This is a genomic window from Caballeronia sordidicola, assembly GCF_000729995.1.
Classification (GTDB): domain Bacteria; phylum Pseudomonadota; class Gammaproteobacteria; order Burkholderiales; family Burkholderiaceae; genus Caballeronia; species Caballeronia sordidicola_A.
On record NZ_JNFG01000043.1, the window covers coordinates 1 to 48,813 of the forward strand.

General features: G+C 59.1%; 40 protein-coding genes and 1 pseudogene. 16 read left to right on the top strand and 25 right to left on the bottom strand.

Annotated features, from left to right (window positions below; all coding sequences use genetic code 11):
* The 4 genes from FH08_RS0130115 to FH08_RS0130130 all read right to left on the bottom strand — a co-directional run.
* Window positions 1–888: hybrid sensor histidine kinase/response regulator (locus FH08_RS0130115; protein ID WP_051888653.1), on the bottom strand; the 888-nt coding region annotated here is incomplete at its 3' end.
* Between the two features lie 32 nt (window positions 889–920).
* The gene (locus tag FH08_RS0130120) at window positions 921–1,529 is read right to left on the bottom strand and encodes a chemotaxis protein CheB (RefSeq protein WP_031361920.1); all 609 of its coding nucleotides are present in this window, start codon (window positions 1,527–1,529) and stop codon (window positions 921–923) included.
* A gap of 2 nt (window positions 1,530–1,531) precedes the next feature.
* Entirely contained in the window at window positions 1,532–2,374 is an 843-nt protein-coding gene (locus tag FH08_RS0130125) for a CheR family methyltransferase (protein ID WP_031361921.1), read from the bottom strand.
* A gap of 11 nt (window positions 2,375–2,385) precedes the next feature.
* The gene (locus tag FH08_RS0130130) at window positions 2,386–5,586 is read right to left on the bottom strand and encodes a response regulator (protein WP_081889619.1); all 3,201 of its coding nucleotides are present in this window, start codon (window positions 5,584–5,586) and stop codon (window positions 2,386–2,388) included.
* A gap of 159 nt (window positions 5,587–5,745) precedes the next feature.
* Here FH08_RS0130130 and hpnA point away from each other — a divergent pair, with 159 nt between their 5' ends.
* Window positions 5,746–6,768, top strand: a complete 1,023-nt coding sequence (gene hpnA, locus FH08_RS0130135) for a hopanoid-associated sugar epimerase (RefSeq protein ID WP_031361923.1) — start codon at window positions 5,746–5,748, stop codon at window positions 6,766–6,768.
* A gap of 157 nt (window positions 6,769–6,925) precedes the next feature.
* Window positions 6,926–7,450 carry a hypothetical protein gene (locus FH08_RS0130140; RefSeq protein ID WP_031361924.1) on the top strand — a complete coding sequence of 175 codons (525 nt, stop codon included), beginning with the start codon at window positions 6,926–6,928 and terminating at the stop codon, window positions 7,448–7,450.
* A 48-nt stretch (window positions 7,451–7,498) separates the two neighbouring features.
* Here FH08_RS0130140 and FH08_RS0130145 read toward each other — a convergent pair whose 3' ends face one another.
* Together FH08_RS0130145 and hpnC are read right to left on the bottom strand one after the other, a co-directional pair.
* Window positions 7,499–8,686 carry a glycosyltransferase gene (locus tag FH08_RS0130145; RefSeq protein WP_035567446.1) on the bottom strand — a complete coding sequence of 396 codons (1,188 nt, stop codon included), beginning with the start codon at window positions 8,684–8,686 and terminating at the stop codon, window positions 7,499–7,501.
* Window positions 8,687–8,742: 56 nt separating this feature from the next.
* Entirely contained in the window at window positions 8,743–9,603 is an 861-nt protein-coding gene (gene hpnC / locus FH08_RS0130150) for a squalene synthase HpnC (RefSeq protein ID WP_031361926.1), read from the bottom strand.
* A gap of 785 nt (window positions 9,604–10,388) precedes the next feature.
* On the opposite strand from hpnC, the gene ispH reads away from it, so the two are divergent.
* The 3 genes from ispH to FH08_RS0130165 all read left to right on the top strand — a co-directional run bounded on the left by ispH (window position 10,389) and on the right by FH08_RS0130165 (window position 12,949).
* Entirely contained in the window at window positions 10,389–11,357 is a 969-nt protein-coding gene (gene ispH, locus FH08_RS0130155; RefSeq protein WP_031361927.1) for a 4-hydroxy-3-methylbut-2-enyl diphosphate reductase, read from the top strand.
* A gap of 13 nt (window positions 11,358–11,370) precedes the next feature.
* Entirely contained in the window at window positions 11,371–12,525 is a 1,155-nt protein-coding gene (hpnH, locus tag FH08_RS0130160; protein WP_031361928.1) for an adenosyl-hopene transferase HpnH, read from the top strand.
* A 172-nt stretch (window positions 12,526–12,697) separates the two neighbouring features.
* Window positions 12,698–12,949, top strand: a complete 252-nt coding sequence (locus tag FH08_RS0130165) for a hypothetical protein (protein ID WP_031361929.1) — start codon at window positions 12,698–12,700, stop codon at window positions 12,947–12,949.
* 104 nt (window positions 12,950–13,053) lie between these two features.
* Here the strand turns inward: FH08_RS0130165 and FH08_RS0130170 are convergent, their stop codons facing one another.
* From FH08_RS0130170 to FH08_RS0130190, 5 genes are all read right to left on the bottom strand, one after another.
* Window positions 13,054–13,290 carry a type II toxin-antitoxin system Phd/YefM family antitoxin gene (locus tag FH08_RS0130170; RefSeq protein ID WP_031361930.1) on the bottom strand — a complete coding sequence of 79 codons (237 nt, stop codon included), beginning with the start codon at window positions 13,288–13,290 and terminating at the stop codon, window positions 13,054–13,056.
* Between the two features lie 214 nt (window positions 13,291–13,504).
* The gene (locus tag FH08_RS0130175; RefSeq protein WP_031361931.1) at window positions 13,505–14,131 is read right to left on the bottom strand and encodes an MlaC/ttg2D family ABC transporter substrate-binding protein; all 627 of its coding nucleotides are present in this window, start codon (window positions 14,129–14,131) and stop codon (window positions 13,505–13,507) included.
* Between the two features lie 121 nt (window positions 14,132–14,252).
* The gene (locus tag FH08_RS0130180) at window positions 14,253–14,750 is read right to left on the bottom strand and encodes an Lrp/AsnC family transcriptional regulator (RefSeq protein WP_035567448.1); all 498 of its coding nucleotides are present in this window, start codon (window positions 14,748–14,750) and stop codon (window positions 14,253–14,255) included.
* On the bottom strand, window positions 14,747–16,387 hold the full coding sequence (locus tag FH08_RS0130185) for an acyl-CoA synthetase (RefSeq protein WP_031361933.1): 1,641 nt from the start codon (window positions 16,385–16,387) through the stop codon (window positions 14,747–14,749). The genes FH08_RS0130180 and FH08_RS0130185 overlap by 4 nt, the downstream gene beginning before the upstream one ends.
* Window positions 16,388–16,414: 27 nt before the next feature.
* Window positions 16,415–17,386 carry an SDR family oxidoreductase gene (locus FH08_RS0130190; RefSeq protein WP_051888654.1) on the bottom strand — a complete coding sequence of 324 codons (972 nt, stop codon included), beginning with the start codon at window positions 17,384–17,386 and terminating at the stop codon, window positions 16,415–16,417.
* A gap of 162 nt (window positions 17,387–17,548) precedes the next feature.
* Between FH08_RS0130190 and FH08_RS0130195 the strand changes: the two genes are divergently transcribed.
* From FH08_RS0130195 to FH08_RS0130205, 3 genes are all read left to right on the top strand, one after another.
* Window positions 17,549–18,289, top strand: coding sequence for a TetR/AcrR family transcriptional regulator (locus FH08_RS0130195; RefSeq protein WP_235210545.1), 741 nt, complete (start codon window positions 17,549–17,551; stop codon window positions 18,287–18,289).
* 410 nt (window positions 18,290–18,699) lie between these two features.
* Window positions 18,700–20,931 carry a TonB-dependent receptor gene (locus FH08_RS0130200; RefSeq protein WP_031361936.1) on the top strand — a complete coding sequence of 744 codons (2,232 nt, stop codon included), beginning with the start codon at window positions 18,700–18,702 and terminating at the stop codon, window positions 20,929–20,931.
* A 61-nt stretch (window positions 20,932–20,992) separates the two neighbouring features.
* Window positions 20,993–21,676: a Fe2+-dependent dioxygenase gene (locus FH08_RS0130205; RefSeq protein ID WP_031361937.1), complete on the top strand. Its 684-nt coding sequence runs from the start codon at window positions 20,993–20,995 to the stop codon at window positions 21,674–21,676.
* Between the two features lie 12 nt (window positions 21,677–21,688).
* On the opposite strand, the gene FH08_RS0130210 is transcribed toward FH08_RS0130205, so the two are convergent.
* Both FH08_RS0130210 and FH08_RS0130215 read right to left on the bottom strand, forming a co-directional pair.
* On the bottom strand, window positions 21,689–22,009 hold the full coding sequence (locus tag FH08_RS0130210) for a type II toxin-antitoxin system PemK/MazF family toxin (RefSeq protein ID WP_031361938.1): 321 nt from the start codon (window positions 22,007–22,009) through the stop codon (window positions 21,689–21,691).
* Complete coding sequence (locus FH08_RS0130215; protein WP_031361939.1) at window positions 22,003–22,251, bottom strand: AbrB/MazE/SpoVT family DNA-binding domain-containing protein; 249 nt, start codon at window positions 22,249–22,251, stop codon at window positions 22,003–22,005. Before FH08_RS0130215 ends, FH08_RS0130210 begins: the two co-directional genes overlap by 7 nt.
* A gap of 289 nt (window positions 22,252–22,540) precedes the next feature.
* Between FH08_RS0130215 and FH08_RS0130220 the strand changes: the two genes are divergently transcribed.
* Both FH08_RS0130220 and FH08_RS0130225 read left to right on the top strand, forming a co-directional pair.
* Window positions 22,541–25,156: an MMPL family transporter gene (locus FH08_RS0130220; RefSeq protein ID WP_031361940.1), complete on the top strand. Its 2,616-nt coding sequence runs from the start codon at window positions 22,541–22,543 to the stop codon at window positions 25,154–25,156.
* Window positions 25,157–25,216: 60 nt separating this feature from the next.
* Entirely contained in the window at window positions 25,217–26,101 is an 885-nt protein-coding gene (locus tag FH08_RS0130225) for a VacJ family lipoprotein (RefSeq protein WP_152602953.1), read from the top strand.
* A 48-nt stretch (window positions 26,102–26,149) separates the two neighbouring features.
* Here FH08_RS0130225 and FH08_RS52680 read toward each other — a convergent pair whose 3' ends face one another.
* The 5 genes from FH08_RS52680 to FH08_RS0130255 all read right to left on the bottom strand — a co-directional run bounded on the left by FH08_RS52680 (window position 26,150) and on the right by FH08_RS0130255 (window position 32,529).
* Window positions 26,150–26,305 (bottom strand): hypothetical protein, encoded by a 156-nt coding sequence (locus FH08_RS52680; protein ID WP_160172515.1) that lies wholly within the window; start codon window positions 26,303–26,305, stop codon window positions 26,150–26,152.
* A gap of 111 nt (window positions 26,306–26,416) precedes the next feature.
* A complete protein-coding gene (gene leuD, locus FH08_RS0130235; RefSeq protein WP_031361942.1) occupies window positions 26,417–27,034 on the bottom strand; it encodes a 3-isopropylmalate dehydratase small subunit in 618 nt (205 codons plus the stop codon).
* Window positions 27,027–28,448: a 3-isopropylmalate dehydratase large subunit gene (gene leuC / locus FH08_RS0130240; protein ID WP_031361943.1), complete on the bottom strand. Its 1,422-nt coding sequence runs from the start codon at window positions 28,446–28,448 to the stop codon at window positions 27,027–27,029. The genes leuD and leuC overlap by 8 nt, the downstream gene beginning before the upstream one ends.
* 99 nt (window positions 28,449–28,547) lie before the next feature.
* The gene (locus tag FH08_RS0130245) at window positions 28,548–31,313 is read right to left on the bottom strand and encodes an Ig-like domain-containing protein (protein WP_152602951.1); all 2,766 of its coding nucleotides are present in this window, start codon (window positions 31,311–31,313) and stop codon (window positions 28,548–28,550) included.
* A 337-nt stretch (window positions 31,314–31,650) separates the two neighbouring features.
* Window positions 31,651–32,529 (bottom strand): alpha/beta fold hydrolase, encoded by an 879-nt coding sequence (locus tag FH08_RS0130255; protein ID WP_031361945.1) that lies wholly within the window; start codon window positions 32,527–32,529, stop codon window positions 31,651–31,653.
* Between the two features lie 94 nt (window positions 32,530–32,623).
* Here FH08_RS0130255 and FH08_RS0130260 point away from each other — a divergent pair, with 94 nt between their 5' ends.
* Entirely contained in the window at window positions 32,624–33,544 is a 921-nt protein-coding gene (locus FH08_RS0130260; protein ID WP_051888656.1) for a LysR family transcriptional regulator, read from the top strand.
* Between the two features lie 242 nt (window positions 33,545–33,786).
* Here FH08_RS0130260 and FH08_RS0130265 read toward each other — a convergent pair whose 3' ends face one another.
* Complete coding sequence (locus FH08_RS0130265) at window positions 33,787–34,041, bottom strand: hypothetical protein (protein WP_031361947.1); 255 nt, start codon at window positions 34,039–34,041, stop codon at window positions 33,787–33,789.
* Window positions 34,042–34,643: 602 nt separating this feature from the next.
* Between FH08_RS0130265 and FH08_RS0130270 the strand changes: the two genes are divergently transcribed.
* The 3 genes from FH08_RS0130270 (at window position 34,644) to FH08_RS0130280 (ending at window position 36,756) form a co-directional block, all read left to right on the top strand.
* Window positions 34,644–34,958 (top strand): hypothetical protein, encoded by a 315-nt coding sequence (locus FH08_RS0130270; protein WP_031361948.1) that lies wholly within the window; start codon window positions 34,644–34,646, stop codon window positions 34,956–34,958.
* A 343-nt stretch (window positions 34,959–35,301) separates the two neighbouring features.
* A complete protein-coding gene (locus FH08_RS0130275) occupies window positions 35,302–35,655 on the top strand; it encodes a hypothetical protein (RefSeq protein ID WP_235210546.1) in 354 nt (117 codons plus the stop codon).
* Window positions 35,656–35,877: 222 nt separating this feature from the next.
* Window positions 35,878–36,756: a hypothetical protein gene (locus FH08_RS0130280; RefSeq protein WP_031361950.1), complete on the top strand. Its 879-nt coding sequence runs from the start codon at window positions 35,878–35,880 to the stop codon at window positions 36,754–36,756.
* A gap of 1,036 nt (window positions 36,757–37,792) precedes the next feature.
* On the opposite strand, the gene drt3b is transcribed toward FH08_RS0130280, so the two are convergent.
* Together drt3b and drt3a are read right to left on the bottom strand one after the other, a co-directional pair.
* The gene (drt3b, locus tag FH08_RS0130285) at window positions 37,793–39,760 is read right to left on the bottom strand and encodes an antiviral reverse transcriptase Drt3b (protein ID WP_031361951.1); all 1,968 of its coding nucleotides are present in this window, start codon (window positions 39,758–39,760) and stop codon (window positions 37,793–37,795) included.
* Window positions 39,753–41,027 carry an antiviral reverse transcriptase Drt3a gene (gene drt3a / locus FH08_RS0130290; protein WP_031361952.1) on the bottom strand — a complete coding sequence of 425 codons (1,275 nt, stop codon included), beginning with the start codon at window positions 41,025–41,027 and terminating at the stop codon, window positions 39,753–39,755. The genes drt3b and drt3a overlap by 8 nt, the downstream gene beginning before the upstream one ends.
* A 556-nt stretch (window positions 41,028–41,583) precedes the next feature.
* Between drt3a and FH08_RS0130295 the strand changes: the two genes are divergently transcribed.
* A complete protein-coding gene (locus tag FH08_RS0130295) occupies window positions 41,584–41,994 on the top strand; it encodes a DUF2000 domain-containing protein (protein WP_031361953.1) in 411 nt (136 codons plus the stop codon).
* Window positions 41,995–42,089: 95 nt separating this feature from the next.
* On the opposite strand, the gene FH08_RS0130300 is transcribed toward FH08_RS0130295, so the two are convergent.
* From FH08_RS0130300 to hpnD, 4 genes are all read right to left on the bottom strand, one after another.
* Window positions 42,090–42,743 (bottom strand): phosphorylase, encoded by a 654-nt coding sequence (locus tag FH08_RS0130300; RefSeq protein ID WP_051888657.1) that lies wholly within the window; start codon window positions 42,741–42,743, stop codon window positions 42,090–42,092.
* A gap of 110 nt (window positions 42,744–42,853) precedes the next feature.
* Window positions 42,854–44,833 carry a squalene--hopene cyclase gene (gene shc / locus FH08_RS0130305; RefSeq protein ID WP_031361955.1) on the bottom strand — a complete coding sequence of 660 codons (1,980 nt, stop codon included), beginning with the start codon at window positions 44,831–44,833 and terminating at the stop codon, window positions 42,854–42,856.
* Window positions 44,833–46,116 (bottom strand): hydroxysqualene dehydroxylase HpnE, encoded by a 1,284-nt coding sequence (hpnE, locus tag FH08_RS0130310; protein ID WP_031361956.1) that lies wholly within the window; start codon window positions 46,114–46,116, stop codon window positions 44,833–44,835. The genes shc and hpnE overlap by 1 nt, the downstream gene beginning before the upstream one ends.
* Window positions 46,116–46,961, bottom strand: a complete 846-nt coding sequence (gene hpnD, locus FH08_RS0130315; RefSeq protein ID WP_031361957.1) for a presqualene diphosphate synthase HpnD — start codon at window positions 46,959–46,961, stop codon at window positions 46,116–46,118. Before hpnD ends, hpnE begins: the two co-directional genes overlap by 1 nt.
* 651 nt (window positions 46,962–47,612) lie before the next feature.
* Between hpnD and FH08_RS0130325 the strand changes: the two are divergent.
* Window positions 47,613–48,813: pseudogene (locus tag FH08_RS0130325) on the top strand (cache domain-containing protein); the annotation flags it as partial.

Here is a 48,813-nt window from a genome sequence, read left to right on the forward strand (position 1 = left end):
GCCGTTCAGACGCACCTGGATAGCCGAGCCCTCACGTCCGTGCGTCAGCGCATTGCCGATCAAATTCGAAAACACCTGCGACAACAGATCACCATCGCCCTGCATCAGCGTATCGCCATCGCGGAAAATGAAGATGCGGCCCTGACCCACCCGCGCCTCGTATTCCTCGACAATATTCTTCGCCAGCGTCATCAACTCCACCGCCCGCGGCTGCAGCGTCACGCGCCCGCCGCGCAAGCGCGCGAGATTGAGCAACTGGTCGACCATGCGCACCATCCGCATGCCGCTGCTCTTGATACGGGTGCCGATATTCGCCACGTTTTCATCCGGCACGAACCGCGCAAGATATTCCGCCGATGCAATCACCGCCGACAACGGCGTGCGCAGATCGTGGCCGAGCACGGCCATGAGCATTTCGTTGGCATCGAGGAGTTGCTGGACCGTCGCCAGTTGCGTGGCGAGCTGCTGCTTCTGCTTCTCGATCTGGATGAAGACATCTACCTTCGAATTCAGGATCCGCGAGTCGTACGGCTTGTAGAGGAAATCCACCGCCCCCGCTTCATAGCCGCGAAACGTGCGCCCGGTGTCCTGCGCGGTCGCGGTCAGGAAGATGATCGGCACATGCGCGGTACGCGGGCTGCCGCGCATCAGTTCAGCCAGTTCGAAGCCATCCATGCCGGGCATGTTGACATCGAGAATGGCGAGTGCGACCTCGTGCTTGAGCAGCAGTTCGAGCGCGGCCGGCCCCGATCCTGCCGCGAGCACCGAGATATCCGGCCGCGCCAGCGACGCTTCCAGTGCAGTGATGTTGTTCTGCACATCGTCGACGATCAGGACGTAAATGGGCGGCTTCAGCGGCTGCCTGCCGGGTTGCCTGATGTGTTCCATTAGCGGAGTTCCATTAGCGTGTCAGCTCCAAGTCAACCGCGTTGGCGGCGCGTGCCCGCAACCATGCGCGCCATGCGGGCGACCATGACGTCGAGCGTGAGAATGTCGTGCACGCCGCCGCGCGCGATGGCGCCAAGCGGCATGGCGTCGGCCACTGCGGTATGCGGGTCTTGCACCCAGCAGCGCCCGCCTGCCCGCGAGATCGCAACCAGGCCGCGTGCGCCATCGTCGTTGGCGCCGGACAGCACGATGCCGAGCAGCGTATCGGCAAAACAGAGTGCCGCCGATTCAAACAGCACATCCACCGATGGCCGCGAAAACCGCACGGGCGGATCGACGGAAAGGGAGATCGTGCAGTCCGGCTCGACCAGCATGTGATACCCCGGCGGCGCAATATAGATCGTGCCGCCGGCGATCTCGTCCTTGTCATCGGGCTCGACGACCGGCAACCGGCAACGTGCGGCAAACAATGCGGGCAGCATGCTCGGCGGGTCGTTCCTGACATGCACGACCACCAGCACGGCAGGGCGGAAATCGGCCGGCAGCGCGGGCAAGATGTGGTTCAACGCTTCGATGCCCCCCGCCGATGCCCCAATCACGATGGCTTCGATTGCATCCAGGGAATCTGTCGATGGTGTCATCGCTAGACCTTTTGATACAAACGCTCGCGCGCATCGAAATCGGAGAAACTGCCCGCGTGTTTTGAGAACCGCAGGCTCTCTTTGCTGCCCAGCCCGAGGAATCCGCGCCGCACCAGCGAATCGCTGAACAGACCCAGCGCACGGTCCTGCAACGCACGGTCGAAATAGATCAGGACGTTACGGCACGACACGAGATGCGCTTCGAGAAACACGCTGTCGGTGGCGAGGCTGTGATCGGCGAACACGACGCGCGACTTGAGGGTCTGCGAAAATTTCGCCGCGCCGTAGGCCGCGTGGTAGTAGTCGGAGAGCGAACGCTTGCCGCCCGCCGCCAGATAGTTCTGGCTGAAACTCGCTAGGCGATCCAGCGGGTAAATGCCGTTCTCGGCTTGGCGCAAGGCATCGGCATTGATGTCCGTGGCGTACAAAACCGTGCGGTCCGCAATGTTCTCCTCAGCGAACAGAATGGCGAGCGACCACAATTCCTCGCCGCTGCTGCACCCCGCCACCCACACCTTGATGGACGGATAAGTCTGCAGGATCGGCACGACTTGTTCCCGGATGGAGCGGAAATACGCCGGGTCGCGGAACATCTCGCTGACCTGCACCGTCAGGTACTGGAACAAGCGCGAGAACAACGTGGCGTCACGGAGAATGCGCTCCTGCAATTGCGACAGCGTCGCGAACCCCAGGTCGTGCAGCGCTTGAGTCAGGCGCCGCCGCAGCGAACTCACGGAGTAATGGCGGAAGTCATGCTGATACTTCAGGTAAACGGCTTCGAGCAACAGCTTCAACTCGATGTCGAAGATCGCTTCTTCCGTGTTCTTCAGGGTTCGATGCGGCATGGCGGATCTGGCTATCGTTGGCGCAACCAGACTCGACACAGCGACACCAGCTTGTCGACGTCGATCGGCTTCGAAATATAATCGTCCGCACCCGCCTCCAGGCACTTCTGGCGATCGCTCGCCATCGCTTTTGCGGTCAGCGCGATGATCGGCAGCCGTGCATGGTCGGGGTTCTTGCGAATCTCGGTCATGGCGGTTAGCCCATCCATTTCCGGCATCATGATGTCCATCAGCACGAGGTCAATCTGCGGATGGCGGGCAAGCGAATCCAGCGCCTCGCGGCCATTACGCGCGATTTCCAGCTTCGCCCCCAGCGGCTCGATCACATGCGACAACGCGAAGATATTGCGGACATCGTCTTCGGCCAGCAGGATCGTGCGGCCCTCGAAGACGTCGTCGCGCTGGCGCGCCGCGCGCAGCATGCGCTGCTGTTCCGGCGGCAACGCGCTCTCCACGCTATGAAGGAACAACGTCACTTCGTCTACCAGACGTTCCGGCGACTTCGCGCCCTTGATGATGATCGACTTGGAATAACGGCGCAGGCGCTGCTCCTCGTCCGGCGACAACACGCGCCCCGTGTACACGATCACCGGCGGCGACGCATGCTCCTGCGACGTGGATACCTGTTCCAGCAAGTCGTAACCCGAACCGTCCGGCAAGGCGAGATCCATCACGATGCAATCGAAGCTCGTGCGGTTTATCTGCTCCAGCGCTTGTGCAATCGTCCCTGCTTCCACGATCTCGACCGTCTCGCTCTTCAGCAACGCGTGGATGCTCTGGCGCAGCGCCGGGTCGTCCTCGACCACCAGCACGCGCCGCGTGCCCTGCGCCGAACGCGCTTCGAGCTTGCGGATGGCCCCGGCAAGTGTGTCGCGTGCGCTCGGTTTGAGGGTGTAGCCAATCGCGCCGAGATGCAGCGCGACATCGGCATGATCCGTCGACGAGACGATGTGAATCGGGATGTGACGCGTGAGCGGATCGTGCTTGAGCCATTCGAGCACGGTCAGGCCCGACTGGTCGGGCAAGCCGACATCGAGCAGGATGCCGTTCGGCTGCAGCGTGCGGGCCAGTTCCACGCCTTGTGTCGCGGTGGTCGCGTGCACGAAGTCGAATTCGAGTTCATGCGCGAGGTCGTGCAGGATGTGCGCGAAACGCAAGTCGTCTTCAATCGCCAGGATCACGCGGTCCGGGCGCTTGCGGTTGGCGCGGTCGTCGGCTATGGGCTGCGGCGCCGGGAAGTTCGCATGCGGCGCGCGCCAGGCCGACGGTTCAAGAGAAGCAGGAGCCGATGCCATCGCCGTGAGGTGCGCCGGCGCGTGGTTCTGCACCTCAGCAACGCTGGCGGCCATTTCCGACACGGCGTGCTCCGGCTCGCTCATATGCCCGATCACGTCGAGCTTGGCGGTTACCGTACCCTCCTGAACGGCCAGCGGCAGCGTGACCGAAAACACGCTGCCTTTGCCCGGTTCGCTCGCCACGCTCACTGAACCGCCGAGCAACCGCGAGAATTCCCTCGATATCGATAACCCCAGGCCGCTGCCGCCGTATTTGCGGCTGGTCGTGCCATCGGCTTGCTGGAACGCCTGGAATATGAGGTCCTGTTTATCGCGCGCAATGCCGATGCCCGTATCGCGCACATCGAAGCGCAACGCGTTTTCGTTGTTGTCCGCCTTATGCACGGACACCGTCACCTGGCCCTGCTCGGTGAACTTGAATGCGTTCGACAACAGGTTGCGCAAGACTTGCTGAAGCCGCTGGTTGTCGGTGACGAAATACGCCGGCACGCCCTCCGCGCGCTCGGTCACGAACTTCAGGCGCTTCGAGTCCGCAATCGGCGCGAAGGATTGCTGCAACGACTGCAACATCCCGTCGATGGCAACCGGTGCGAACTGCACATCCATCTGCCCTGCTTCCACCTTCGACAAATCCAGGATGTCGTTGATCAGCGACAGCAGGTCACTGTTCGACGAATGAATGGTCGCGGCGTAACGCACCTGTTCATCGGAGAGGTTACCGTGCTTGTTGTCCTCCAGAAGCTTGGCGAGGATCAACGAACTGTTCAACGGCGTGCGCAATTCGTGAGACATGTTCGCGAGGAACTCGGACTTGTACTGGCTCGCGCGCTCCAGGGCCAGCGCGTTCGCTTCGAGTTCCTTTTGCGCGCGCACCAGTTCCGTTTTTTGCCGTTCGAGATGCTGTGTGTATTCCTCGAGATGCACGTTCGTCTGCTCGAGCTCGGCCTGTTGCGTTTCCAGCCGCGCCTGCGTATCCATCAACACGCGGCCGCGCTCCTCGAGCTCTTCATTCGATACCCGCAGCTCTTCCTGCTGCACCTGCAATTCCTCGCTCTGGCGCTGCGTTTCCTCCAGCAACTCCACCATCCGCAACCGATACTGCGCCGAGCGCAGCGCCATGCCCATTGCTTCAGCAGCGTTCTCGAGCAACTCGCGGGTATCGTTCACCGAGTTTTCATCGCCGATAAAGCCCACTTCCAGCACGCCGGTCACTTCGCCATCGGCCATCATGGGCGCGACCACGCAGTGGCTCGAAGGCGCCGATGCCAGCGCCGAGCCGACCTTTAGAAAATCCGATCCCGCGCCCCTGACCTCGATCGCCCGTTTCTCGTCGAGCACTTGCCCGAGCAACCCCTGGCCCCGCGTGATCCGCTGCGGCACGTCGCTGTCGGCAGGCAGCGCCCAGGCCGCGATGCGCTCGAGCGTTTCGCCTTCACGGCTGTACAGCACGGCGACATGCGCGCCGACGTACGGCACAAGCGAGCGAAGGATGCCGTCAGCGACGGCAGCGGGGACGAGATCGCCGCGCATCTGCAAGCCGATCTGGACTTCGCCCTGCTTGAGCCACGCGCTGCGTTGCAGGTTCAGCCGCGTTTTGATATAGAGATGCCCCACGCCGGCCAGCACGAACATCACGATCACGCCGATCACGCGGTTGAGTTGCAGCACGAGCGGGGCAGTGAGCGCGTCGGCGTTCGTGAGGATATAACCCGTGAACATCAGCACGGAGGCCACGCCGGCGGTGATAAACGGCATATTGGGCCGGTCGACCCACATGCAGAGCGCGACCGGCAGCATGTAGAACACCCAGATGGCCACACGCAGCGGCGTGAGCCAGTCGACCGCAAAGACGATCAGGAGCAACATCGCGATCGCGAAGGTCAGCCACGCGGATCGATTTCGACTGTCTATGAACATTGGCTGAAGACTTTTCTTTAAATTTCGGGTCTGGCGGACTTAAGCAGCACCGGACCATAGCACGAGCCGCGAACCCTTGTCACATATGGGCTGGCGGCTGAACGAGACGCTTCGGAAGACGCGCAACTGTTACCTTTGCAAGACAAAAAAGAGGCAAAAATGACTGACCCGTTAAGTGGGGACGCCCGCGGGCGCGTGCTTGTCACCGGCGCATCCGGTTTCGTCGGATCGGCGGTGGCTCGCATTGCGCGGGAGCGCGGTTTCGACGTTCGCGTAGTCATACGCAAGACCAGTTCCCGGCAGAACCTGGAAGGTCTCGACGCCGAAGTCGTGATCGGCGACATGCGCGACGAGGCCTCCATGCGCGCCGCCATGAAGGGCGTGCGCTACCTGCTGCATGTGGCCGCCGACTACCGCATCTGGGCGCGCGATCCGGGCGAAATCGAGCGCGCCAACCTGGAAGGCACCGAGGCCACCATGCGCGCAGCGCTGGCCGAGGGGGTCGAGCGGATCGTGTACACGAGCAGCGTGGCGACGCTGAAGGTGAGTCCGGCGGGAGATATCGTCGATGAAACGAAGCCTGCGCAGGCCCATCAGACCATTGGCGCGTACAAACGCAGCAAGGTGCTGGCGGAGCGCGCGGTCGAGCGCATGATCGCGATTGACGGCTTGCCGGCGGTGATCGTGAACCCGTCCACGCCGATCGGTCCGCGCGACGTCAAGCCGACGCCGACGGGGCGGATCATCGTGGAAGCGGCCACGGGCAAGATCCCCGCTTTCGTCGATACCGGCCTGAACCTCGTGCACGTAGACGACGTGGCGAACGGTCATTTACTGGCGCTGGAGCGTGGCGTGATTGGCGAGCGATATATTCTCGGCGGCGAAAACCTGTCGCTGCAGCAAATGCTGGCGGACATTGCCGGCCTCGCCGGACGCAAGCCGCCGACCATCAAGCTGCCGCGCGGCCCGCTGTATCCGCTTGCAATCGGCGCAGAGCTTTATGCCAAGTTCAGCGGCAAGGAGCCGTTTGTTACGGTCGATGGCTTGAGGATGTCCAAGAACAAGATGTACTTCACGTCGGCGAAAGCGGAGCGGGAACTGGGGTACAAGGCACGGCCTTATGGCGAAGGCCTGAGCCACGCGCTGGACTGGTTCCGGGCGAACGGCTATCTGAAACGATAAAGCGCGATGAAGCGATGACTCGTACTGCGCGATGCCTGTTGTTTTGATGACATTTTTAACGCTCTACATGCATTTTGTTACAACGTGTGGCGACGTTGCGCGATACGCAGCAGTTAAAATCGCAGGTTCGATGCAAGGCTAGCAAGGCAAACAACGCATGAACTTAACCGACCAGCTCGGCGCGCTGGAATCAAGCCTCGATGAGCTGATTTCTGCCGCCGCTTCTATTCCAGTTTCTCCCGACTCTTCCATTGACTCTGTTGCTGACGCGGCCGTTGAACCGGCCCCGGCTTCTGGGTCGATCGCGGCCGTTGTTGAAGAAAAACCGCCCGTGGCTGAACCGCCCGTGGCTGAAGAAAAGCCCACGCTGAACGTCTCGCGCCCGGAAAAGAACCTGATCGCGATGACCATTGGCGGGGTGTCGGTGGCGTTGAGCCCTGAAGGGGTATCGGAGTTGATCGAGGAATTATCGAACGCGCGCGCTTCGATGGACGTCGAACAGCCCGGCGGACTGCCGCCCAACTGGCGCTTTGTCGCGACGAAAAACCCGGTGATGGCCACGCAACGTTATTCGAACGGCGATCGTTTGCTGGTGTTGCGCCATACCGGACACGGCTGGGTGCCGTTCTCTTTCTCGCCCGACATGGTGATCGAGATGTACGCAATGCTGACAAAGCGGTGAGTTGGATCGTATGGGCATCAAACGCCCATACGACTCGCCTCCATCCGCTCAAGGCGCCTGAACCCGCGCCTTCCACTGTCCGCCCTTCCCGCGCCAGAACCGTATGGCCGAGCCAACCGTCGCGCTGACATAAAACAGCGCGATGACCGGAAGTATTGGCGCCCAGAGAATGGAGCGGCGGTAGTAGCGCAACATTGGCGCATAGGCGCAGCACATCGCGATCCACGCGAGCCATGCCGGCCAGCCCTTCGCACCCAGCGTCAAGGCAACCACTGGCGGCGCGAGATAAATCACGCACATCGCAAGCACCGTCCCGACCAGCAGCAGCGCTGAATAACGCAACTGCGTGAATGCCGTGCGCGCGATCATGTTCCAGATTTCGCTCCAGTCGTCGTAAGGCCGCAGCGATTCGCTGTCGGCGGCAAGATCCAGACGGATCGGCCGCGCCGCGTTCACGCCGTTACGAAACTTGATGCGCGAAGCAAGGCTGCAATCGTCGATCAGCTCGCCGCGAATCGATTCGATCCCGCCCGCTTCCTTCAGCGCCGCACGCCGCACCATCATGCAACCACCCGCGGCGGCCGCCGTGCGGTTGCTCACGTCGTTGACCCACGCGAACGGATACAGCTTCGCGAAAAAGAACACGAACGCGGGAATCAGCGCCTTTTCCCAAGACGAATCGCTGCGCAGCCGCACCATCAGCGAGACCAGATCGCGATCTTCCAGGATGGCGCGCGCGACGAGTTGCGAGGCGGCATTGGCGGGATGGCGGATGTCGGCGTCGGTGAGCAGCAGGTAATCGGCTGGAAAACCCAGTCCATCGATAGCCGCAATCCCTTGCGACTGCGCCCACACCTTGCCGGACCAGCCCGGCGGCAAGGCAGCGGCCGTCAGTACGGTCAGACGGTCTTCGAAACCGCCGTCGCGCGCGGCGGCCTGAGCGGCGTCGGCGGTGCCGTCGGTGCTGTGGTCATCGACGACGATCAGATGAAACGAACCCGCGTAATCCTGAGCGAGCAGCGAGCTCACGGCCCGGCCGATCACGTCGGCTTCATTGCGCGCCGGCACGACGGCGACGACCGCCGGCCATGCGCCGCGACGCGCGATTTCCGCCTGGCCGACTGCGTGCACGGTACTTTCGCTGAGCCGTTCGAGGGCTTGCGCGCGCCAGAAACCGCCGCGGCCAAACAGCAGGACCAGCCAGATGAAGAGGGACAACCAGGCAATCAGGAGCATTGTCAATTCAGGTTAAGCAGATTCAACATCAGGAGGGACGCCACATGCGCGCAAAGTCAGCTTTCGACCGAGCGCAATTGCACACCCACCCGGCCACGCAGCCGCATCGCGAGCGAACGTACGCCGATCACCGCCCAGTCGGGGACTTTAAGCACCGGGCGCGTGCGGAACACGTCGTAGTCGGCCTGTTCGATTTTTTCAAGAATTCGCAAACCGCCATGCACGACGCAGCACAGTTCCAGCCCGAACCGCCCGGGCATGCGAACCGCAAGCGACGCGCCGCCAACGATCATCGCGCGTGCGTGGTCGACTTCATGGCGCATCAGCGCGCGCCAGGCATCGTCGCAGATTTGCTCGTCGATATGCCGTTCGGTCACGCCGAAACGCTCGAGGTCGCACAGTGGCATATAAATGCGGTTCTTTCTCCAGTCGATACCCACGTCCTGCCAGAAGTTGATGAGCTGCAGCGCGGTGCAGATCGCGTCGGAGTCGGCAAGGTTCTCGGGCGTGCTGGCGTCGAAGAGATGCAGCATCAGCCGCCCGACCGGATTCGCCGAACGCCGGCAATAGTCCATCAAAGCAGGCCAGTCGGCGTAACGCGACGTATCAATATCCTGATCAAACGCCGAGACGAGATCGTAGAAGGGTCCAAGCGGCAACCCGTATTGCGCGACGGTGCCGGCCAGTTTCTCGAACAACATGGGATGAACCGGCGCCGGCTGAGCGGCGGCGACCGCATCCAGCCCGGTGCGGAAATCGGCGAGACGGGCGTGGCGTTCAGCCGGGTCGAAGACACCTTCGTCGGCAATGTCGTCTGCCGTGCGCGCGACGTGATAAATCACGCCGACCGGCGCACGCAGCCGTTTCGGCAGCAATATGCTGGCTACCGGAAAATTTTCGTAGTGATCGACTTCCATATGGCCGTCCAGGTATTCGACACGGCGCGCGGATGCCGGAATGGACATCGACGCACGCAGGTCGAGCGTGCCGGGTCGCTGACGCGAAACAACATTCCGCTATAGGGCAACGTAAATGTTGGTTAGGCGCAACGGCTCGACACGGGATAAATTCTTGTCGTGCGCCGCCCGAGAACCTGTTGGAGAACCAGGCGCGAATCCGGTGCACTTATGCCCGTTCATGCGCTTGTCTGGCATCAGGGCCAACGCAGGTGTGGCTTGAATTCGCGTCAGCTTCGGTTTGATCCTGCTGCCAGGATCAATGCTTCGACTGCCATTGATCCCCGCCGATCCCCGCCGATCCTGCCCGGCAGGCCATTTGCCCGCGGCTTTTCAGCGTGCCTCGCAGCGCTGATCGGGCCACCCGCCCGCGCGTGCCGCAGCCACCTCAAAGCCGCCTCAAAAGCCCGACAGGTGCACAGCCATGGCGGCTTCAAGGCCGCTTCGCGGAAAACGCGGCGAAGCGCTAGTTTACCGGCTTCCGCGTCCGCGCAGTAAATCAACCCTGCCCGAAGAAACGGAAAACATCCTCTAACACCCTCTTACAAGCATCCAAAAACTGAACGAGTTAGAATACGCGGTCAACTTCGGCCTTAAAGTTGAAACGAAAGGCCTCTATCCAGGCAATTGTTTCCGAAAGCTTTTTCCGAGAAGCTTTAATTTTGCTTACAACAAATCAACCGGATTTGATCGAAGTTTATAGCCGGTTCCATTCGAAACCCGCGCCAGTCGGAGTTCGCCCGAATATGCGTATTATCCTTGCTCAACCCCGCGGCTTTTGTGCGGGCGTGGTCCGTGCGATCGAGATTGTCGATCGCGCTCTTGAACGACATGGCGCGCCCGTCTACGTGCGCCATGAGATCGTTCACAACCGGCATGTCGTCGACAACCTGCGTAGCAAGGGCGCGCGTTTCGTCGAAGAACTCGACGAAGTGCCGCACGGCGCCGTTGCTATTTTCAGCGCGCATGGCGTAGCGCAAACGGTGGAAGCCGACGCGCAAGCGCGCGGCCTGGACGTGCTGGACGCCACGTGCCCGCTCGTGACGAAGGTCCATGTACAAGGCCGGCAGTATGTTGCACAGGGCCGCACGCTGATCCTGATCGGTCATGCGGGGCACCCGGAGGTGGAAGGGACCATCGGCCAGATTCCCGGTACGGTCGTGCTGGTGCAAAGCGAAGCTGAGGTGGCCACGCTCGCGCTGCCCGTCGATGCGCCCGTCGCGTATGTCACGCAGACCACGTTGTCGGTGGACGATACGCGCGACATCATCGACGCATTGCATCGCCGTTTTACGGACATCGTCGGTCCGGACACGCGCGACATTTGCTACGCCACGCAAAACCGCCAGGCGGCGGTGCGCGAGCTGAGCAAGCAAGTCGATGTTTTGCTGGTGGTTGGCGCCACCAACAGCTCCAATTCGAATCGTCTGTGCGAGATCGGCGCCGAAACCGGCGTGCCGAGCTACCTCGTGGCGGACGGCTCGGAATTGAAAGCCGACTGGTTTGCGAATGCGCAAACTGTCGGGATTACAGCCGGCGCGTCCGCGCCGGAAGAAATGGTCAAGCACGTTATTAATGCACTGCGCGCGCTGGGTCCCGTTGAAGTCACGACGATGTCCGGACGCGAAGAAAAGGTTGAATTCAAACTCCCCGCGAAGCTGACGAAGCCGCTGGCCGCGGCAACGGCATCCGCCGGCGCCCTTCGCGAAGATTAAGGAGCACACGCAATTGTCTATTCCAATGCTGCAAAAAGTCCGGGTTGGCGCTTACATCGCGCGCCAGCATTTCATGCGCAACAAGCGTTATCCGCTCGCGCTGATGCTGGAACCCCTGTTCCGCTGCAACCTGGCATGTAACGGCTGCGGCAAGATCGATTATCCGGATCCCATCTTGAACCAGCGCATCTCGATGGCGGACTGCCTCGCGGCGGTGGACGAATGCGGTGCGCCGGTGGTGTCTATCGCCGGTGGCGAGCCGCTGCTGCACAAGGAAATGCCCCAGATCGTGAAGGGCATCATCGCGCGCAAGAAGTTCGTTTATCTCTGCACGAACGCGCTGCTGATGGAAAAGAAGATGGACGACTACGAGCCGAATCCGTACTTCGTCTGGTCGGTTCACCTCGACGGCGACAAGCAGGCACATGACCATTCGGTCTCGCAAGACGGTGTGTACGAGAAGGCTGTTGCAGCCATCAAGGAAGCGAAGCGCCGTGGTTTCCGCGTGAACATCAATTGCACGCTGTTCAACGACGCCGACCCGGAACGGGTCGCGAATTTCTTCGATACGCTCGGGCCCATGGGCGTGGACGGCATCACGGTGTCGCCGGGTTATGCGTACGAACGCGCGCCGGATCAGCAGCACTTCCTGAATCGCGAAAAGACGAAGACGTTGTTCCGCGACATCTTCAAGCGCGGCGATAACGGCAAGCGCTGGTCGTTCAGCCAGTCGAGCATGTTCCTCGACTTCCTGGCCGGCAACCAGACCTACGAATGCACGCCCTGGGGCAACCCGGCGCGTACCGTATTCGGCTGGCAACGTCCGTGTTACCTGCTCGGCGAAGGCTATGTGAAGACCTTCAAGGAATTGATGGAAACCACCGAGTGGGACAAGTACGGCACGGGCAAGTACGAGAAATGCGCCGACTGCATGGTGCATTGCGGCTTTGAAGCCACCGCCGTGATGGATACGGTTGCGCATCCGTTGAAGGCGGCGCGCGTCGCCTTGCGTGGTCCGCGTACCGAAGGTGCTTACGCGAAGGACTTGCCGGTCGATAACCAACGCCCGGCGGAATTCGTGTTCTCGAAGCACGTCGAGATCAAGCTGGAAGAAATCGGCCGCGCGAAGAACAACAAGGGCGGCAAGCAAACGACGATTGCTGCTTGAGTTTGAGTGGGTGAGCCTGGCAGGGTGTTATTTGAGCTCACTGCTTGCGGCATAAGGAACGGGTGGATAAGGTCGCGACGAGCGGCGTTATCCACCCGTTTTGTATTTCAAGATGCGTAGGCGGCGTACCCGTGTAGCATCGCGGGTTTTCAAGGCAAACAAGCAGGAAACAATGGCTGACTTCAGCGTAATGATCAATCTCGGCAAAGCCGATCTGGATGACTACTCGCTCTTGGCGAAGATCTTGCTCAAGACCGGCTTCAGCGAGACGAAAGCCGCGCAAGTGGCAGCGGACTATCGGCTCTTGCCCGCATCGTTCAAGTACTCCAGTGAGACCGAAAACATGACCGCAGTGAGAGAGAAAGCACTGAAGTCAGCGAAGAGCGTTTCGTCGAAGGCGATGGTGCTTGTGTCGGAATGTTGAGGCGGCAGTTAATCCGTGAGGGCGGAACTTGCTGCGCATAAAGTTTCGGCGATGCGTGAGAGTTGGAGCTTGCCGACCAGGCTAGTCTGCGTGACCAGATGCGATCACCGTGCCGCTTCCCAGTCATGAACAGCCACAGGGTCCATCGGATTGTCGTAACGCAACAGGGAGCCGCGGAGTATATCGAGCGGGTCCCGCGCATCCGCTTGATATGGCCGCAACTCCAGCGTCGGCCGGCCACGATCGGTGAGAATCAAACTCTCCCCCGATGACTCCACCCGCCTCAAGAATTCAAATGCTCTCGCTCTGAATTCGGATTTCGATACTCGCTGATTTGGCATTTCGCGCCCTTGGTCATTGGTTGACATTTATCTTGGCGAATGTGCCGACGTTCTGTAACGGCTGTGAGGGTTGAGCAAACTGCGACGCAAAAAAAAGGCGCTCCCAGCGTGTCGCCAGTTGCGCCTGTTGGTAGTACTACACCTGCTGTGCGATACCTCGCGCCCACTTACCAACGTCCCATGCGCGAGTCCAGATCGTGGCCCCGCCCCTTCCTCACTCCGCCGTTCGCGCGTTATGTGCGGTCAGGAACTTGATCAAACCATCCACGCCACCTTTGGCCAACTGACCCGCGAACTGCGTCTGGTACACCTGGATCAGCCATGCGCCCATCATGTCGATGTCGTAGATCTTCCAGCCGTCGGGCGTCTTTTCCAGTCGATAACGCACCGGGTTATCACCGCCGGTCGAGTACACGTGCGACTGCACGACGGCGTCTTTGCCACCGGCATCGAGCGTCGGGGCGTCGAATTTGAACTTGACGTCTTCATCGCGTAATTGCGACAGCGACGACGTGTAGGTCCGCACCAACAGCGTCTGGAATTGCTCGTAGAGCGCCTTCTGCTGGTCAGGGGTCGCGGTGCCCCACGCCTTCCCAACGGCAATCCGCGTAGTTCGCTGGAAATCGGTTGCCGGCACGAAGCGCGACTCCACCAGTTGCGAGATCTTGCTCATGTCGCCGCCACGCGCGGCTGGATCAGCCTTCATCGCGGCGACAGTACCTTCCACGGCGCTTTTAACCACGGCATCGGGGCTCGTCTGCGCAAACGACGTGCTGGAAAACGCCGCCGCAGAAAAAGCCAGGGCGAACAGGACAACGCGGACAGGAAAATAGCGTTTCATACGACCGTTATCGAGTAATGGAGGGCGGCGTGCAACCCGACGCGCCGGTTAGCTGGAAACGCAGTAAGTATATCGACCCGCGTCCGTTGTGACAGTTCAGCGCGTTCGAAGGATTGCCGGTTCAAACCTGCGGACTCGGCCCACGCTCCAGATACGTCGTCAACGCAATATAACTGCGCGTGCCGGTGAACCCTTCTATCGAATGAATGCGCTCGAGCAGATGTTCGAGTGTCTGCGTGTCGCGGGTCCGCACTTTCAGGAGCATCGCGCTTTCGCCGGTCACCGTGTGGATCTCTTCGACGTCCGGAAACTCCGACAGTTGCAGCAGTTGGCGCGTGACGGCCCAGCTGGAGGTATCGACGTGAACAAACGCCAGCAGCGGCCGGCCCAACCTGGCGCCGTCCAGCGCCGCGACGGTCGCCTTGACGACGCCATCCTGCTTCAGGCGCTTCGCCCGTTCGTGCACGGCGGGCGCCGACAAATGCAGCAAGCGGCCAAGCTCGGCATAGGTCCGCGTGGCGTCTTCGGCAAGCAGGGCCAGCAGCTTGCGGTCGGTCGCGTCGAGGGGGGTCTGGGGCTGGCGTTTGGACGAGGTCATCGGCGGGGCCTCAAGGCTCATGGCGCTGTCGAACCATTCAAACCCGGCAGCCCCGCGCGCAATTCCTTGCGCATCACTTTGCCGGTCGGCGTCATGGGCAATGCATCGACGAATCGAATTTCGCGCGGATATTCATGCGCAGCCAGTCGCGTCCTGACGTGCTGCTGCAGCTCGCGCACCAGCGTTTCGTCCGGGACGAACCCTGCGTTCAACACGATAAACGCCATCACGATCTCCGTGCGCGTCGCGTCCGGCGCCCCCACCACCGCTGCCATGCTCACGGCTGGATGGCGCAGCAAACAATCTTCAATCGGCGCAGGACCGATCCGATAACCCGCGCTGGTAATCACGTCGTCGTTACGGCCAACGAAGCGGATAAAACCATCGGCGTCGCATAAACCGAGGTCTCCGGTCAGCAGGAACTGACCGCGAAATTTATCGCGCGTGGCCGCTTCGTTGTTCCAGTAGCGCAGGAACATGACCGGGTCAGGCGCTGCAATCGCGATATTTCCGGGCGTGTCGGGCGGAAGTTCTGTGCCTTCATCGTCGACGATTGCCACGCGATGTCCCGGCACGCTCCGCCCGATTGCCCCCGGGCGCGGCTCGAACAACGTAGAACACGACGACACCACCACGTTGCATTCGGTCTGCCCGTAAAACTCGTTGATGGTCACGCCAAGCGCCGCCCGGCCCCACGCGATCAGCTCCTCGCCCAGCGATTCCCCGCCGCTCGCTACCGCGCGCAACGACAACCGCCACTGCTCGGGATGCGCGACTGAGCGCATCATCTTGAGCGCGGTCGGCGGCAGGAACGTGTGCGTGACGCCGTGGCGCGCCATCAGGTCGAAGGCTGCGGGGCCGTCGAATTTTTCGAAGCGCCGTGCGAGCACCGCGACGCCGTGATGCCAAGCGGGCAGCAGGACATCGAACAGGCCGCCAATCCACGCCCAGTCGGCGGGCGTCCACATCAGCCGTGCGTGCGCCGGAAAAAGTCCTTGTGACATCTCGACGCCCGGTAAATGACCCAGCAACGCCCGATGGGCAAGCAGTGCGCCCTTGGGCTTTCCCGTCGTGCCGGACGTGTAGATGATCGCGGCGGGGTCGTCGCAGGAGGTATCGGCCGGGGTGAAGACGTCGGTTTCCGCGCGTAGCGAATCCCAGAAGGGATGGGCGTTCTCGCGAGTGGTGGTATCGACGGTATAAGCCGCTTTCAGGTCCGGCAGTGTGCCGCGAACCTGCTCCAGCTTCTCGAAACCGGCATGGTCGGTGATCAGCGCCGCTGCGCCGCTATCGGCGAGGCGGTATTGAATGGCATCGACGCCGAATAGCTGAAACAGCGGCACCGCGATATAACCCGCCTTGTAAATCGCCAGATGCGCGATGGCCGTCTCCGGCGACTGCGGCAAGAATATTCCCACGCGGTCGCCGCGTGTCAGCCCCGCACGGGCCAGCGCGTTGGCGAACTGGTTGGAAAGCGCCTTCAGTTCATCGAAGGTGAAACGCGTTTCCGAACCTTCGCGCGTCTCGTAGATGAGCGCGAGGCGGCCGGAACCGTCGGCCCATTTATCGCAGGCGTCCACGCCGATGTTGTAGCGCGCGGGCACGTTCCACGCGAAGGCCGCGTCGAGGGTTTCATATGAATCGGCTGCGGGAAGCATCGCTTCTCCCTGGTTTTTTGGTAAGTCTCACTCGGCGGCGCTGGATGGCGCGGCTTCATCGTTTGGCTCGTCCGAGTCCTTGGCATCGGCCGTTTCCTGCAACCCCGCAGGCGGCCGATAGCGCGAAAATCCGTTGAATTCCAGCGTACGCGCAGCGGCCGCCAAGGGCCACGAATGCCGTGCGTTCGGCACGCCGCCATCGACGCGAATCACCGTCCCGTTGATAAAAGCCGACGCCTCCGACAGCAAAAATACCGCCGCCGCTGCGAGTTCCGATTCGGTCCCGAAGCGCTGCAACGGCACCTTGTGCTTGAGCTCGCGCAGCAACGCGCGATAACGTTCGTCGTAACTATCCATGCCTGCCGATGCAATCCATCCCGGCGCTACGGCATTCACCCGCACGCCGGCGTAGCCCCATTCGCATGCGGCCGTTTCCGTGAAGTTCCAGACGCCGGCGCGCGCCGCACCCGAATGGCCCATGCCGGGCATGCCACCCCAGATGTCCGCGAGCATGTTGACGATCGCGCCGCCGTGATCGCGCATCCATTGCGTAAAACATTCGCGCGACATCAGGAAAGTGCCGTGCAGGTTGTTGCGCACGACAGCGTCCCAGCCATTCAGCGAAATCTTGTCGAGCGGCGCGGGAAACTGGCCGCCCGCGCAATTGAAGAGGCCATCGAGCCGGTTGAAATCGGCAAGTGCCGTAGCAACGACTTGTTTGACGCTCGCTTCGTCGCGGATATCACAGGAGTAGCAACGCACGCGTTCGACGCTTTCCGGGTAGTCCTCAGCCAGCTCGTCGCGCACGGTTTCCAGCTTCGCCAGCGATCGTCCGATCAGCATCACCGATGCCCCCAGCGACACGAGTTCGTGCGCGGTGCATCGGCCAAGCCCGCTGCCTCCGCCGGTCACCATGACCACTTTGCCGGTGAACAGGCCGGGGCGGAAGACGGAGCGGTATTGATGCTGACCGCGTTGATCGTTCGGATTGGATTCCATGATTCTCAACGTGACTCGGCGAGTGGGCCGCAATGCGTTTGAGTAAAACTCAACTACGTGACAACGTCAAGGTGGTTAAACGCTAACTTACTTCAAATTTGCTCATGAAATTCCACTACAAATCTAATTGAGCTAAACTCAAAATACCATCCCTGACGGTCGATGTTCATCGCCTATATGACCCAGCCCAAAACCCTTCCCTCCCGCCGCCCACCGTCAAGCGTCAAGTCCGAACAACGCATCAAGGACATCCTGCTCGTCGCGCGGCAGGTGTTTTCGGAGCGCGGATATGCATCAGCGACGACCATCGACATGGCGCGTCGGCTGGGGGTATCGGAGGGGACTGTCTTCACGTATTTCTCCGGCAAGCGCGACCTGTGCGTGCGGGTGATCTGCGACTGGTACGACGAGATCATCGCTGAGATCGAAGCCACGCTGCCGCACATCACGGGCACCCGCGCGAAGCTGTCTTTCCTGATCCGCACGCACCTGTACCGGCTGATGATCGATGGGCCGGGGCTGTGCGCGCTGATCCTGTCCGAGGGGCGCGCGAAAGACGACACCTTCGGCGATGAAATCGTGCAACTTCAGCGGCGCTATACCGCGCCGCTGATGCAGGTGCTGTCGGACGGCGTGGCGGCCGGCGATATCCGCGACGACCTCCCTTTGAGCCTGCTGCGCTCCAGCATCTATGGACCGATGGAACACGTGCTATGGGATGCGATAGCCAAGAAAACGGTGGATATTGAAGAGACGTCGAAGCGCTTGTCGCTGCTTCTTTGGCAGGGTTTGCAGCCGCCCAACCAGAAAGTCGTGGCACTTGGGCAATTGCATCGCGACGTGGCGGGGGCGCTCAGGGCGTTTGAAGAGGCGTTTGAAGACACCCCGACCTCGCCTGAATGAAAGCTCTGTTTTTGTAAGATCATTACGGTTGACCGCGACCTGCACAGCCACGTCCGTTACCTTCCACGCTCCGGCATAACGCCTCTAATCCCCGCCCCACAACGCCCCGCCCTCTGCGGGGCGTTTTACACCCTCCGATAAATCGCCTCGTGAAAAAACGCGAGGCCTTGGTGCGTCAGCCATCCGCATAGTTCCCGAAGTCATATTGAAAACAATTCTTACTTGTGTAATGATATTGATTCGCATTTCACAAATATCAGATAACCGGCGCACGTCCTTCGAAACGACGGCCCTCTGCTTCGGCTGCGCCTGTTGCCAACTGCTCACGCCGCCGCGGGCATCGCGGAAGCAATTGACCGGCATGGCGCAACGGCGCCGGCTTTTCGACTATCCAGTACTCGGGGAAACACATGTTGAGGAAGACACCGCTTGCCGCGGCAATCATGACCGTGGTGGCGACGCCTGCTGTCGTACCGCTTTATGCTCACGCGCAAGCCGCTCCGGTCAGCAAGACCGGGCAAACCGTCCAGGCGGAACAAGCCGCACAAGCCGCACCCCCCGTTGAAAACGCCGCGCTGCCGGCCGTGCATGTCTCCGGTCAGGCCATCGCACCGGATTTCCAGCCCGAAAAGTCGAGCGTCGGCGCCAAGGTCCCTACCGCGTTGCGCGATATTCCCCAAGCGGCCGTGGTGGTCCCGAAAGCCGTGCTGCAGTCCCAGGCGGCCACCTCTTTCTCCGATGCGCTTCGCAACGTCCCCGGCGTCACCCTTGGCGCGGCGGAAGGCGGGCAGATCGGCAACAACATCAACTTGCGCGGTTTCTCGGCGCGCACCGACATTTATCTCGATGGCTTCCGCGATCGCGGCCAGTACTATCGGGACACGTTCGACCTTGAATCCATCGACGTGCTGTATGGTCCGTCCTCGCTCTATTTCGGGCGCGGCTCCACGGGCGGCGTGATTAACCAGGTGAGCAAGCAGGCGGAGTTGAAAGCGCACGCATCGGTGTCCGCGATGGTCGGGACGAGCGACCGCTACCGCACCACGTTCGATATCAACCAGCCGCTGTCCGACACATCCGCCGTACGGCTCAACGCGTTTGGGCAAGACCTCGGCTCCACGCGCGACGTGATGAAAAGCAAGGACTACGGCTTCGCGCCGACCGTGCGCTTCGGCATTGGAACGCCAACGGAAGTCACCTTGTCAGCGCTGATCCAGCACAACCGCGACCAGCCGGACTACGGCATTCCGCCGGTGAACGGTGCGCCGGTGCCGGTGAGCAAGGGCCAGTTCTACGGCTTCGTAGGCGATCGGACGATCCAGGACGTGCAGACGCTCTCGGCGCGCATCCAGCATCGTTTCGACGACAACCTCACGCTGCGCAACGAGACCCAGTTCAGCCACTACGGCACCGAAGCGACCGCGACCAACGCGGCGGCTGTCCTGACCGGGCCGCTGGGGACATCGACGGCGCTGGCCAACGGCAATTTCACGTCGTTGCCGTTGTCGTCGCTGTATGTGAAGTTGCAAGGCAAGGACCGCAACATCAACGATCATTCGGTCTACAACACGACCGACATCGATTACAAATTCAACACCGGTTTCCTCAAGCATGAGGTGATTGCAGGCATTGACCTGAGCCACGAGACCTACAGCAACCAGTCGTTCACCGCGACGACGCCGGGCCTGCCGTCGAACACCATTGCGATCGTTCCGCTGCTCAATCCGCAATACACCACGCGACCGGCCAATACGCAGGAAGTGGCGACCAACCGGGCGGAATCGAGTGCGAACGGTGTTGGCATTTATGCCAACGATACGGTGTCGATCGGGCAGTACTGGAAGGTCGTGGGCGGCTTGCGCTGGGACCGTTACGAGGCGTCGATCAAGAACACCATCAACCTGCCTTCTTACGCTACGCAGACGAACTATTTCACCAGCGTGCGCGGCGGGATCATTTTCCAGCCGACCGACTGGCAGTCGTACTACGTTTCATACGGCACGTCGTTCAATCCGTCACTGGAAGCGCTGACGCTGACGAACAACCAGCAGAACACGCCGCCGGAATCAAACCGTTCGTATGAAGTGGGCACCAAATGGGATTTGCTGAACGGCGGGTTGTCGGTCACGCAGTCGCTGTTCAATATCGATAAAACCAATGCCCGCACGCTCCAGGCCGACGGCAGCTACTCGCTCGACGGCGACGTGCGCGTTCGAGGTTATCAACTCGGGCTGGCAGGTCACATCACGAACAAATGGCAGGTCTTTGGCGGCTACACGTACATGGACGGCCAGGTCGTGAAGGCGCTGGACAACACCAACGGCAAGACCCTGGCGAACACGCCGCGCAACATGATCACGTTGTGGACGACGTATGACGTCACGCCGCAATGGACCTTCGGCGGCGGCCCGGTGTACACGTCGGCGCGATATGCCGCCAGCAACGACTTCGTGCAAGTGCCTGCGTACACGCGCTGGGACGCAATGGCCGCGTTCCACCAGAAACATTACGACGTCCAGCTCAACGTGCAGAACCTGACCAACAAGCACTACTACGATGCGCTGATTCCATCGGATGGCGGCCGCGCGGTGCCGGGTTACGGCCGGACGTTCCTCGCAACGCTAAACTACCGGTTCTATTGATCTACCGCAGGACACGCGAGCCGCGCGATGCATGTCGCGCGGCCGCCGGACCCCAGAAAACATGATACTTTCGATACCCAACGTCCTCAGCCCCGAGGATGCCGCCGCCATGCGCCAGCGGCTCGATGCGTCGGATGCATGGGTGGACGGCCGCGCGACGGCCGGCTATCAGGGCGCGCCGGTCAAGCGCAACCAGCAGATCGCGCAGGAAGCGCCGATTGCGTTCGAACTTGGCGACATCATTATTGGCTCGCTCGAGCGGCATCCGTTGTTCATCAGTTCGGTGCTGCCCAATCGGGTATATCCGCCGCTCTTCAACCGGTACGAAGGCGGGATGCATTTCGGCAGTCATGTGGATGGGGCGATCAGGCTTGTGCCCGGACATGGCACACGGGTGCGAACGGATGTATCGATCACGTTGTTCCTCACGCCGCCGGAGGACTACGACGGCGGCGAGCTGGTGATCGAGGACACGTATGGCGTTCAGGAAGTGAAGCTGCCGGCGGGGCATGCGATTGTTTATCCGGCGACCAGCTTGCATCAGGTCCGGCCGGTGACGCGGGGAATGAGGGTATCGAGTTTTTTCTGGGCGCAGAGCCTGGTTCGTGATGACACCCGCCGCAGCCTGCTATTCGATATGGATAACGCCATTCAAAGGCTCAACGCAGAAAACGCCGACGACGCCGCGAGGCGAACGCTCGTGGGCTGTTATCACAATTTGCTGAGGCTTTGGAGCGAGACGTAGAGCCTTGCTGAGCTAAGCAGCGAAGACTTCCTGCAAGGTCCGCAATGCAACCGACAACGTATTAGCCGGAATTGCACCGAGCTTCTTGACCAGACGCGTTTTATCGATCGTACGGATCTGATCGAGCAGAACCAATCCTTTCTTCTGACTGAGCACCACGGACACACGGTACGGAGCCGGCCGGCTTTTGGTCGTCATGGGCGCGACGATCACCGTACGCAAATGGTCATGCAACTCCGGCGGCGATATCACCACACAAGGCCGGGTTTTCTGAATCTCGCTGCCAACGGTAGGGTCCAGGTTAATGAGCCAGACCTCTCCGCGCACTACCACGAAAGCTCCGCATCATCGGCGTTCGGAAACTCGCCCAGCACGAGCTCGTCGTCGCCGGCCTGCGCGATAGCCTTGCTCGCGTCAGACCACCCCTGGCGGGCCTTCTTCTGCGGTTTTCTTAAAACAATTGCGTCGTTTTCCACTTCCATCTCCACTTCGTCCTCCAGCCCAAGTTGGGCCAGAATGGGTTTCGGAATCAACACACCTTGCGAATTACCCATCCTGCGAATCGTTGTTTTCATCGCTTCACCGTGATGACAATGTTAGTCCGTAAACGAAGTGCGTGGTTGCACAATGTTAGTACAATTTGTCATTAATTGTGCGCTGACCTCTGCGTCCATCCGAAGCAGGCCCGCAAACTTCTGAGCCGAGCGACAAGTTTTCGTCCGCCAGCAACGTCCCGCCTGCACATATACCGCGAACGCTCTTCTGCGAGTACCTGCTTTCGCCCGGTATACTCACGCGGCGCCTTATGGCTCCCTGCCCACTCAGCAAAAACACCAGAACACGCCCTCCGAGGCATCCGTCTTCATGCTCACGCCTCTCATTGCCCGTCTCGTCACGTTATCGATTCGCCGACCCGGCTGGATCATCGTTTTATCGCTGCTGATTGCCGTGCTGAGCGGCTATTACGTCGTGCATCACTTCAAGATCAGCACCGACATCAGCCAGTTGATCGAAACGGAACCCGAATGGGCCGCGCGCAGCCACGCGATTGACGAAGCCTTTCCGCAACGCGGATCCACCGTGCTCGTGGTGGTCGAAGCGCAAGCGCCTGAATTCGCCGATGCCGCCGCCAACGAGCTCGCCGCCGCGCTGGCCAAGCACACCGACCACTTCACGGCGGTGTCGCAACCCTCGGGCGGCGACTTCTTCGAGCACAACGGCCTGCTTTACCTCTCCACCGATAAAGTCGCCGACACCACCCAGCAACTCGTGAAAGCTCGTCCGCTGATCAACGCGCTGGCGCACGACCCCACGCTCACCGGTCTTGCCGGCACGCTCAACACCAGCCTCAACCTGCCGCTGCAACTTGGGCAAGTGACGCTCGGGCAAATGTCGAAACTGCTGGGCCAGAGCGCCGACGTGCTGGATAAAGTCCTTGCCAATCAACCCGCCGTGTTTTCGTGGCGCAATCTGGTCGACACCTCGGCCACGCATCCCGCCCGCGCATTTGTGACCGTGCAGCCCGTGGTGGACTACAACGCGCTGGAACCCGGCGCGAGCGGATCCAATGCGATTCGCGCGACGGCGAATGAGCTGAAGTTATCGGAGAAATATGGGGCAGTCGTGCGGCTGACCGGCGAACAGCCGCTCTCCGACGAAGAATTTGCGTCGCTGAAAGACGGCGCCGTGCTCAACGGCATCCTGACGTTCATCGTCGTGCTGGTGATCCTATGGCTCGCCCTGCGCTCGGGCAAGATGATCATCGCGGTGTTCATCACGCTGTTTGTCGGACTGGCGATCACCGCCGCGCTTGGCCTGCTCATGGTCCACGCGCTGAACCTGATTTCGATCGCGTTCATGGTGCTGTTCGTCGGGCTCGGCGTGGATTTCGGCATCCAGTTTGGCGTGCGGTATCGCGAGGAACGCTTCAAGGACGACCGGCTGGACGTCGCGCTCGTGAATACCGCGCGCCACGTTGGGATTCCGCTGACGCTCGCCGCCGCCGCGACGGCCGCGAGTTTCTTCTCGTTCTTGCCCACCGCGTATCGCGGCGTGTCCGAACTCGGTCAGATTGCGGGCGTGGGCATGATCGTCGCGTATATCACCAACATGACCTTGTTCCCGGCGCTGATCAAGGTGTTCGCGCCGCCGGGTGAAGCAGGCTCGCCGGGCTTTCCGAAGCTCGCGCCGGTGGACGATTACCTCGCGCGCAATCGCACGCCGGTTCTGATCGGGACGCTGGTGGTCGTGATCTGCGCGCTGCCGTTGCTGCTGCATCTGCGTTTCGACTTCAATCCGCTGAACCTGAAGGACCCGAAAACGGAGTCCATGGCCACGCTGCTTTCGCTGAAAGACGCGCCCGAAGCAGCCGTGAACGACGTGAAGGTGCTCGCGCCCTCGCTCGCGGAAGCGGACAAGATCGCCGCGAAGCTCGAGAAGCTGCCGGAGGTGGAACGCGCGACGACCTTATCGACGCTCATTCCTGCTGATCAACCGCAAAAGCTCGATTTGATTGCCGCCGCGGCCACGGTGCTGCTGCCTTCTCTGGACCAGCGTGTCGCCACGCCCGTCAGCGACGCCGTGCGCGTCGCCACGCTCAAGCGGCTGTCGAACACGCTGGAACTCGCCGCCGATGAACATCCCGGCCCCGGTGAAAACGAAGCGCGCCACCTGGCGGCGACGCTGAAAAAGCTCGCGGCAGCCGATGTCGCCACCCGCGACCGCGCCGAACACGCGATGTCTGACCCGCTGCGCATCGCGCTGGGCCAGATGCGCGCGCTGCTGCAACCGTCGCTGATCACGCTGGCGACGCTGCCTAAATCGATGACGGAAGGCTGGATCGGCGCCAATGGCCAGGCGCTCGTGGAAGCATCGCCGAAAGCGCTCGACGGCAAGAGCCGCGACGACGACAAATTGCTCGCCCGCTTCGCCAATGCCGTGCAGAAAGCGGAGCCGAATGCGATCGGCGGGCCGATCTCGGTGCTGCATTCGGCCAACACGATCATCAAGGCGTTCGAGCAGGCGGCGGCGTGGTCGCTGATTGCCATTGCGATCCTGCTGTGGCTGACTTTGCGCCGTATAGGCGATGTTTTGAGAACCCTGATACCTTTGCTTGTGTCCGCCATCGTCACGCTGGAGCTATGCGTGGTGTTCGACATGCCGCTGAACTTCGCGAACATCATTGCATTGCCATTGATGCTGGGCATTGGCGTGGCGTTCAAGATCTATTTCGTGATGGCATGGCGCTCGGGACAAACCGGCCTGCTGCAGTCCAGCCTCACGCACGCCGTGATGTTCAGCGCCGCGACCACGGCGACGGCGTTCGGCAGCTTGTGGTTTTCGCATCATCCGGGCACGTCGAGCATGGGCAGGCTCCTCGTCCTGGCGCTTTTTACAACATTGATCGGCGCAGTGATATTTCAGCCGGTTCTAATGGGGAAACCCCGGGTGCGGGCAAAAAAAGTGGCCAAAACCCTGTAGACCGTCCCTTTAAACGTACTAACTACTTTACGCAGACCGCAAGGAAACCGACCCATGAGGATGGCAAAAACGCCTGATGCCGCCCGCAAACTGCGAGCGCTCTCCGGCGGCGTGCTGCTCGCCGCTGCTTTCGCCCTGTCCGGTTGCGCCTCTGGCCCCACCGCCAGGCCGGGCGATCCGCTGGAACCGATGAACCGCGAGATCTTCAAGTTCAACGACGCCGCCGATAAATACGTCGCCCGCCCGATTGCAACCGGCTACGTGAAAGTCACGCCGGCGCCGCTGCGGACAGCAATCAGCAGCTTCTTTTCGAACATTGGCGACATTGGCAACTTCGCGAACAACCTGCTGCAGTTGAAGATCACCGATGCGACCGAAGACTTCATGCGCATCGCGATCAACTCCACGCTGGGTATTGGCGGCTTGTTCGACTGGGCTTCAGCCGCCGGGCTGCCGAAACACGATCAGGACTTCGGGCTGACGCTGGGCCATTACGGCGTGCCGTCGGGGCCGTATCTGGTGTTGCCGCTGCTCGGCCCGAGTTCGGCGCGCGATGCAACGAACTGGATCGCGAGTATTCCGCTCAATCCGGGTACTTACTTGAGTACGGAAGCGGACGTGTCGTTGTTCGTCATGCGGTTTGTCAGCGCGCGGGCCGATTTGCTCGGCGCCACGGACATCCTGTCGCAAGCCGCGCTGGATAAATATGCGTTCGTCCGCGATGCCTACACGCAGCGCCGGCAGTATCAGCTGACGGGCGCGGCGGGCGCGGCGCTACCGGATTACGGTGATGACAGCGGTGCAGCTGCAACGCCTGCGGACGGCGCAAGCGCGACGGCGGCGCCGGCGAAGCCGGGCACGGGCGGGAGCAGCAGTTCGCAAGGCTTGCCTAACTACGCTGATCCGGGCGCGGCCGAGCCGGCGTCGGCACCGGCTGGGAAGTAGGTTAGTTTTGGCTCGCGGTACGGACGCCGTATCGCGAGTGCTTCAGCTTTATGAGGACCGCTTGGCCGCGCGGTGTTTCCATCGGCTGGCCAGGGTTGAGCGGCCCTCTTCCACTTCTTCCACGCGTTCCGGCATTCCAAGCTGAGCGCGCAGCATCCCGCGATCCAGTTCCTTCTCCCACGAAGCCACGACGATCGTCGCCACCCCGTTTTCACGTCTCCTCCTTTTTTGGGCAACGTGTCCCTGCCGCTTTTGATTACGCCAGTGCGGTCGGGCTTACGGTGTTTTTGATGAGCGCGGCCGCAGCCGCGCGGGCTACATCACTGCGGCCCAGGGATGGCGCTCGAAGTGGCGCTTTTCAAAGGCTTCTATGTCGGCGAGAGCGGTCAGCGTCAGGTCGATCGTGTCCATACCCTCGATCACCATGCGCTTGTGACGCGCGCCCAGAGGGAACTTGAAGACCTGAGTGCTGGTTGTTGTAGTAACCGTCTGCGCTTCCAGGTCGATAAGGATCTTCGACGCCGGATCGTCCGTCGATTCGCGCAGCAACACGTCCACCGCTTCACGTTCAAGTTGCACGAGCATCAGACGATTGTTCATCGCGTTGGAGTAGAAAATTTCGGCGAAGCTGGGTGCGATCACAGCGTCGAAACCGTATTGCTGAAGTCCCCACACCGCATGTTCCCGGCTCGATCCACAACCGAAATTCGCTCCGCCGATCAGGATGCGTGCGCCGTTATAAGCTGGCTGATTAAGCACGCAATCTGTGAGCGGTGCGCCGTGTTCATCGAAACGCAGGTCGTAGAGCAAGCCTTTGCTCAAACCCGCTTTATCGATGATGCGAAGGAACTGCTTCGGCATGATCTGATCGGTGTCGAGGTTCTCGATCGGCAACGGTACTGCGGTGCCTTCAATCGTGGTCATGTTAGTCATTGCGATTCTCCGGCGAACGGACGTCGGTGATCATGCCGGTCAGCGCGGCGGCGGCGGCCATCGCGGGACTCATCAGATGCGTGCGGCCGCCGCGTCCTTGCCGGCCTTCGAAGTTGCGATTCGTCGTCGATGCGCAGCGTTCGCCCGCTTCGAGGAAGTCGTCGTTCATCGCGAGGCACATCGAACATCCCGGCTCGCGCCATTCGAAGCCGGCTGTTTTTAAAATCTCCGCGATGCCTTCCGCTTCAGCCTGCCGACGCACGGAGCCCGAACCCGGCACGACCATCGCGCGTACGCCTTGGGCGACTTTGCGCCCGCGCACGATCGACGCGACGACGCGCAAATCCTCGATCCGACCATTCGTGCATGAGCCGATAAACACGCGGTCGATCGGCGTTCCCGCTATCGGCTGATTCGATTCAAGACCGATGTAGTCGAGCGCACGACGCAATGCGGCGGCGGCTTCGGGCGTGGCTTGTTGGGCGGCGTCGGGCACCAGGGCGTAAACCCGCATCGCTTGGTCGGGGCTCGTACCCCATGTGACGAAGGGCGCGATATCGCGGGCATCGAAGGTGTATTCGGCGTCGAAGGTGGCATCGGCGTCGGATTTCAAATCGCTCCAGTCGGCGAGCGCTGCGTTCCACGCGGCTTCATCTAGCGATGTTGCATGTGCGCGGACATAGTCGAACGTGGTTTTATCCGGCGCGATCAACGCCGCCCGTGCGCCCGCTTCCACGGTCATGTTGCACAGGGTCATGCGCGCTTCCGCCGACAGCGACGCGATGGTCGAGCCTCTAAATTCCACCGCATAACCCCGCGCCCCTTGAGCGCCGATACGGCTGATGATCCAGATGATCACATCCTTCGATGCCGTGCCATACGGCAACGCGCCATCGATGGTGATACGCATGGTCTGCGCCACGCGATACACCAGCGTCTGCGTTGCGAGAACGTGCTCAACCTCCGACGTTCCGATACCAAACCCCAGCGCGCCCAACGCGCCGTAGGTGGTCGTGTGACTATCGCCGCAGAGCACCGCCATGCCAGGGCGGATCAACCCCAGTTCCGGCGCGATGATGTGTTCTATACCCTGCAACGGATCGTTCGCGGCATACAGCCGGATGCCCGCCTTGTCGCAATTGCGTGCGAGGTTTTCAGCTTGGAGCAGAGAGGCGGCATCACGAATCACACGCGGCGTTTCCGCGTGCGTCGGAATGATGTGGCTCACTACGGCGAGTTGCTGCTTCGGACGACGTACCGGCCTGGCTTTGTCAGCGAGACCGCTGAACGCTTGCGGGCTCGTGTACTCGTTCATCAAATGCAGATCGACGTAGAGCAGCACGTTCTGATCGTCGATACGCGTAACCGTATGCGAGTCGACGAGCTTTTTATAAAAGGTAGTGTGGTTCGACATGATGCTCAACCCTGAAGAAACGGCAAAATGTTTCCATCCGGCGAAGCGTCCGGCACGCATGAATCGAATCGGTATTCGCGGACATGAATCCGCGAACGGTCAATGCACAATCGTTTGTATTCCTTGCTGAATCAGCAATTCCGCGTGCGCGCTCGAATGCTCGTACACGTCGTATTGCAAGCCGCCAACCTGAGCCGTTCCGTGTTGCGCCCATTCGCCCGAATCGAGACCCGCCACATGAGAATTCGATAAATCCACTGAATCTCCTTGCTTGCCGTTAACCAGCACTTGCTGATTGCCGTCGGCCTTAAAGATATCCACTTCCCCTAGGTTTAGAACGTCCACCAAAGAGAGCTTGAGTGTGTTCGAATGACCATTCAGGTCGAATACTTCGACACCTGATAATTTCGCCGACGCCGTCTTTCCCGTCAGCGAAGTCAGATCCAGCACCTGGTGATCACCCAGCAGCGTCAATACGTCAATGGCCCCCTTCGCGCCCTCGATGTGCGCTGCATTGTCCTTGAAGTACACAGTGGGATCGACAGCCAGATCAATCGATTCATGAGCGGACGACCCAATAAACGTCTCGTGCGTGCCGATTATTGTGTGGGTGACAGGCGTCATGACTGGATCGGTCTCACCACCAGGCGTGACCGGGGTGTACGTACTCTGGACCCCACCGCTTGCCACCGTAAACGCAATATGCTCGGAATGCGCACTGGATGTCCCGGCTGCGTTCGTTTCCGTCAGCGTAAAGTCGTGCGCACCGTTATTCAGGGCCGTGGCCGGAGTGATCGACCAGTTGCCAGTCGCATTAATCTTGGCAGAGCCTACAACGCTCAGGCCGTCGTACAACATGATGATGTCGCCAGCCACGCCCGTCCCGCTGAATGTCGGCCGGTTCGAGGTCGTCGAACTATCTGCAGGAATGATCGTGTCGGCTCCGTCGGTGACAACCGGAAGCAGCGGAGTGGCGGGCGTAGTGGTGTCGAGCGTGAAGGTTATAGGCTTAGTCTCGGCGCTGCTACCTTGCATGTTCGCTTCGGAAACGGTAAAGGAATGAGGGCCGTTTCCCAGCGCAGCCGCGGGTTGGATACTCCAGGTCTTGTTTGCCGTGACCACTGCGGTAGCTACCAGCACACCGTTGTCGTAGAGCGTGATCGTGTCGCCGGTAGTCCCGGTTCCACTGAGAGTGGGACGCGGATCGTCAGTGGTCTGGCCGTTCACAATCGGGCCGGTAATCGAGCCCACCGCGTCGACAAGACTGGCGATCGACGGTGTGCTGGGAGCTGGAAGCGACCACGTGTCGGTGACACTCCAGGTCAGTGCCGGGTTAGTCATGGTCATCACGTCGATGCCCGTCGTGCTACCTTTGGCTCTTAAGCCGATCGAGTAAGTTCCGTTGGGAAGGTACCCGGTCTCGAACGACTTTCCACAAAATGTGCCTCTCGGTAACACGACCGTCATCGTATTGCCGGATATCGTCGGTTTGGGCCACACCGTACTGACCCAGTCGCCGAAAGGTCCGCCCGAAAGATACAGCGAACACGTGTCCGCATGCACCGCTGGGTCGATCCAGCATGTGATTTTCACCGCGCTGTCTGTCGTGCCGCCGTTGGCTACGGCGTGACCGCTGCCGTCCGTCATACCCGTAATCAGAATCTGTGTGTACGAGAACGGATACGGCGCCGATGCAGGACTGGTACCCGCTGCATTCGATTCGGTCACCGTCAGGCTATGGGCGCCGCTCTTCAATGACGCCGGCATGAAACTCCAGGTACCGTTTTCGGCCACCATCGTGGTGCCGAGCAGAGTGCCGTTGTCATAAACTTTGATCGTGTCGCCTTGGTGTCCCGTTCCGGTCAAGGTGGGCCGCGCGTCGGTCGCCAGGCCACCTGGGCTTACATTGCCGGCCAGCGGGCCGAGTGCGTCGATCAGCGCTGTGACCAACGGGGCAGAGGGCGGGATCATGAAAACGTTGAAAATGGCATGATCGGAAGCCACGCTCTGCCCCCCCGCCCGGGTCGATTCGATCACATACAGGTCGTGGTTGCCGTACGACAGATCCGCCGACGGCTCGACGCGCCAGTGGCCACTCGCGTCAACAATGGCCGAGCCCAGCACCGTGTTCCCTTCATATAGCGTAATCGTGTCGCCGGCCTTGCCTACGCCGTTCAGGTCCGGATGGACGTCACTGGTGGCGGCCACAATCGCCATGCCTTTAGTGTCGGTGATACTGTCGATAACGGGCTTGTCGGGCACGCTTGTATCTATGGTGAAACGGAACTCCGCCGACGTCTCGGTCGAGCCGCCGGAGTGTGTCGCAGTCGCGGTGAGCACGCAGTCACCCTCGGGCAACGCGCTCGCCGGCTGGATCGACCAATTACCGTGGATATCGACCAGCGCCGAGCCAACCAGCAGATCATGGTCATAGAGGCGGATCGTGTCGCCTACCGCGCCGACGCCACTAATGGCCGGCCGGGTGTCGTCGGTGATGCCATCCTGGGGGATCGGTCCCGTCTTGATGCCGACCGAATCAAGAACCGTCACGATAGCGACGGGAACCAGGATCGCGATGATATCGAATGGATTTGATGAAGCGCCGTAGTTGCCGGCGTCATCCATGGGAATGGCGGCGAAGCGGTGCAAGCCCACTTTCATGTCAGTAGTCTGCTGAAACGACCAGGTACCATCGGCTCCGGTCAGCGCGGTGCCGATCATTCTCACGCCGTCAAATACCAGCACCACGTTGCCCGGATCGGCTGTGCCACTGATCATCGGATGGCCGAACGCAATTCCTCCCGCTAAACTGCTGCCGACTGAGGTAACGACTGCCTTGGAAGGATCGTGAGTTTGCGATGTCATGGATGATTTGTCTGAGACAGCTACAAAATATCGATCGATGTTTCGACCGCCTTTTTCCGAATCACAACGAAAGGCGGACAGCAATGTCCCGCTCGCCTATCGCCGCATCGCGTCAAGATAGCTAAAGGTCTATTGCCCCGATAGCCAACGTACCGAAACAGACAATTTCAGTGTGATCTGAGGAAACAAGGCTTGCCGTCGTTTCGCAAATACAAGCCGCAGACAGACAAGCGGACGTAACTCCGTGCGTAGAGCAGCACGTTCTGATCGTCGATACGCGTAACCGTATGCGAGTCGACGAGCTTCTTATAAAAGGTAGTGTGGTTCGACATGATGCTCAACCCTGAAGAAACGGCAGCACACGCTCGAGCAGCAACTCGGGCGCTTCTTCCGGAATGTAGTGGCCGCATGGCAGCGAGTGGCCGCTGACGTTATCGGAGAATTTTTTCCATTCAGCGATGGGATCGAAGCACTTTTCGATCACGCCTTCCGCGCCCCATAGCGCTAGCAAATCGCAGGTTATTTTTTGGCCTGTAGCCAACGAATCCCGATCGTGTTCCAGATCGATCGTGACGCTCGCGCGATAGTCCTCGCAGATGCCATGAGCGGTGTCCGGCTGCTGCAGGCAGCGCAGATATTCCGCGTAGGCCTCGGGCGTGAACGGCTTTAACCCCGCACTTCGCGCGCCGATGGTCTGCTTCAGATACAGGTCCGCGTCCGCGCGAATCAGCGTCTCGGGGAATGGCGCCGGACGGACCAGGAAAAACCAGTGCCAATAAGCGCGAGCAAATTCGAACGAGGTTTTCTCGTACATCGCGAGCGTCGGCGCTACGTCGAGCGTGATCAGTTTGTTGACCACGGTTGGATGATCCAGCGCCATCCGCGCCGCCACTCGTCCGCCGCGATCGTGTGCGAGCACCGCGAACGATTCGTGACCCAGCGTGCGCATCAGATCGACCTGATCCTGTGCCATACGGCGCTTCGAATAATTGCTGTGATCGGGCAAGCCTTCTGGTTTGCCGCTATCGCCATAACCGCGCAGATCCGCCGCCACGATGGTGAAGTGTTTCGTCAGCTCGGGCACGACCTTGTGCCAGATCGCGTGGGTTTGGGGATGGCCATGCAACAGCAATAACGCGGGACCGTTGCCGCCTTGTATCGCCTTGATCCTGACGCCATCGACCGTTGCCGATACGTCCTTGAAGTCATCGAACATCATTGTCTCCAGTAGTTTTATGAAGTTTAATTGATGCATTTCCCGATACAGTTTCTATTCAGGCAATCCAGACTTAACTTCCAGGAACTAATCGATGGACGGCTTTTCGGACCTCAACCTGTTCACGCTGGTCGCGCGGCATCGCAATCTGGCGGCGGCTGCGCGCGATCTCGGCGTGACGCCGCCTTCCATCAGCAAGCGTCTCGCGCAGCTCGAACGGCGGCTGGGTGTGCGGCTTTTGAACCGCACCACGCGCCGCGTCAGTCTCACGCCCGAGGGCGAGCTGTATCTGGCGAACGGCTCGCGCATCCTCGATGAACTCGCCGAACTGGAACAACTCGTCACGAAAAGCCGGGCGGAGCCGACGGGTTTGCTGCGCGTGAATGCATCGTTTGGATTTGGGCGCAGCAGGATTTCACCGGCGGTGTCGAAGTTCATCGAGCGATATCCGGCAATCAAGATCCAGCTTCATCTGTCGGACCGGCCGGTGAATTTGCAGGAGGAAGGTTTCGACCTGGGCATCCGTTTCGGTGATGTCCCCGACGCGCGCATCAACGCGCGCTTGCTGCTCAGGAACCGGCGGATTGTGTGTGCATCGCCGGGATATGTGGAGAAGCACGGGCAGCCCGTTATGCCGCACGACCTGACGCGGCACGCGTGCCTCGTGCTGCGCGAGAACGAATCAGCGTATGGAGCGTGGCATTTCACGCGCGGCAAAAAGGTGGAAACCGTCAAGGTCGATGGCCCGCTTAGCAGCAATGACGGCAGCGCGGTGCTGCAATGGGCGCTGGACGGACGCGGCATTGCCGTGCGCTCGCAATGGGAGACGGAGGCGCTGGTGCGTGACGAGAAGCTGGTTGTGCTGCTGAACGACTGGGCGTTGCCGAATGCCGATATCCACGCGATCTATCTGGAGCGGCATCAGTTGTCCGCGAAGCTACGGACGTTCGTGGAGTTCCTGGGGGAAGAGTTGCGCGCCGGGGCAGGCCAGACAAGCGATGATCAATATCGATAAGTCGAAAAGCGCGCTCTATGGTTCACCCATCTTTCACGGCGCGTATTGCTTTATTCAATTCGGCTGTCGACTGGGCATAAAACGGCATTGTTTTATTAAGCGGATTAATATGACTATTTGTATCGCTAATGAGCAATTGCCCATATTGAACGCGCCCGCTTTTCAACGGGCGTGTTTTATCGAAACCTATACGGTTTGATTCAAAGCGGCTTGGCTTTGACTTTCGGATTGGACGGCCGGATTTATGCGGCCTGACCGAAAGACTGCTGCATTACTCGCTGTTGCGGCGCATGTTGACGTTCGTCTATTTCCGCCATGCCATACGCAAGGGCAAACTTACGGGCATCGACAGGGCACGGGAAATGGCCCAGCACGCCAGTCGCGCGCTGCACACCATCAACCTCCCTGACGATCAGCATGGCTGCGTACAAGCCATCGTCGTACGCGGCCAGCGGAATCAAGACGACATTCTCGTAAGCGATCTCAGCGTATTGCATGACTGATTCCCCCCAAGTTGACGACTCACTACTCTCTCAGCGTACCGATTGCTCTGGCACGACATTGTGTTTAGGCATTATCAATAAACAGAAAACAACAATCAACTGGATTTTTTGTGTTGAGGGTTTATACGTGGGATTACCCAGTTCTTATGTGGCGAGTACTTCATTTATTTTGCGGATGCAGCATTGCGTGAACGCACGCTTATACAGACAGAGTATGTCAATTTGATGAGAAACGTGGGACAACGCATGGATGCACCGTTGTTGTGCGGTTAATGCTATTGATGGCGGAGGGGTGATTGCGGGGTTGAATGTTTTTGCGGTTGGAGTTGGCGGAGGGTTCGGGGTGGTTGAGCTTGACTACGTCTTGCCGCGAGACCGGGCGTTTTGCCGGGTGATTCCAGTGGTTCCGGTCGCTTCGATGACCCGCAGCGGGCTGGGAGATTCTGCAGTGCCTTTTTACCTTCGCGTATTCTGACACTTAGGTTTGCTTGGCGATGTGACGACGTTTTGGCATGCTTTGATCTCGATGCCGGGCACGTGGTATGCGCGCAATCCTTACACCGACAGCAATGTCCTAATGATCTATGGGGGAGCTTGTGAAACTCGATCCGACTGCATGGTTTCCGTTAAGCGATTACGCGCCGGCGCGCGACGGATGGTACGAGGTGCAACTCGCGAGCGGCGAAACGGCATTCGCGAAATACGGTACGGACGGATGGACCGAAAAACCGATGCTCGTCTTCACTCACTGGCGCGGCCTTTCCGGCGATCCTAGTAAGGTTGAAGGGGCGGAGAGTATTGAGGCTGAAGCGACGGCCGCCGAGGGCGTTAGAGCGGTTTGGGACACGTTCTTCCCCGGGTCAGGTGCGGAGCAGCATAAGCCGTTGGACGCGGGGCATGGGAAGTCGTAGGGGTTTGGGTTGATGACGCGGTGATGGTGGATGGACTGGCGAGCGTGGGTGGCTCGCCAGTTTTTTTGGTTTTGGGGGTTGGGGTTGACGTGGTGCGGCGTCTTGCCCGTCACGCTATGGATGTGGGCCGCGCTCGCTTCCCAACGCGTTGCGATGGGCGATGAGGCTGATCTTTACAGCGGTCTCGGCGCCGTGCGGTGGCTCCTCGTGTCGCTGGAATCGCGGTCGAGTTCGTATGAATCGCTTTCTCACCGATGTGGGCTCCGCGTCTTTGAGAGATGCCCTTCCCGTTGTGTGACAATCAAAGTTCCTGATCTACTCAACTACGGCACGGCGGAAGAACATGAACTTGAACAAGAAAGTGACGTATCTGGTCAGCATATTTATCGGTACTCCGACACAGCAGCACGCACAGATCAAAGACATCGCGGCGCAGGTGTCAGGCGACGACTATGAGTTCTTGCATCTCCACCAAATGGGGGCGTTCCTGGTGCTGAACACGGATCGCAATGCGAAGGAACTGGCCGGTTCGTTTTCGCGTGCGACAGCGGCCGATGATCGAGTGTTCATCTGCGAAATGGGCCAGGACTGGCACGCGCTCGGATTGAACAAAGCGATGTTCTGGTTGCAGAACCATCTGGCGACGAAGACGCAAACGCCAGCGACTAAGAAAGGGAATCCGTTTGGGGATGCGTGATGGTTTGTGACATGAGCTTTTGGACGGTCTTTGCTACCAAGTTGCCATCAGTCTTTGTTGCGCCAAGGGACAGTAATAACAAACTTGCCGTCGGTTCCGTGAACACATGGGTCCTTCACCGCGGGGACTGGTGGGAGACGCGTATGCATAACTTGTCAAAAGGACGCTATGCCCGTTAGTGCCAATACTCTGATCGGAGCCGTTTCCCGAGTCCTTGCAGCAATGGCACGACATGCCCCTTCCCCACAGAAACGACTTGAGGTTTCGATCGTTGGTCGAGGGATTGTTGCAGAAGTCCCAGAAGGTCTGCCGTTCCAGTTGGTCGACCTGCAAGGGAATGCAATCACCACTGGCGTGTACGCTGCTTTGGTGCGTCTTTGGAATCGCGGGGAGGCGCCAATTGTGCCTGCCGACATCCCACGGTCTGCACCTCTGACATTGAAACTGGGCGGCGATAGCTACATTTTGGGGGCGAAAGTCTTCTCTCAAATCGACGGGGTGAATGCTGAGGTGCACCAGATCGGGAACAACCTGCTGGAAATCGTCCTAGAAGGCCTCACCGCGGGCGAAGATTTGCTCGTATCTCTCTACTTTACAAGCTCGAATCCTCACGTGGAACTATGCGCGTCAGGCCGGGTGCTCGGTCAACTGGCTCCACTGGACCTGACAGGCCGCGAAGGCTTAGCGTCACTCGTAGAGAGAGTTTCGGCCGCGATTATGTTCGTTTGGATCGTCGGTGCCGCGCCAGCCATTGTCATCCCAGGAGCACTCATCCTGCATCGTTATGGCTGGAAAGGATTTAGGCATCTTGAAACATTGCCATTTTGGCTAGGTGTACCGTTTTGTATCGGGGTCGTTCCCGCCTGTCTCTTCCTCATGTACTGGATCGCACAACGCGTAGCGCGAAGCAAGCACCCGAAAGGCTTTCCTCTTACCTCCGATTTAGAGCCGTCACTGCACCAAACGTTGAAAGGTTTACTGCTCATGGCTGTTACAGGTCGGCGCTACCGCGTCTCGGCTTCCCTGTTCTCGCTAGGTGAGCCCACACTGATGAGCGGCCGAAAAATCCGCAAACGTTCGATAGACGACTGGTTTGAATGAACCGTAGACCTCGCCAAGCGGACCGAATAACCGGTCAGCTCTATGCGTAATAGAGACAATCGGACACGGTGCTCTTTGTTCGCTGCTTAGTCATCCTAGTTACTGGTCGGAGCCTAGAACAATCGGCGAGTGTAAGCGCACAGGTGATGCGCGGATCCTCATCAAGGGCCCCACCCATGGGAAGCATCGCAGCCGCCCCATGAGTCATAGCGGGCATTGGCAAACCGTCGTTGTTCGATGTTGCGGAATATTTCGCAATAGATATCAAGGGTGGCAATCAATCCCACGCGTACGTCGAGTAATACAAATGAATGCGCTACGCTGCACCTTTTACGGTTATCCCCAATGCCGTCATATGTCCAAACACCTTAGCCAGCAGGAGACGTCACTTTGATAGTCTGGCGCCGTAAAACGGATATTGCGTACGTGGTCTCAGCAAAACCAGTCCGAAAGGATTCATGCACTGCGTAGTCATATGTTTTGACTCTGTCAGCGGCTGCGCAGTCGGGCGAACGCAATCTAGCAGGTCGGTTGTTACTCGGTACAGGGGCCAATCTGCTGAATACTTTCGCGTGCCACATAGCCGTGAAAATCTTGACTACGGTTTCGAGGCTATTCACGCCGCTTACTCAATACCTTCGTACGTCTCTGGGACCCACCCCTTTTCTGCGGAGTAGATACGGAAATCCGCTGTTTATACGCTCACCAAGAACATGCATAGTCAAATATCTGCCGACGCCCCGGTCAGCGGCCGATTGCAGGTCCGCGGCTGGGCTGCAATCGAAACTTGTAGGATATCTATGCTATGTATTCGTTGCCGCCGTCGAAACGCGGCTACCCGAAAATTGGAGGGGTGGAGTTGCCCTCATCCCTAAGTGTGTGCGCCTAACCAACTTAACGCCCGTACCTAAATCCATCGAAATTACCTCGAAACTAGGTAGTTCGACTTCATCAAACTACGTATGACAGTGCGCTTACAAATATTCCCGTATGCGCACGTCAAGAGCATATTGAGCAACCCCGCGCTACAATACCATTAACTGTATGCATGTCTCAACTCCTTCTTTTCAAGCGCACTAAGCAGATCAACTTCGTCCCAGTTCACGAACCAATAACGAGAGTTCGCTTCTGCGCAAAAGGACTCAATTTCATTTGGCGACGGAGCGGTTTCGCCCATACCTTTATAAAAAATCCTGATCCACTTAGCCTTCTGGGTCTTGGTAATGAAACGACATGCCAACGCATCCAAAAGAAGGCAGGCCTTCTCCGCGTTAATAGAAATGTCGCCCAGGTCAGCGAGTGCGTTGTCAATCCGCGATATGATGTCTTTACGAAGATCTTCATATTCCGGCTTGTCCCGAATGTAAAAAAGACAACTGACTACATGGTAATAACCTGATTTACCGTCAAAGAGATTTTTTATGACCCTGACCGGAAGCATGTAGTCATCGCCTAGATCCCTAATTGCGAGCAATACGTTGATCGCCTCAAGAAAGATAAAGCCATCTACCTCGCTTTGTAGTGCTGCTATATCGCCAGATAGCAGCTCGATCGCGAGCTCGAAGATTTTCTGTTTGATCGTTGAGGAAAAATAACTAAGCTCACGCTCCGCAAAACGAGACAGCAAAATAATTGACGTGCAAAGCTTGTACGATGCGTTGACCGATGGCGCTACGGCATAAAAAAAGAAGATAACTTCTAGCAATACCAGCGATGCGTCTTTAAGGTAAATTAAGGAATTTTCTTCTACCTCTACGTCCCCAAAATTTATCATCCGTTTGATTCTATTAGAAATAGAAGAGATAATATATGACGACACTTCATCGTATGGCAGCAACTCGACTGAGCAAACGTTTTTGATCGAATCAATAAAGCTCTTTACAAGCCGATCAGGATGGAAAATTTCAGTCGGGACAAGTGTCGCGGTTTCGTCAGGTTTTTTTAAGAATTTAGCAGTAAATTCATTAATAATGATATTTATCTGGTGTACTACGCGGGATTTCTTTGTAAAGAACGGTCTAACATAGTTAGCCTCTTTTTGCTTGTTGGTGTGAAGATTAAATTTTCCCAGCTCGTCGCTATATATCTCGAAAACCTTCGTTGCTATCTCCTGGGTTTTTGCAAAGACAAAAACGTCGTCAACATAACGACGAATCGTGTAGTCTCTGCTATCTAAATAATTACACTTATCTTTTAGCGCATCAATGGAGTTGCAGTCAATTTCTTGAAATATTATCTCGGCAAATATTCGCGAAATTTCAGGTCCAATGAGAATTCCGTTCGTTTCGTTATAATTTGCGCGCTGCATCAACGTGTCAAATTTTTGACCGAACGTCCCTCCGGTTGTAACGTTATGTTTAACAAATACTTTTTCCTTAGTCGCCCACGAAATAGAATGAGTGTAAAGGCTCTCGAAGCACTTGGTAACGTCGAACGTTTTAAGGTATGGATAATTCTTTTCTAGTTTAAGGTACGCACTCGAATCGAAAAATTTGTATAGTCGATCGTACCCACGATACGAAAAGTACGATGAACTATAGCGCATAAGCGAGTCGAGATGCATTTCCTCAACAGCTGCGTGCTTGTATTTTTTTAAGTTCTCGAGCGGATTTTTGTAGAAATAGGTGCCCGCAACTTTGCGCGGAGCCCTTATAGTTGTGGGGCTCCTGCTACAAAAGTGACAAATCAGTTTCTCAAATTGCTCGTAAAATTCTTTCATCTCCCACTGAGAGATCGGATGAACAAATGCGAGCTTTCTGAAGCTGGACGCGCTTTTTTTTATCTTATAGGCATATGCGATTGTGTAATATTTTTTCCGTTTTTGTCCCAGCACTAATCTCCCGAAGATAAAGTTTGAGATTACGCCCGCAGAGCCATTGGTTTTGCTGTTTTGATAAAAGCCATCATTCGACACCATTAACGGCACTTCGCTTGGCAAGGTCTCTGTGACGAAAATCCGCTCGAAATCTGCCTTTCGGATTTTTTTTATATAATTATTAGGCATATTTCCAGCATCGCTGAATTTGTTTTAGTTGCTTCGCCGTATGATGGACGAAGGCCTCTTTTCTAAAGTTGAAGACAAAGCTATGTGTCAGCAGTTGCCTGCGCTGGAGGGGTGTAGAGTTTTTATAGAATCGAGCGAATGTTCGACCCTTGTTCGAAAGAACCGCGGCACGAAGAAAGCAGTCTAATTCCTTGAGGCCGTCCGCATCGCTATCTGTTATAAGATAGTAATTATAGTACAACCCTGCTAGCCGCTTTTGGTCACGATTCTTGTCTTCTATACTAAAATTTGATGTCAAAAAATTTAATCTATTTTCTAATAATTGGAAATTTTTATTTTTGCAGTAGCTATATACAGCAAGCACAATGCGCTTTTTTATCTTGTTTCTTTTGCTTTCGGAAATATCAAGCCGAACAGTTCTAAATTGATTTCGTGGAGTATCAGTTTTTGGCGGATCGTAGACCTCAAAGGCATATCCAAGGTATTCCATCGACAACAGTGGATTTTTCCCTTGTCCGAATGTCTGTACCTTCGTCTTATTGGCATCATACGGCTTAATCGTGGTTAGCTTTGTCGGCGTCTCAAGCTTTTTCCTATTAAGTGTTAATCCTGCGGGCAGCGTGGCCTCAATATAATCGACGACAAAACCTTCTGGTTCATCTCCGCTCGTAACGATCAAGATGTCATCCACAAACCGAGCGTAGAAAAATACATGGTCGAGTTTCTTCAGCGCCGCGTCGAACGGGATCATCGCCAACTCAGAGAGGCTCGAGCTGATCGACAGTCCCCGGGGCAATCCAGGACCGTTTTGATCGAGCAACTTCGCCGTCAACTGTTTGGTGGGCGTGCTAAGGGTTCGCGCGTCGTGCAGCAAATCTATGATGAAATTTTTCGGAAAAGACTCAAAGAAGCTTTTAACATCTAAGCGGTAGGAGCGATAGGGCACGCCTTCCGATAGAAGTGACTTTACGTTGCTAACAATTGAGGATCGGGATTCTTGAAATGTGGGACTAATCCGCTTGATATTACGGTCAATCTTCCTTATCACCAGTTTGTCTGAGAAACTGGCGACACGGTTAATCGTTTTTCCAGCCACCAAAATCGAGGAGACGGGATTTCCGCCAGAGAACATCGATTCCGCCGCTTTCACCGCGTTCTGCACGGTGACTTCTTTATGGATGACATCTCGAAGCGGCGGGTATGTAAGAAAATCCCCGCGCTGAATTACGCCCCGGAGCGTCGAATGGTTAAAAGATTGATCGTACAAAGTATGCCAATCTCCAACGGTATAGTGTTCAGAATGAATTTCTAGCAGGACGCGGTATGCCTTCCGCGCGAACGGTGTCAATCGTAGACGGTTTTCATTTCTCAAGCTACATCGATGGGAGCTCTTTTGGGGGGTTATCAGCGTCAGATAAGTCGTCATCTTCCTAAGCAGATTTTCAGTCTGACAACATGATGGATATCGTAAGCTTTCGAGACGATATTAATGAGACAACGACGCTGATCTCTGGCGACGTGGCGAGGCCAACTTTGACCGGATAAAGATTGAGCCTGCGTTGACCCGGGTAAACATGGTGGATAGCAATCGGCTATTTAGGACATGCGGACAACGCAACATCTCTTGCACTTTCTGCCATGCCAAAGAACTGTTATGCCCGTGAGGCCTTCCCTCCGCCGAACGTCATGCGGCCAAACAGAACGCTCCATGCTCTACGCACTGTTTTCGTCGAAGCCCGTTCGTTTCTGACACGCCATCTCCCCGCCCGACCATCACTTTGCTTACCATCCCAAAGTGCCGACCCCTTAAAGCCCCCACCCCCATGGACTTCGACACCAAAGTTGCCATCATCATCCTCGACGACCTTGCCGTCTGGCAGAAGCTCAACGTCACAGCGTTCCTCGCGACCGGCATCGCTGGCGCAGCCCCTGACGCGATGGGCGAGCCCTATATCGATGCCACCGGCAGAACCCACGCCCGCCTCCTCGGCCAGCCCATCATGGTCTACCAAGCCGACACCCCCGCCCTTCTCCGCGCCTTCCGCCAAGCGATAGAACGAGAACTAACCCGCGCCGTCTACGTCCGCGCGATGTTTTCCACTGGCCACGATGAAGCAAATCGGGAGGTGTTCTTGAAGGAACCAGCAGATGCGCCCGATCTTGTCGGACTGGCCGTAAGAGGCCCGAAGAAAGCAGTCGATAAAGCCATCAAGGGCTTATCACTGCATGGATGATTGAAACAGGATCGAGACGCGGTCTCACGCCAACCCACCGACCGCCATTTCCCATAAAGAAGCCGCGCAGCGGCTAAGCCAAAACCAAAAAGCGCCTAAACCCCCAGCGCCCCCGCCGCGCCCATAGCGTGCCGCGCCTGAACCAACGAAGTCCGCGCCGCCCGCGCATCGCCCGCGACCTTCAATAGCGCCCCAAGCTGTGACGGCTCCTTCAACAACTCGCGCAATATCGGCAGAATCGTCGTAGTCCCATCATCCCGCAACCCCGCCGTCGCAGCACTCGGCAAACTCCGCCAAGCCGGATCAACAATCGCCCGACAAACCGCAAACGGCAATCCGCGCGCCGTAGCAATCGCCCCGGCAATATGCGATTCCATATCAACCGCAAGCGCCCCGGTAGCCCGATAAAGCGAGCTCTTCTGCTGTTCGCCGGTCAAAGGCGCGGCCACGCCGGCCATCTTCCCTCGAACCGCCTTCGCCTCCAGCGGCGTCCCGGCAAAAGCCGCGAACAGCCTTGCGGACCATTCCGGATCGGTATCGAGCACACCGAACGGTCCCGACACAGAACTCGCGATAATCACCGTCCCCGGTTCCAACTCCGGCGAGAGCCCGCCAGCCGTCCCGAAGCTAATAATCCCGGAACACCCTCGCACCAACGCTTCGCTTAAAGCACGTTCAAGCAAATCCGACCGCGCCGCAAACACCGACTCCACCCCAGGCCCACGCGCGATACGCGCTTCAAACGCCATCCCCGTCACGGCAATAACGGGCAGACGCGCATCACCTAAGCCAGAAGAGCCCGAGCCTGACCCCGAGCCAGAATCAACACCCGAGCCTGAAGCGAAGCCAGACCGCGAATTCACATGCCCGCCGTCACGCGCGACGTACCGTCGCGCATCATGTTCCTGTACCGTGCCAGCGCCCATAGCGGGAAGAACTTTCTATACCCGTGGTATCGCAGATAAAACACTCTCGGGAATCCGGTCGCGGTGAACCTTGTCTCGTCCCACAACCCATGCTCGCGCTGCGTAGAACACAAATACTGCACGCCCTTCGCCACCGCCGGATGATCGACAAACCCCGCCGCCATCAACCCCAACAGCGCCCACGATGTCTGCGAAGCCGTGCTCGGCGCCGCTTCATATCCACGATAGTCGAGCTTGTAACTCTCCCCGCCCTCGCCCCAGCCGCCATCGGCGTTCTGAATGCTAATGAGCCAATCCGCGGCGCGCTGCATGCGGCTATCGGTAAGAGGTAGTCCAGCCGCATTCAACGCACAAAGCGCCGTCCACGTCCCGTAGATATAGTTCAGCCCCCAACGCCCGTACCAGCTTCCATCGCGTTCCTGACCGCGCAGAATATAGTCGAGCGAGCGCTTCGCCGGCTCGCTCGTCGCCGGCAATTCACCCAACTGCGCGAGCATCGAAAGACAACGCCCGGACACATCAACAGTAGGCGGATCGAGCAACGCGCCGTGATCGGAGAAAGGAATGTTGTTGAGGTAATACTGCGTGTTCTCAGGCTCGAACGCGCCCCATCCGCCGTCGCTGCTCTGCATGCCGACGACCCACTCCCGCCCGCGCGCAATCGCTTGGCCATACAACGCCGTTCCGTTTTCACGATCGACACGTTCCATCGCCATCGCGACCACGGCCGTATCGTCCACATCCGGATAATGCGGATTCGCAAACTGGAACGCCCACCCCCCAGGCCGGATATTCGGCCGGCGCGAGATCCAGTCACCGCGTACATCCAGAATCTGCAGCGGCACGAGCCAGTCCAGACCGCGCGAAACGGCAGCGCGCGCGTTGGGCGTATCGGCTTCGAGCAGCGCGTGCGCGACGAGCGACGTGTCCCATATCGGCGATAAACACGGCTGGCAATAAGCCTCGCCGCCCGGCGCTTCATCGATGATCAAAAGCTTCTCAATCGACTGGCGCGCAATCGCCCGGTTCGGATGATCTTCCGGATAACCAAGCACGTCGTACATCATCACGGAGTTGGCCATCGCGGGGAAAATCGCGCCGAGACCATCTTCGCCATTCAACCGTTCATCGACGAAACTCACGGCCGCTTCCACCGCCCGTTGCCGCGTGTGGCGCGGGAACAGCGGGTCAACTGCGCGCAGCACGGCATCCACGCAACGGAACAGCGCGAACCAGCCCTGATGCTGATGCGGCGCACGCTCGGCCATGCCGGCGTTGACGGGGGCATCGAAGAACAGTTCATCGATACGCACGCCCTTCGGATTACGCGCGCGCGGCCGCTTCGCGTTGAGCACGAGCAGCGGCACGATCACGGTCCGCGCCCAGTAAGACACCTTCGACAAATGGAACGGAAACCACTCGGGCAACAGCGTGATTTCCACGGGCATCATGGGCACCGCGCGCCACGACACCACGCCGAACAGCGCCAGCAGAATCCGCGTGAACACGTTCGATTTTTCCGCACCGCCGGCCGCGATAATCGCGCGGCGCGCCCGCTGCATATGTTCGGCTTCGGGCAAATCGCCGATCATCTTCAGCGCGAAATACGCCTTCACGGTGGCGCTGACGTCCATGGCGCCATCGGTGAAAAGCGGCCAGCCGCCATCGGCACGCTGGATCCTGCGCAAGTACCGCCCGATCTTCGCTTCGAGCCCAGGCTTCGGCGTCTCGGCAAGGTAATGCACGAGAAGCACGTATTCGGCGGGAATGGTGGCGTCGGCTTCGAGTTGGTAAAGCCAGTAGCCGTCGGGATGTTGGTCGGCAAGGATGGCATCGGCAGCACGCGCCACCGACGCTTCCAGCGCCGCCGCCGTCACCGGCTGGATACCGGGCGGCTGGACAGTTTCGTTCATCAGCGTTGCACCGAGAAATCAATGGAGGGATTCATAAGCAGGTCCGCCGCCTTCTGGCCGGAGCGGATCGAGCCTTCAATGGTGGCGGGCAGCCCGTTGGCCGTCCAGTCGCCGGCCAGCATCAGGTTGGGCCAGCGCGTACGCGTTCCTGGCCGAAGGTTTTCCTGGCTCGGCACGGCCGCAAAGGTCGCACGCTTTTCCGTGACGATTTGCCATGTCGGCATGCGCTCAACGGGCAAACGCGCCGCCTTCGCAACCTCTTGCCAGATGCCTTGGGCCAGGGCCTCACGCGGGGTATCGAGGAGACGATCCGCGCCGCTGATGGTCACCGAAAGACGTCCATCGAACGCGAACAGCCATTCGGCGGTGCCGTTCAGCAAACCGGTCATCGGCTCGAAGGCAAGCGGTGGATCAATAGCGAAGTGCGCATTGACGATGGCGCGGAATTCGTTCGGCGCGATCAACCCCGGCACGAGTTGCTGCGCCACGTTCGGCGGCACGGCAAGCACCACGCCGTCGTGAAGACCGATGTCCACGCGGCCATCGTCGAAATCAAGCGACGTGACACGCGTCTTCGAATCCGTGCCCGAGAAGCCGATCTCACGCACCCGCGACCCCAGCTTGATCTCCGCGCCGCCATATTGCAGCAGACGCAATGCAGGATCGACGAACGCATGGCCCAGCCCGTTGCGCGCGACCAGCGGCCGGCACGCCTGGCCGCCCAGCAGCAGCGATTCCTTCAGCACGTTGCCGGCGAGCACCGCGCTGCCTTCACGCGGATCCACATTCAGCACGGCCAGGAACAGCGGGCTGATCAGCGCGTCCCACAAGCGCCCGTTCGTGCGCATAATTTGCTGCATCGTGCGCCCGGGTTTGGCGAACAGTAGCGGTAACAGCGACAGATAATCCGCAGGCATGGTGCCCGGGACACGCGCGGAGGAATCGAAGATCCAGCCCGGCACGCGGCCCGGCGAAAGCTTTACGGTCCAGCGCGCACCGCTGCGCAAATCCATGAACGGAAACTCGGGCTGCGTCGGGCCGACGAGCTCGTCGGCCGCTCCTACCGCCTTCGCATAGCTCAGCGTGGCGTGGTTGCCCGACAGCACCAGATGGTTGCCGTTATCGATCGTGGCGTTGAGCTTGATATCGAAGTAGGAACGGCAGCGGCCACCCGCGTGCGGCGCGGCTTCGTGCAGCATTACGCGCGCTCCACGGCGCTGCAACTGGACCGCGGCGGCGAGTCCCGACAACCCGGCGCCAATCACATGAATGAGACGCGACATCAGAAAATATGTCGCGCGACGATCCACAGCAGCCGCGAACGCGGTGTGCGGACGTGGTTGCGCGGGAGATCGAAGCCGCGCTTCAAATTCGCCTCGAGCACGCACCGGTACGCACCCGACATGATGCGCGGCGCACGCACCTGAGCACGGGGCGCCGTCGCCATGATTGCATCGGATTGCGCATAGTGGCTCCGCGCACGATCGGCGAGCGTCAGGGCGACGCGCGGCAAGCGGGCGTCGTTGACTATGGACGTGATGTCGGTCGTGGAAATGCCTTCGCGCGACAGCAGTTCTCGCGGCAGATAAACACGTCCAATACCGGCGTCTTCATCTATATCGCGAAGAATGTTCGTGAGTTGCAGCGCACGGCCGAGGTGGTGCGCGAGACGCCGTCCGGCATCTTCGTGCATCCCGAATATCCTCACCGATAACCGCCCGACCGCGCTCGCCACACGGTCGCAATAGAGGTCGAGCGTGGCTTCATCGGGCGCGACGATGTCTTCGGCGGCGTCCATCGCCATACCGTCGATCACGGCAATGAAGTCATCGCGCGAGAGGTGGAAGGCTTCGATATGTTGTGTCAACGCAGCCAGCGACCTGCGCGGCTTGCCGGCGTAGCAATCGTCTATATCAGCACGCCATTGTTCGAGCGCGGCGGCGCGTTCGCCGCGCGGCAACGTGCCGTCGGCTATATCGTCAACCGCGCGGCAAAACGCGTAGACCTGATACATGGCGTCGCGCTGCGCAGCCGGCAGGATGCGCATGGCGAGATAGAACGAACTACCCGACGTTACCTTGGCAACGTCGGGAGCAGGATCGTCGGCGATAAGATTGGAAACGGCCAAGACGGACTCCGCTGTGGCGCCCCCAAGGGCAGCAAGTGTTAGATCGGGCGCCGGGCATCCGGCTTCATGGAACATGCTTTAAAGCTGAATGCAAACCTGGCTATGGCTTGGACACCGGCTTCAGGCGGCGTGTAAGCCGTGCCGGAAGCGGCGAAAAGTATATCAAGTTTGTGAAGAGTTGCCCTGAGCTGCCCTACCGCGTGCTTTCAACCCGCTTGCCATCCGGCCTCAACCTTCGTACAAAACGTCGGCCGTTTGGCTGTATGGCTCTTCAGCCGCCGCGAAAGCGGTAGGTTAGGGCGACCGGGCGACGTACGCAATATCCGATAGTCGAAGCCGTCGAGCGCGACCGTCTGCGCGGCGGCGAGGCCAATCTTCTGCGCCAATTTTACCCGGTTCGCCGCTTTTTACCTCCCGCGCGGCTCTTCACCGCGCCTCAATCCATGCGCTTTAAACGTCGATACCGGGTGTTTGGCAGAACATCGATGGATCGCTTAAAAGGCACGATTTATGCACGCTTTTTTTGATTTTGAGCGCTGCCGGCAAACAACGAGCGCCTGAATGCGCAGAACTCCGCGCGTCGCATTCGCTGCGTTCATCGTTGTATAAAGATGCCACGCTCAGCCATCCACAACGGGACGACGACTCACCATGACGCCGCAACGCGAGGAACCGGGCGCTGACCAATGGCAGGACGAACCGCCGTTTCCCGTGGTCCCGGAACGTAACTTCGCCGCCCAGCGCATGACCCTGCTGGTCCTGCTGATCGCCGCCATTGTCTTGCCCTGCCTGTACGTCGCGGTGATGTCGTGGAGCGACCTGAAAGCGCGTGAAGCCGAAGCCGCCGAGATGGTCGATCGCAACGCGCACGTCGCCGAAGAACACGCGCAGAAAGTCTTCGACATGAACGAGACGCTCAACGCCCGCGTGATCGACCTGATCTACGGCGTCGACGACGACACCCTGCGCCGCGAGGAATACGACATTCACAACAGACTCGTGGGAATGGGCGGCGGTTATCCGCAAGTGGCGTCGGTGAGCATTATTGGCGCGGATGGGCGCCTGGTTGCCACGAGCCGCATTTTCCCTTCGCCGGATGTATCGATTGCCACCCGCGACGACTTTGTCGGCATTCGCGACAACAAGATGTTTGAAAACGTGTCCCGCGTGATGCTCGGCAAGGTGGCGGGAGAGACCGTCTTCAACACGGCCGTGCCGCGCAAAACCCCGGATGGCCGCTTCGACGGCATTGTGACCATCGCCCTTCGTCCCAGTTACTTTGGCCGGTTCTATCGCGAATTGCTGGGCGAACACACGACCGTATCGCTCGGCCTCACGCGCACGGACGGCGCTGTGCTCGCGTGGTATCCGCCGCGGCCAGCCAACCGCATGGAACTTGCCGCCAGTTCGCCGTTGCGCGAAGCGTATGCCTCGGGTGAGCGCAACGGCGTCGCGCGAATGCGCTCAGGACTCGACGATGAAATGAAAATCGTGGCGTATCGCAAGGTGGGGAATTATCCGGTGTACGTGTCCAGCGGATATCCCGTTTCGACCATCTGGGCTGCGTGGTATCGGCATCTCAGCGTGCTGATACTGTCCTTGTTCGCACCGTGCGTGGTGTTATGGGGCGTGATCTGGCTGTCGCTACGCCGCCTCGCCAATGAAGAAGATGCCTGGGAACGCTGGCAGGCGGAAGCGTCCATGCGCCGGTCGATCGAATCCGCTTACCGGCAGGCACGCAAGATGGAAGCGCTGGGTAATCTGGTCGGCAGCGTCGCACATGATTTCAACAACCCGCTGATGATACTCTCAACCAACGTCCAGATTGCCCGGCCACGCGGCGCGACCGGGC

What these genes read in the sequence shown, in the direction of transcription:
- FH08_RS0130120 (WP_031361920.1), bottom strand. Translation starts at nt 1,529, where the DNA reads ATGACACCATCGACAGATTCCCTGGATGCAATCGAAGCCATCGTGATT.
- FH08_RS0130125 (WP_031361921.1), bottom strand. Translation starts at nt 2,374, where the DNA reads ATGCCGCATCGAACCCTGAAGAACACGGAAGAAGCGATCTTCGACATC.
- FH08_RS0130130 (WP_081889619.1), bottom strand. Translation starts at nt 5,586, where the DNA reads ATGTTCATAGACAGTCGAAATCGATCCGCGTGGCTGACCTTCGCGATC.
- hpnA (WP_031361923.1), top strand. Translation starts at nt 5,746, where the DNA reads ATGACTGACCCGTTAAGTGGGGACGCCCGCGGGCGCGTGCTTGTCACC.
- FH08_RS0130140 (WP_031361924.1), top strand. Translation starts at nt 6,926, where the DNA reads ATGAACTTAACCGACCAGCTCGGCGCGCTGGAATCAAGCCTCGATGAG.
- FH08_RS0130145 (WP_035567446.1), bottom strand. Translation starts at nt 8,686, where the DNA reads ATGCTCCTGATTGCCTGGTTGTCCCTCTTCATCTGGCTGGTCCTGCTG.
- hpnC (WP_031361926.1), bottom strand. Translation starts at nt 9,603, where the DNA reads ATGGAAGTCGATCACTACGAAAATTTTCCGGTAGCCAGCATATTGCTG.
- ispH (WP_031361927.1), top strand. Translation starts at nt 10,389, where the DNA reads ATGCGTATTATCCTTGCTCAACCCCGCGGCTTTTGTGCGGGCGTGGTC.
- FH08_RS0130165 (WP_031361929.1), top strand. Translation starts at nt 12,698, where the DNA reads ATGGCTGACTTCAGCGTAATGATCAATCTCGGCAAAGCCGATCTGGAT.
- FH08_RS0130170 (WP_031361930.1), bottom strand. Translation starts at nt 13,290, where the DNA reads ATGCCAAATCAGCGAGTATCGAAATCCGAATTCAGAGCGAGAGCATTT.
- FH08_RS0130175 (WP_031361931.1), bottom strand. Translation starts at nt 14,131, where the DNA reads ATGAAACGCTATTTTCCTGTCCGCGTTGTCCTGTTCGCCCTGGCTTTT.
- FH08_RS0130180 (WP_035567448.1), bottom strand. Translation starts at nt 14,750, where the DNA reads ATGAGCCTTGAGGCCCCGCCGATGACCTCGTCCAAACGCCAGCCCCAG.
- FH08_RS0130185 (WP_031361933.1), bottom strand. Translation starts at nt 16,387, where the DNA reads ATGCTTCCCGCAGCCGATTCATATGAAACCCTCGACGCGGCCTTCGCG.
- FH08_RS0130190 (WP_051888654.1), bottom strand. Translation starts at nt 17,386, where the DNA reads ATGGAATCCAATCCGAACGATCAACGCGGTCAGCATCAATACCGCTCC.
- FH08_RS0130195 (WP_235210545.1), top strand. Translation starts at nt 17,549, where the DNA reads ATGTTCATCGCCTATATGACCCAGCCCAAAACCCTTCCCTCCCGCCGC.
- FH08_RS0130200 (WP_031361936.1), top strand. Translation starts at nt 18,700, where the DNA reads ATGTTGAGGAAGACACCGCTTGCCGCGGCAATCATGACCGTGGTGGCG.
- FH08_RS0130205 (WP_031361937.1), top strand. Translation starts at nt 20,993, where the DNA reads ATGATACTTTCGATACCCAACGTCCTCAGCCCCGAGGATGCCGCCGCC.
- FH08_RS0130215 (WP_031361939.1), bottom strand. Translation starts at nt 22,251, where the DNA reads ATGAAAACAACGATTCGCAGGATGGGTAATTCGCAAGGTGTGTTGATT.
- FH08_RS0130220 (WP_031361940.1), top strand. Translation starts at nt 22,541, where the DNA reads ATGCTCACGCCTCTCATTGCCCGTCTCGTCACGTTATCGATTCGCCGA.
- FH08_RS0130225 (WP_152602953.1), top strand. Translation starts at nt 25,217, where the DNA reads ATGGCAAAAACGCCTGATGCCGCCCGCAAACTGCGAGCGCTCTCCGGC.
- leuD (WP_031361942.1), bottom strand. Translation starts at nt 27,034, where the DNA reads ATGACTAACATGACCACGATTGAAGGCACCGCAGTACCGTTGCCGATC.
- leuC (WP_031361943.1), bottom strand. Translation starts at nt 28,448, where the DNA reads ATGTCGAACCACACTACCTTTTATAAAAAGCTCGTCGACTCGCATACG.
- FH08_RS0130245 (WP_152602951.1), bottom strand. Translation starts at nt 31,313, where the DNA reads ATGACATCGCAAACTCACGATCCTTCCAAGGCAGTCGTTACCTCAGTC.
- FH08_RS0130255 (WP_031361945.1), bottom strand. Translation starts at nt 32,529, where the DNA reads ATGTTCGATGACTTCAAGGACGTATCGGCAACGGTCGATGGCGTCAGG.
- FH08_RS0130260 (WP_051888656.1), top strand. Translation starts at nt 32,624, where the DNA reads ATGGACGGCTTTTCGGACCTCAACCTGTTCACGCTGGTCGCGCGGCAT.
- FH08_RS0130265 (WP_031361947.1), bottom strand. Translation starts at nt 34,041, where the DNA reads ATGCAATACGCTGAGATCGCTTACGAGAATGTCGTCTTGATTCCGCTG.
- FH08_RS0130275 (WP_235210546.1), top strand. Translation starts at nt 35,302, where the DNA reads ATGAACTTGAACAAGAAAGTGACGTATCTGGTCAGCATATTTATCGGT.
- FH08_RS0130280 (WP_031361950.1), top strand. Translation starts at nt 35,878, where the DNA reads ATGGCACGACATGCCCCTTCCCCACAGAAACGACTTGAGGTTTCGATC.
- drt3b (WP_031361951.1), bottom strand. Translation starts at nt 39,760, where the DNA reads ATGCCTAATAATTATATAAAAAAAATCCGAAAGGCAGATTTCGAGCGG.
- FH08_RS0130295 (WP_031361953.1), top strand. Translation starts at nt 41,584, where the DNA reads ATGGACTTCGACACCAAAGTTGCCATCATCATCCTCGACGACCTTGCC.
- FH08_RS0130300 (WP_051888657.1), bottom strand. Translation starts at nt 42,743, where the DNA reads ATGGCGTTTGAAGCGCGTATCGCGCGTGGGCCTGGGGTGGAGTCGGTG.
- shc (WP_031361955.1), bottom strand. Translation starts at nt 44,833, where the DNA reads ATGAACGAAACTGTCCAGCCGCCCGGTATCCAGCCGGTGACGGCGGCG.
- hpnE (WP_031361956.1), bottom strand. Translation starts at nt 46,116, where the DNA reads ATGTCGCGTCTCATTCATGTGATTGGCGCCGGGTTGTCGGGACTCGCC.